Below are 56,666 nucleotides of genomic sequence, written 5' to 3'. Positions count from 1 at the left end.
GCGGACGCGTCGTCACACTGACTGACAGCTCGAACCCCTGATCGCTTTCGATGAGGTTGCGCGCAATGGTCGATTTGCCGGCACCCGAGGGTGACGACAGCACGAGCATCAAGCCCCGGCGGCGGATGCGGGATGCGGTGTCCGTGGGCACCATCTGTCACTCCAGATTCTGGACCTGTTCGCGAAACTGATCGACCACCGCCTTGAGCTCCAGTCCGATAGCGGTGACCGAGGCGGCATTCGACTTGGAGCACAGAGTATTCGATTCGCGATTGAATTCCTGCGCCAGAAAATCGAGCTTGCGGCCGATAGCGCCGCCTGCCGCCAAAAGCGCCCTGCCCGACGCCACATGCGTCTTGAGCCGGTCGATCTCCTCGCGGATATCCGCCTTGGTGGCGAGAAAAGCGGCCTCCTGATGGAGGCGGTTCTCATCGAGATTTGCCGAATTGTCCATCAAAAGACGCACCTGTTCGGCGATCTTTTCGCGGATGGTTGCCGGTTCGCGCGACGGATCCGCTTCGGCCCTGGCGGTCAGCACTTCGATTGAATCGAGGTGGCCGGAAAGCACTGAACCGAGCGCCTGCCCTTCGGCGCGGCGCGCCTCCTCCAGCCCGGTCAGCGCCTGGGCAAGGGTGGCCTCGATCGCCTGGTCGATCGCTGCCCGGGCTTCGTCGGTCTCGATGGCTTCCGGCAGTTCGAGCACGCCACGCAGCGACAGAAGGCCATCGGCTGTCGCCGGGGTGGCGCCGAACTGTTCCTGGAGCCGGCGCGCCAATCCGGCCAAGTCCTTGAGGAAGGCCTCGTTGACCACCGGTTGCGCCTGAATGGCGCCCGGATGCGCGATGGCAAGAGTCGCCTGGAAATTGCCGCGGGCAAAGCGCTTCTGCACGGCCTGACGCGTCGCCGGCTCGAGCCGTTCGAAGCCTGAAGGCAGCCGCAGGCGGACCTCGACGCTCTTGCCGTTGACGGATTTCACCTCCCAGGCGATGGCCGTCCCGTCATGCTCGGCGACAGCACGGGCAAAACCCGTCATGCTCTGCAGGCTCAATTCCTCATATCCCCCAATGCGGCCCCGATCGGCCTCTCAACGCGGCTTATTGCGCCGCTCCGCCGGTCGCCGGAGCCGCCGCCGGCGCGGCGCCGGCCTTGGCGGCCTCGTCGGCCTGCTTCTTCTGGAATGCGCGGTAGCGTGCCACGTTTTCGTTGTGCTCCTCCAGCGTGGCCGCGAAAACATGGCCGCCGCTGCCATCGGCGACGAAATAAAGGTCTTTCGTCTTGGATGGGTTGGCGACAGCTTCGAGGGCCGCGCGGCCGGGATTGGCGATCGGCGTCGGCGGCAGGCCGCTGATGACATAGGTGTTGTACGGCGTCTGCTTGGTCAGATCCGACTGATAAATCGGGCGGTCGGCCGGCTTACCCTTGCCGCCGAACAGGCCATAGATAATGGTTGGATCGGATTGCAGCCGCATGCCCTTTTCAAGGCGGTTCAGGAAAACAGCGGCGACACGTGAACGCTCGTCGCTCTTGCCGGTTTCTTTCTCGACGATGGAAGCCAGCGTCACGAATTCGTCGATGTTGGCGATAGGCAGATCCGGCGCACGGCGCGCCCAGACCTCGTCCACCAGCTGCTTCTGGTCGGCCATCAGCTTGTCGATCATCTGCTGGCGCGTGGCGCCGCGGGTGAAGCGCAGCGTGTCCGTGGCAACAGTGCCTTCGGGCGGCAGCGACGCAGGCATTTCGCCGGTCAGGGCTTCCTGCTGGGCAACGCGCTGGAACGCCTGCTCGACCGTCAAGCCCTCGGGAATGGTCAGCGAATACATCACCGACTTACCGCTTTTCAGGAGTTCCATGATCTCGTGCATGGAGGCGTTCGGCTTGATCTGGTATTCGCCGGCCTTAATGGCGGAATCATTGCCATAGGCGCGCACGCCGAGCCGGAAGACCCGCGCGTCGCTGATCAGACCGCGCCGCTCGAGTTGGTCGGCTATTTCCTGAACGCCGGTATTGGGCCTCACCAGGAAGGTGTCGCCACTGGCCGAGGGTCCGGGTCCGTTGAATTCCTGCTTGCCGAAATAGAGCGCCACACCCGCTGCCAGCACCGCCAGGAGGATGCAGGAGACGACGAAATTCAGGAAAACCACGATCTGGCTGCGGGAAGCGCGCGACCGCTTGCTCGGCGGCGGCGTGCCGGCCTCGGGGCGCAGTGCTTCGTTGGCCGTTTTCGGCACGATCGGTCCGGCCGGTTTTTGACCGAACTCTCCATTGGCCGGACTGGTGTTCATGGCACCTACCTTCGATCTTTCAAAGAATCCCCTCCGGCAGCGTAGGAGCGAATATGGCAAAATTGGCAGCGTTCCGCAGCTACGGACGCTGTCTCGATCTCAACCGTTATAGCGCTGGAAAACCAGCGACGCATTGGTGCCGCCGAATCCAAACGAATTGGAAAGCGCGATATCGATCTGGCGCTTGCGTGGCTTGTGCGGCACGAGGTCGATGGCGGTTTCGCGCTCTGGATTGTCCAGGTTGATTGTCGCCGGCGCGATGTTGTCGCGGATGGCGAGGATGGAGAAGATTGCTTCGGCTGCGCCCGCCGCACCGAGCAGATGCCCGATCGACGATTTTGTCGAAGACATCGATATCTTGGAGGCGGCGTTGCCGACGAGCCGTTCGACCGCACCGAGTTCGATCGTGTCTGCCATGGTCGAAGTGCCATGCGCGTTGATGTAATCGACGTCAGCCGGCGTAAGCTTCGCGCGCTTCAGCGCCGCCGTCATGCAACGGAATGCACCGTCGCCATCTTCGGCGGGGGCAGTGATGTGATAGGCATCGCCCGTCAGGCCGTAGCCAACCACCTCGCCGTAAATCCTGGCGCCACGCGCCTTGGCATGTTCCAGTTCTTCCAGAACCACGACGCCGGCGCCCTCGCCCATGACGAAGCCGTCACGATCCCGGTCGTAAGGACGCGATGCCTTTTCAGGGGTGTCGTTGCGGTCAGTGGAAAGAGCCCGGCACGCCGCGAAGCCGGCAAGGGAAAGCCGCGTGACGGGCGCTTCGGCGCCGCCGGCCAGCATCACGTCGGCATCGCCATACTGGATCAATCGGGCGGCATCGCCGATGGCGTGCGCGCCGGTCGAGCACGCAGTGACGACTGCGTGGTTCGGGCCCTTGAGCCCGTGCCGGATCGAGACCTGGCCGGAGACGAGGTTGATGATCTGGCCGGGGATAAAGAATGGCGTGATGCGGCGCGGACCGCGTTCCTTGAGGATGATGGCGTTCTCGGCGATGCCTTCAATGCCGCCAATGCCCGAACCGATCATCACGCCGGTGGCGCATTGCTCCGCATGCGTCTTCGGTTCCCAGCCGGAATCCTTAAGCGCTTCGTCAGCCGCCGCGATGCCGTAGAGGATGAAGTCGCCGATCTTGCGCAGTTCCTTCGGCTCCAGAAGGGCTTCCGGATTGAAGGTGCCGTTGGCGCCATCGCCACGCGGGATGACATGGGCGATCTTGCAGGGCAGGTCATCGACCTCGAAGGTCGTGACGCGACTGGCCGCGCTGCGGCCAGTCAGCAGGTTCTTCCAGCTATGCTCGGTTCCGTAGCCGAACGGCGAAAGCAAGCCGAGGCCTGTGACCACGACACGCCTCATCGCGCGCCCTCCCAGCCAATGCGTAGAGAAATCGTCAGGCCGAAGCCTTATCGATGTACTTCACCGCATCACCAACCGTGAGGATGGTCTCGGCGGCGTCATCAGGAATCTCGACGCCGAATTCTTCTTCGAACGCCATGACGAGTTCGACCGTGTCCAGACTGTCCGCGCCCAGATCGTCGATGAAGCTCGCCTGTTCGGTCACTTTGTCGGCTTCCACACCAAGATGTTCGATAACGATCTTCTTGACGCGCTCTGCGGTGTCACTCATGTGGGCATCCTCGTCTTCATGTTTGTCTGTCTTCGTTAGCGGGCCGATTGCCGCTAATCAAGCTCAAAGATAGTCCTGCCGAAATGCAACAACGGACAGGTCGGTTTTTGCCCGAACCGCCGGGTTGCGGGCCGCATTACACCAAAAAGGCCATGGCTCCAAGGCGCAACGGCCTTTTTCTCGATGCGAATTCAATCGATCAGATCATCGCCATGCCGCCATTGACGTGCAGCGTCTGGCCGGTGACGTAGGACGCCTCGTCCGAGGCAAGGTAAACGACGGCGGAAGCGACCTCGGCGGACGTACCCATCCGCTTGGCCGGGATAGCGCCCATGATCGCTTCCTTCTGCTTGTCATTCAACTTTTCGGTCATCGCCGATTCGATGAAGCCCGGGGCCACACAATTCACGGTAATGTTGCGGGTGGCGATTTCCTGCGCAAGCGACTTGGACAGACCGATCATGCCGGCCTTCGAGGCGCAGTAATTCGCCTGTCCCGGATTGCCGGTGACGCCGACCACCGAGGTGATGTTGATGATGCGGCCATGACGGCGACGCATCATTGGGTGCGTGAGTTCGCGGGTGAGGCGAAACACGGCGGTCAGATTGACCTCCATCACCGAATCCCAGTCGGCGTCCGACATGCGCACGAACAGGCCGTCCTTGGTGATGCCGGCATTGTTGACCAGGATATCGACGCCTTCGAGGTCGGCTTCCACCTTCTGGCCAAGCGCTTTCACCTCGTCGCGGTCGGACAGGTTCGCCGGGAAGAGCTTGACCCGGTCGCCGAGTTCGGCGGCCAGCGCCTCCAGCTTCTCGACACGCGTCCCATGCAAGCCGACGACAACGCCTTGCGCGTGCAGGAGCCGCGCGATCGCTTCGCCAATTCCACCCGATGCGCCCGTAACAAGCGCCTTGCGGCCGGTCAGATCGAACATGTTCCCCTCCGTAGAGCACTCCCTTGGCAAGGGCGTGGTCGAGTTGCAATCATCCAAGCGCCGCGAGCGCGGCCTCGATGTCGGCCGGATTGCCGATATTGGCAGTTGCGATGTCCCGGTTGATGCGGCGGGCAAGACCGGAAAGAACCTTGCCGGAACCAATCTCATAAAGCGTGGTGACGCCGTTGGCGCCGAACCACTCAACTGTCTCACGCCAGCGGACGCGGCCGGTGACCTGCTCGACGAGGCGTTTGGCAATGGCGTCCGGATCGGTTGTCGGCGTGACGGTGACATTGGAGATGACAGGAACCGAGGGAGCGGCCTTTGTCACATTGGCCAGCGCCTCGCGCATGGCTTCCGCCGCTGGCGCCATCAGCGCCGAATGGAACGGCGCCGAGACCTGCAGCATCCGCACCAGCTTGGCGCCCTTTTCGGTACAGATGGCGGCGGCTTTTTCCACCGCCGGCTTTGCGCCCGAGATCACCAGCTGGCCGCCGCCATTGTCGTTGGCCACCTGGCAGACCGAGCCTTTACCCGCTTCAGCGCAGGCCGCCTCGATGTCTGCCTGTTCGAGGCCGATGATGGCTGCCATCGCGCCCTCGCCAACCGGCACCGCCGACTGCATGGCGTCGCCGCGGATGCGCAGGAGTTTCGCCGCATCTGCGACCGAGACAAATCCCGCAGCGGCCAGCGCCGAATATTCACCGAGAGAATGACCGGCCACGTAACCGACCTTGTCCCGCATCGAAAACCCACGTGATTCCAATGCCCGAATCGCCGCAAGCGAAACGGCCATCAGCGCCGGCTGTGCATTTGCTGTCAGCGTCAGCGTTTCCTCAGGGCCTTCCCAGATCAGCGTCGAAAGCTTCTGGCCGAGAGCATCATCGACCTCCTGAAAGACACGGCGCGCCTCCGGGAAATGCTCCGCAAGATCCTTGCCCATGCCGACAGCCTGGCTGCCCTGGCCCGGAAAGGTGAACGCAATCGCCATTTGCAGCCTCATCGTTGCTCTCGCCAGCCTGTTGCGCCAAGCCGGGCCTGGAAGTCAAGCCTCGCCTCGCGTCGGTGCGGCGGTCGTGTCTCAGTTTGAATTTCGGCTATCGACCCCGAACGGATGCCCGATCTACCCCGCTTGGCGCCGCATTCGGACATGACACGCTGCCTCCATCCGGGTTCAGAACCTTGTTTGAGTCATGACCGACTCGCCCGAATGCTCAGCCACCGATCATCGGGCTTTCCAACGTACCGGCGCACCTCGCTGACGAGCCAGCCAGCGTCTGCGAGCGCGGACCGCAGGGCAGGCTCGCGCCAGTATGTCTCGACGTAACGTCGAGGCGCTGCAGCGCTGCCGTGTGTGGACACGTCCTCGCCATCGCCCTCTCTAACAGAAGCATGTAGCCGCCCGCCAATCCGGGTCGCCTCGGCAAGCCGCCCAACTACCGTTCCAAAATCCTTGCGCGCGGCGTGAATCAGGCAGGCGCAGGCCCAGATTCCGTCGTACGGCGCATCGGGACGCTGTGGATCGGCCAACTCGTCGGTCAGCGGGTCCAACAGGTCGGCCTCGAAGCCACTCTGGCGAAGCAGGTCGACGAAACCCTTCGAAATGTCAGTGCGCCGGACGCTGATGCCCCGGTTCTCAAGCTCAAGCGCATCTCGCCCACCACCGCTGCCGATCTCGAGCACTCTGCCCGAGCCACCCAGATCGGCCACGAACGCATCGATTTCTGTCGCGACCCATCCGGGCATCGCCGCGGCCTCGGCAGCGTATTCGGCCGCGACCGAATCATAGGACCGCACGGTGTCTCGGTCGGTGGTCATCCCAGCGCTTCTCCCTCAAGACGAGAGCCCTCGAAAAGCAAGAGCCATCAGCCCGTTGCACGTCCCGCACGCCGGGAGTCGGTGACATCGCGGGCGATTGCTTCCCAGCATTAGCAGAAATTCAATGTGAGACACGCCCTCTCGGTTCGGCCGTTCGTCAAAAACGAGACAACGGGAATCGAAGCTTTCGTTTTTCGTTCCGGGCCTGAATTCCATGCGATTTGGACTTGAGCCGGCGCACGATCCTGTCTAATCGAATTGCCGCCAACTGTCTGGCCTCGCGGGGTTTTTCCGGATCACACTCGGTTAAAACCGAACACGATTTGTTTGCCAGCTCTTCTCAATTCCGCCGCAACCTTTAGGTCTGGGTGACGGTTTAGTGACAATTGCATGACGTTCGCGGTCGGGGTTCAAAGTGACAGCTAGTGTGACAGGCCAGGCGGTCGCGGCGGCGGCATCTGGTGATTTCAAATCGCAAATTGTGGCTCAGAACCGTGCTTTTTGGCCGGCCCTGCGTTGCGTCTTGGTGTCCTTGCTGGCGTCGGCTGCGCTAGTTTTTTCCGTCGAACTGATTTTCCGGGGCGATTTCCTGGCCACCGTCGAGTTTTTCCTGCAACCGTTCAAGCCGGGCTGGACCACGGTTATCCTGTTTGCGCTGATCCTGGTTGCGCTCGACGCCGTGCTCGGCCGACGGCATCTCAGCCTGCTCGTGGTAGCGCCGCTTATCTTGGCGCTTGCTTTCATTGGTCACCAGAAATCGCTTTATCTGGGCGATCCGCTCTACCCGACCGATTTTCTCTACGCACGGCAGATCGTCGAACTGATGCCGCTGCTGTTGCGCGACAGGCCGTTTGCCGGTGTCGCGATGGCGGTTGGAATTATCGCCGGGCTGGCGTTGCTGATCTATGCCTGGCGTACATGGCGCCGCCGCGCCCCGGCGATTCCCTACACGGGCCGTCTGGCGCGGCTGATCATCAGCGTGCCGCTGCTGGCTTTCTTCGTGTCGATCATGGACTACGCGACCTTCTCCTGGAGCCGCGATCGGCTGCAGATCATCCCGATGATGTGGGACCAGAAGGAAAACTACAATTCGAACGGCTTTGCCCTCGCGTTCGCGCTGAACGTGCCGATGGCGCATGTCTCGGCGCCTGCCGGCTATTCGGAGAAGGCAATTGCCGCGATCGCCAAGCCTGATGCCGCGATTTCGATGCCGCCGCAAAAGCCGGACATCATCGTGGTGATGAGCGAATCTTTCTGGGATCCGAGCCGGCTGCCTAACGTGAAGATCACGCCTGACCCGATCCCGACGGTGCGCGGGCTGCAGTCAGGTCATATGTTTTCGCCTGAATTCGGGGGCATGACCGCTAATATCGAATTCGAGGCGTTGACCGGCTTTTCCAATGCTTTCCTGCCGGCCGGCAGCATCCCCTACCAGCAATATGTGCGGGCGCCGATTCCGTCCGTCGCCACCTTCCTGAAAAGCGAAGGCTATGCGACGCGCGCCATCCACCCCGGTACGAACTGGTTCTGGAATCGCAGCCCGGTCTACAAGGATTTCGGCTTCGACGACTTCAAGTCGGAAGAGAACCTTCCGAACATGCAAAAGCGCGGTCCGCTGGCTTCGGATGCCTCGATGACCGAGGAGATCATCAAGGAGGCCGACGCCACCGACGACCCGTTCTTCTTCTTCGCCGTCAGTCTGCAGAACCACGGGCCTTACGAGCCGCATCGCTATCCGGATCCGACTCACAAGGTGCAGGCTTCGACCAGCCAATGGGCGCAGGATTCGCTGCTGAGCTTCACCGAAGGCGCCTCGGATGCCGACAAGGGTCTTCAGAAGCTGATCGAATGGGCGAACAAGCGCGAGCGGCCGACCGTCATCGCCTTCTTCGGCGACCACCTGCCGCCGCTAGGACCCGTCTATGTTGAAACCGGCTTCCTCAAGGAGCCCGTCGCGCCGCGCAAGGAATCGCCGGACCAGATGCTGCTGCATCACCAGACGCCGCTGGTCGTGTGGTCGAACAAGACCGGTCCAGTGAAAGACATGGGCGCCGTCAGCCCGGCGTTCCTGCCATACCACATCCTCAAGACAGCTGGCATTACGCATCCCTATTACACGGGCTTCCTTGGTGAAATGCGCAAGCAGTACAGCGTCGTCGATCGCAACCTGCTGCTGTCGGCGAATGGCGACGCGACGCCGGACTGGGCGCGCGCGAAGGATATCGACCCGGAAATCCGCGACTTCCGCTTCATCCAGTACGACATGATGTTCGGCAAGCGCAAAGCGGCGTCCGATTTCTTCCCTGAAACCGTCGAAAAGCCGAACGGGCATACGACATGAGCGGCGTCCAGCTTCACGCAGACGGGTGGTAAGTTACCGCTTCGATCTGTCGTTGCCCGCAACTTGGGCCGAGGCTTGACTTTCCGGGCGCTTTCTTTATGTGTCCCGCCAAGTTTTCCGCGTCCGGAACATTCCGAGGCACTTGCGGCTCTAACTCCAAGACATCAACGGACGATCACCATGGCCAAAGCCGCAAACATCAAGATCAAGCTTCTTTCGACCGCCGATACCGGCTTCTTCTACGTGACGAGCAAGAACAGCCGCACCAAGACCGACAAGCTGTCGTTCCGCAAGTACGACCCGGTCGCCAAGAAGCACGTCGAATTCAAGGAAACCAAGATCAAGTAATCCGGGTTTCCTACGGACGAAAAAAAGCCGCCCTTTCGGGCGGCTTTTTTGTTTCTCAGGTTGAAAAAACTCTAGGCCAGCTGGGGTTATCCGCTGATCTTCTTGTGCGGCATTAAACAAAGGGGGCCGGTCGGCAATCTGGCAGCGGTACGAGGAGGCCACTATACGCCAGCGCCGGCCGGCCGACCCCACGGACCCAGGAGATGCGGCGGACCTGAGCATCATGGGGTATTCCTGGATGCTGTGGCCATCCCCCCGCGCCAACGCCATCCCGTTGCCCGCACATTTGCGCAAGAGGTGATCGAAATCAATAGTTTCTTAACCAACGCTCGCGAATCGCTTGGATTAAGGTAAATTCGTAACCATGCCATCTTGACGGCACGACAGGCCCGGATCCGGGCGGTCGGCTGATTCCTAGGCCGCCTTGGCAACGACGCGGTTGCGACCGCCGCTCTTGGCCTCATAGAGCGCGAGGTCGGCGCGCTTCATCATCGCCTCGACCGAATCCAGCCCTTTGAGCAGCGACGAGACGCCGACGCTGACGGTCACCGCGATGGTCTTGCCGTCGTGGCCGATGGCGAATTGCTCCTTGGCGATCTCGGCCCGGATGCGCTCAGCCACCTTTTCCGCCACATGACCTTCGGTATCCGGCATCACGACGACGAACTCCTCGCCGCCGAACCGGCAGGCCAGATCGATGCCGCGCACATTCTTGCGCAGGCGACGGGCGAATTCGCGCAGCACATCATCGCCGCCGTCATGTCCGTGCGTGTCGTTGACCGACTTGAAGCGGTCGATGTCGGTGATCATGACCGACAGCGGACGCCGGCGCGCCACGGCCCGCTCGAACAACGTCTGGAGATGGCTGTCGAGGTAACGGCGGTTGTGCAGGCCGGTCAGCCCGTCGGTCACCGCCATCTCGATCGTCTGCGTGACGCTGGCGCGCAGCTGGTCGTTGTAGCGCTTGCGGCGGACCTGGGTGCGCAGCCGCGCCGTCAACTCGTGCGGATCGATGGGGCGCGTCAGATAATCATTGATGCCCAATTCCAGCCCGCGGATGATCCGTTCCTCCTCCCCCTCGTCCGCCAGCAGAATGATCGGCAGGAAACGCGTGCGGTCGAGGGAGCGCAGCTGGGAACACAGACGCAACGGATCGAAATCGGCAAAGCCGGTCGAGATCAGTACGCATTCATAGGCATTTTCCGCTGCCTGGAAGAAGCCGGCATGCGGATCGGTCGCGACGTCGATCTCGGCGGTTGGCCCAAGAATCTTGCGGATGCGCTCGAAGGACGATTTCCGTTCGTCGATGAGCAGCACCTTCGGCGTGGTCTCCTCGGCGTTGAAGGTGCGGCTGAGCAACTCCTCGATGCCGATGTTACGGGTGGTCGAGGCGCGCAGCCGCAATTCGTCCGTCAATGTCTTCAAGCGCACGAGGCTCTTCACCCGCGTCATCAACTGCAAGTCGTTGACCGGCTTGGTGAGAAAATCATCGGCGCCGGCCTCAAGACCGCGCACCCTGTCCGAAACCTGATCCAGCGCGGTGACCATGACTACGGGAATATGCGCGGTCGCCGGATCGCGCTTCAGGCGCCGGCAGACCTCGAACCCGTCCATGTCCGGCATCATGACGTCGAGCAGCACGACATCGACCTTGCCGTTCTCGCAGGTCTCTATGGCGTCGGGGCCATTCGAGGCGGTCAGGACCTCGAAATATTCGGCCAGCAGGCGAACCTCCAGGAGCCGCACATTGGCCGGCACGTCGTCTACGACAAGTATCCGCGCGGTCATCGATTACTGCTCCAGGTGGTCTGAACGGGCCACGTCATGCATCGCCCAGATAGGATTTTATGGTTTCGATGAAGCGCGGCACGGAGATGGGCTTCGAAATGTAGGCCTCGCAGCCGCCCTGGCGGATACGTTCCTCATCGCCCTTCATGGCGAAGGCGGTGACGGCGATGACGGGAATGACGTGGAGATCGTCATCCTCCTTCAGCCATTTCGTTACCTCCAGCCCCGAGACTTCGGGAAGCTGGATATCCATGAGGATGAGATCGGGCCTGTGCTTGCGCGCCAGGTCCAGCGCCTCCAGCCCGTTGCGGGTGCGCACGGTCTCGTAGCCGCTCGCCTCGATGAGGTCGCGAAAGAGCTTCATGTTGAGCTCGTTGTCTTCGACGATCATCACTTTCTTAGGCATCAAATCCCCAATCCGGCATCCTTCCTGAAAAGGAGCCGCTATGCGTTCACGACCGCAAACGCACCTTACCCGTATTCAGGCTACAACAAGAACATTGATGAAAGGCAAATCCGCCGCAGCAAAAGCCATTCAGTTTTTACGTGCGGCAATCAGGCAAAGCCTGCGACTTGTCCCCGGCGACTTCACCAGCTACTTCGGAGCGCGAGACTCTCACAGCGCACGAAGCAAAGGTAACGATGAAAGATCAAGCGTCAATGCGCGAGGAGGCCGAAGCGATAGCCGTTCGCGCGCTGGGCTTCATCGCCGCCGATCCCGAACTGCTGCCGCGCTTCCTGGCGATTACCGGCATCAACGCGAATTCCATCCGCCGCGCCGCGCGCGAACCGGGTTTCATGGCCGGCGTGCTGCAATTCATCCTGGCGCACGAACCGACCCTGATGCGATTCGCGGAAGAAACCGGCACGCCGCCCGAGGCCGTCGGCAAGGCATTCAAGGCCTTGCCACTCGGCGACGACAATCATGAGCGATCCATATGAGCGAAGATCCCGAAACGCTGCGCCAGATCGAGGAACTGGCCGACGACGACCGCCCCTTGCTGGTGCTCGACGTCGATGACGTGGTGCTCGAGTTCAGCCGGCCGTTCCCGAAGTTTCTCGATCAACGCGGCTTCGATGTCAGCATGCGGTCGCTGCGCCTGACCGGCAATATCGCGGAAAGGGCAAGCGGCAGGGTTATCGAACAGCCTGAAGTGACCGCCCTGCTCGCCGAATTCTTCGACGGACAGGCGGAGTGGCAGAGCGTCACCGACGGCGCGGCGGAGGCGCTTGCAGAGTTCCATGGCCGCGCCGAAATCGTGCTGTTGACGATGATGCCGCACAAGCATCGCGCCATCCGCCGCGACCATCTGGCTGCGCTCGGCCTTCATTATCCGGTGCTGACCACGGATATGGCCAAGGGCCCGGCGATCGCCCGTTTGCGTGGCCAGACACAAAGGCCGGTCGCTTTCGTCGATGATCAGCCCAGCAACCTTTTGTCGGCACGGGAAACGCTTCCCGACATCCATCTCTTTCACCTGATGAGCGACAATGCGCTGCGGCACCTGTTGCCGCAGCTGCCGGACGACATCGTCATGGTCGAGGACTGGCGCGAGGCCGGCCCGAAGATCGCGGCAGCCCTCGGCCTCTAGACTCCGTCGCCTTGGCCGGTTCAGGGTGCTATGAGATTCCCGTTGCTCCGCTCGAGTTCCAGCGATGGCGTATACCGTCAACGATCCCGAACATGGATTCTGCCGTGACTGCCTGACGCTGCAAAGCGGCGCCGCCCAGCGCTGCGAGCGCTGCGGCAGTCCGCGATTGTCGCGCCACGCCGAGCTTTACCGCCTGCATCTCGCTCATATCGATTGCGACGCCTTCTATGCCGCGGTGGAAAAGCGCGACAACCCTGCCCTGAAGGACAAGCCGGTCATTATCGGTGGTGGCAAGCGCGGCGTCGTCTCGACGGCCTGCTACATCGCCCGTATCCAGGGCGTCCGTTCGGCCATGCCGATGTTCAAGGCGCTTGCCGCCTGCCCTGAAGCCATCGTCATCAAGCCGGACATGGAAAAATACGTGCGGGTCGGCCGCGAGGTGCGGGCAATGATGCAGGCGCTGACGCCGCTGGTCGAGCCGATTTCCATCGATGAAGCCTTCCTCGATCTTTCCGGCACCGAGAGGCTGCATGGCCTGCCACCGGCGCTTGTGCTGGCGCGCTTTGCGCAGAGCGTCGAAAAGGACATCGGCATCACCGTCTCCGCCGGCCTTTCCTACTGCAAGTTCCTCGCCAAGGTCGCCTCCGATTTCCGCAAGCCGCGCGGGTTCTCGATCATCGGCGAGGCGGAAGCCGTCTCCTTCCTCGCCGAGCAGCCGGTGACGCTCATCTGGGGGGTCGGCAAGGCTTTCGAATCGACGCTTCAGCGCGACGGCATCCGCACCATTGGCCAATTGCAAAAGATGGAACATGGCGACCTGCTGCGGCGCTATGGCGTGATGGGCGACAGGCTCTACCGGCTGGCGCGGGGCGAGGACGACCGCCGCGTTCACCCAGATCATGACGCAAAAAGCGTTTCGGCGGAAACCACTTTCGACACCGACCTGGCGACGCTGCCGGACCTGGTGCCTGTGTTGCGGGCGTTATCCGAAAAGGTGTCCGCAAGGCTGAAGAAGGCGGGAATCGCCGGGCGCACCGTAGTGCTGAAACTGAAAACCCAGGACTTCAAGACCCGGACCCGAAACCGCCAGCTCGGCGATCCGACTCGGCTGGCCGACCGCATCTTCTCCACAGGATTGGAACTCCTGCGGCGGGAGACCGATGGGACCCGGTTTCGCCTGCTTGGCATCGGTGTCAGCGACCTTTCCGATGATGGAAAAGCCGACCCGCCCGATCTTGTCGATGTGCAGTCTCGCAAGCGCGCCATGGCCGAAGGCGCGATCGATACGCTACGCGACAAGTTCGGCCGCAAGGCGGTCGAGACCGGCTACACGTTCGGCAAGGGACGCAACGCGCACCCACCCGAACCGTTGGACGATTGAGCCGTCGGTGTTTCCCCAGGAGCTGTCCACAACAAGTTGGCCGCCCTGCACGTCTGCGGTGGAACCACCAACGGGATCAGCGCGTTATGCGCCTTGTTTGTTACTTTTCATTTGTGAGGGAAAATGGCTTCTTCTGCACTTATCAGCATCCTGATCACCTTCCTGGTGATCATCCTCGTGCTCTGGCTCGTCCAGCGCCTGCCGCTCGACGGTCGGATGAAACAGATCGCCCAGATCGTCGTCATCATCATCGGCATCATCTCGCTGCTGAAATACCTGGCCGTATTTTAGGATCATCTAAATAACAGGTCAGAGCTGGCCCATGCGAAAGCGTTAGCCTAGCGGTTGCGGGCGATGCCGTGGCTTGCGACATAGCGGCCATGGCATCCGAACCTTCTGTCCCAAAAGCCGCTTTCTGGATGGTGCTTTCGATAGCATCCTTCCTGGCGATGTCGATCGCCGGGAGGGAAACCACGAGCGTGCTCGGCGTTTTCCAGGTGCTTGAGATGCGTTCGGTGATCGGCTGGTTCATCCTGCTGCCGCTGGTGATGACCAATGGCGGTTTTTCCGCCATGCGATCCGAGCGTCTGGGCGTGCATGTCGCCCGCAACGTCGTACACTATGTCGGCCAGGGTGCGTGGCTCTACGCACTGACCTTGATCCCGCTGGCAGTACTGATTTCCATCGAATTCACCACGCCGATCTGGACAGCCCTGCTCGCCGTCGCCTTCTTGGGCGAGAAGCTGAGCCGCAACCGTATCATCTCGATCGTGCTTGGCCTTGTCGGCGTGATCGTCATCGTGCGTCCTGCGACCGATTCGGTCGATCCGGGGCATCTGATCGTTCTTGGCGCCGCCGTGTGCTTCGGCATTTCGGTGGCTATGGTCAAATCCTTGACCCGCACCGAAAGCGTCGTGCGCATCATCTTCTGGATGCTGGTCGTTCAGTCCGTGCTCGGACTGGGTCCTGCGCTGATGGAATGGCGCAATCCGCCGCTCGAACTGTGGCCATGGATCATCGTCATCGCCTTCACCGGCATGTCATCGCATTTCTGCATGGCGCGGGCGCTTTCGCATGCCGACGCCATGGTGATTTCGCCGATGGATTTCCTGCGGGTGCCGCTTTCGGCGCTGATCGGCTGGTTGCTCTACCAGGAACAGATCGACATTTTCACCGCCGGCGGCGCGGCGCTGATCCTGGCCGGCAATCTCCTCAACATCCAGCGGCGCGCGCCGAAGCCGGCAGAGGTCGCCGCGAGCTGACATCGCGGCCTTGTTCCCGTCAGTTTCCCTCGTCGGGTATATTCAGGATATGTCCGCAGGCCTTGCAATGCACCGCATCCGGTTCGTGGCGGGACAGGCCGCATTGCGGGCAAGGGAAGTAGACCTTGGCCGGCCGGAAGATCGCCTGCGCCAGCCGCACGAACAGTGAGATGCCGATTATCATGGTGACGATGGCTGTGAGCTTTCCCGCCATGCCCGGTAGCACGATGTCGCCGAAACCGGTCGTCGTGACGGTCGCAACGGTGAAGTAGAGCGCATCGACATACCCGGCGAGCCCTGCCCCGTCGCGGAAGAAGAAGGTGTAGACGAAACCGGTAACGACCAGCAGGAAGGTCAGCAGGTTGATGACCGCATGGCTGGCGTCGCGCCATTCGCGCAGATGCGGATCGCGGAAATGACGCCACAATCCGCCGCTGCGCGACAGCGACCACAGCCGCAGGATGCGCAGGAAGCCGAGATTGGCGAGAGCGGTAGGAAACAGCAGCGTCAGCAGGATGAAAATGTCGACCCAGGTTGTCGGCTGCCTGAACTGGCGCAGGACGTCGTTGGACGCGAGAAGGCGGGCGCCGATATCGGCTGCGACCAGCGCCGCCACGGCATAATCCAGCCACAGGAAGGCACGGGTCTCCTGCAGCACCGGCGTCGCGACGAAAAAGCCGATGATGGCGAGGTCCACAAGCACGGCGGCGATCTGGAAGCGGAAGGCCGCGGGTGTTGTGCCGTGATAAAGCCGCCGCAGCGTATCGCGCAGCCGCCCGAACGCGGAGGCGTCCTGTTCGATGTCCTTGTCTTCAGAGGTCATGCCAATGCCGATAGCGCCGGAAGTGCGAAAGGTCCAGCACGCAGAGAACGGCGACAGGGCGGCCTTTCAGTGCATGTCGGGCCGATTTGTCCAGCCCCAGCACCTAGACCAGTTCCACTTCCACGACGCCCGGGATGGCGCGCATGGCCGAGGCGACCTGCGGGGAAATCCTGTAGCGCTCCGGCAGTGCGATCTCGACCTCGCCCTGCGCCTCGCCCTTGAGCAGCACGAAGCTCACCTGGCCCTCGCCCCTGACGCCGAGCTGGCTGGCCAGAGTGTTTAGCGGAGCGGCGTCGCGCACGAAAATGCGGAGCGATTTCTGCACCCGGCTCGCCTCGTCTTCCAGAGACTGCACCTTGTTGATGCGCAGATTGACGCCTTCAGGCCGGTCTTCGGCACCGACCTCGATCACCACCGATTTGCCGGGTTCCAGCAGGTCGCGGTATTGCGCCAGCGTCTCTGAAAACAGCACTGCCTCATACTGGCCGCTGGTGTCCGAAAAGGTGATGACGCCCATCTTGTTGCCGGTGCGCGTCTTGCGCTCCTGCTTGGAGGTGACCGTGCCGGCTAGCCGTCCGGCAGTGGCGCCGCGCTTCACCGCCGCCGAAAAATCCCCCCAGTTCTGGACGCGCATCTTCTCAAGCGCCGCCTTGTATTCATCCAGCGGGTGCGCCGAGAGGTAGAAGCCGACGACCTGAAACTCGCGGTGCAGCCGGTCGGCGGCCAGCCATGGATCGACGGGAGGCAGGCGAATGGCTTCCGGTTTCGCCGCGGCGCCACCGGCGCCGAAAATGTCGATCTGGTCGCTGGTAGCGCTGGCCTGGGCGAAAGCCGCGGCATTCATGATGGCCTCGACACCGGCCATCATGGAGGCGCGGTCCCGGCCGAAACAATCCAGCGCGCCGGCCATGATCAAGCTTTCGAACACGCGCTTGCCGACGATGCGCGGATCGACCCGCTGGACGAAATCATCCAGGCTGGTGAACTGGCGTTCCTTGCGCCGCTCGACGATATGTTCGACGGCGGCATCGCCGATGCCCTTGATGGCGGCAAGGGCGTAGAAGATCTTGTTCTCGCCGACTTCGAAATCGCGGAAGCTGCTCCTCACCGACGGGGCGACGACCTCGATGCCAAGCCGCATGGCGTCCTGGCGGAAATCGGCGAGCTTGTCGGTGTTCGACATGTCCAGCGTCATCGAGGCAGCCAGGAATTCGACCGGATAATGCGCCTTGAGATAGGCTGTCTGGTAGGACACGACCGCATAGGCGGCGGCATGCGACTTGTTGAAGCCGTAATCGGCGAACTTGGCCAGCAGATCGAAAATGAAATCCGCCTGCGGTTTGCCAACGCCACGTTCGACCGCGCCGGTGACGAAGCGCTCACGCTGCTTGTCCATTTCGGCGCGGATTTTCTTGCCCATGGCGCGGCGCAGCAGATCGGCTTCGCCGAGCGAATAGCCCGACAGCTCCTGCGCGATCTGCATGACCTGTTCCTGATAGACGATGACGCCTTGCGTCTCCTTCACCAGATGGTCGATCTTGGGATGGATCGAGGTCATCTCCTCTTCGCCGTGCTTGCGGGCGTTGTAGGTCGGGATGTTCTCCATCGGACCGGGGCGATAGAGCGCCACCAGCGCGATGATGTCCTCGATGCGGTCCGGCTTCATGCCGATCAGCGCCTTGCGCATGCCCGCACTTTCTACCTGGAACACGCCGACCACCTCGCCGCGCGACAGCATGGCGTAGGTCTCAGGGTCGTCGAGGGGAATATCGGCTAGGTCGATGTCGATGCTACGCCGGCGGATGAGCTTCACCGCCGTTTCAAGCACCGTCAGCGTCTTGAGGCCGAGGAAATCGAACTTTACCAGGCCGGCGTCCTCGACCTTTTTCATGTTGAACTGCGTCACCGGCATGTCCGAACGCGGATCGCGGTACATCGGCACCAGTTCGGACAGCGGCCGGTCGCCAATGACGATGCCGGCGGCGTGGGTCGAGGCGTGCCGGTAGAGCCCTTCCAGCTTCTGCGCAATGTCGAGCAACGTCTGGACGATGGGCTCCTTCTCGGCCTCCTCGGCGAAGCGTGGCTCGGCGGCGATGGCATCCGCCAGCTTGACCGGGTTGGCCGGGTTCTGCGGCACCATCTTGCACAGGCGATCGACCTGGCCGTACGGCATCTGCAGCACGCGCCCGACATCGCGCAGTACCGCCCGCGCCTGCAGCGTTCCAAACGTGATGATCTGGCCGACTTGGTCGCGGCCATATTTGGCCTGGACATAGCGGATGACCTCTTCGCGCCGGTCCTGGCAGAAATCGATGTCGAAGTCGGGCATCGAGACGCGGTCAGGATTGAGGAAGCGCTCGAACAGCAGCGAGAAGCGCAGCGGGTCGATGTCGGTGATGGTGGTGGCGTAGGCGACAAGCGATCCAGCGCCCGAACCGCGGCCGGGACCGACGGGAATGCCTTGCGCCTTCGCCCATTTGATGAAGTCGGCAACGATGAGGAAGTAGCCCGGATACTTCATCCGCTCGATGATGCCGAGTTCGTAGTCCAGCCTCTTTTGATAGTCTTCGACCGTATGTCCCGGCGTCGGGCCATGCGCCGCAAGCCGCGCCTCCAGGCCTTCGCGCGCCTGCCGCGCCAGTTCCTCCGCTTCCGCCTTCACGCCCGTTTCGGCATCGGCGATATCGCCGCCCGTGAAGCGCGGCAGGATCGGATTCCGATTCTTCGGATAGTAGGAACAGCGCAAGGCGATCTCGACGGTGTTGTCGATCGCTTCCGGCAAATCCGCGAACAGCCTGGCCATTTCGGCCTGGCTTTTCAGGTGATTGTCTGGCGAAAGCCGCCGCCTGTTGTCCGAAGCGACGACCGCGCCTTCGGCGATGGCGATCAGGGCGTCATGGGCCTCATAGTCGTCGCGCGCCGGAAAGAACGCCTCGTTGGTCGCAACCAGCGGCAGTTCGTGGCGGTAGGCAAGGTCGATGGCCGCCTGCTCGACGCGGCGGTCGTAGCCCGAGACGCGCTCCAGTTCCACATAGAGGCGGTCGCCGAACATCGCCTTGAGGATCAACAGCCGCGTTTCGGCGAGATCGCGATGGTCCTGCTTGAGCGCCGTGCCGATCGGCCCCCGCGGGCCGCCGGTCAGACAGATGAGGCCATCGGTATTTTTTTCCAGCATCCCGGTGCTGAGATGGATGGCCTCGCCCGGCGGCGTGTCGAGATAGACGCGGCTCACCAACCTGACGAGATTGGCATAACCCGCCTCGGTCGCAGCGAGAATGACCACCGGATGCATGTCCGCGCCCTGCCGGCGGCGGTCGCGCTGGCCCTCGTTCGATTCGCCCGAGAACACCAGGTCGACCTGGCAGCCGATGATCGGCTGAATGCCGTCCTTGACCGCCTTTTGCGCGAATTCCAACGCGCCGAAAAGGTTGTTGGTGTCGGTGACGGCGATTGCGGGGGTTTCATCCTTGATGGCGTGGCCGACGATCTTTCCCAGTGGCAACGCGCCTTCCAGCAGCGAATAGGCGGAGTGGACGCGCAGATGCACGAAGGCGCGGTCGGGCCGTTCGGGACGCGCCGCGCGCATCGCCGCCTCACGCATCAGCGGGTCGCGTGGAAGTCTGTCATCCGCCATGGGGTATCGTGCTGTTCAAGGGACTCAATTCGATGATGACGCATTGTCCCGGACCACGCCTGGCAAGTCCAGCGCGGTTGCGATCACATCGCCCCATTCAGGCGAATTCCATGATGACGGCATCGACGGCAAGGCTGTCACCGGGCTTGGCGTTCAATTTGGACACCGTCAGGTCGCGTTCGGCGCGCAGCACGTTCTCCATCTTCATCGCCTCGACGACGGCAAGCGTTTCGCCGGCCTTGACCTCCTGCCCTTCCGTGACGGCGATCGACATGACGAGGCCGGGCATCGGGCAAAGCAGCATCCTGGAGGTGTCCGGCGGCAGCTTGACGGGCATCAGCCGGTCGAGTTCAGCGATGCGCGGCGACATGGTGCGCGCCATCGCCGACAGGCCTTTCCAAGCGAGCCGGACCCCGTTGGGGGCCGGTCTGACCTGCACCGAAACCGGCGTTCCGCCGACCACGCCGACCCAGACCGGATCGCCCGGCCGCCAATCGGACACGACGGTGACGGGCTTCGCGCTGCCGATCGCCAGATCTGCTTCGAACGGCACGCCGATCATGCCTTCGGTCATCGTCACATCGATATAGTCGTCGCCCAGCCGCACCACCCATTCGGCCTTGATTGCGCCTGAATGCGGCGCCAGCCGACCGGACAGGCGGTCGAGCCGGTCGCGGCGCAGAAGCTCGATCGCTACCGCCACGGCAGCCAGAACTGTCTTCTCCTCTTCCGCCGGCTCCCGCGGCGCGAATCCATCCGGATATTCCTCGGCGATGAAGCCGGTGGAAAGCCGCCCTTCCCGCCATCGCGGATGTTGCATGAGCGCGGCGAGGAACGGGATGTTGTGCTCGATGCCCTCGACGACGAAATTGTCCAGCGCCTCCGACATGGCATCTATCGCCTCCGGGCGCGTCGGCGCCCAGGTGCAGAGCTTGGCAATCATCGGATCGTAGTAGGTCGAGATTTCCGATCCCTCGGTCACACCGGTATCGTTACGGACCGTCACGTTTCCGAATGTGCTCTCCTCCGGCGGCCGATAACGGGTCAGCCGTCCGATGGACGGCAGGAAATTCCGGTACGGGTCCTCGGCGTAGAGGCGGCTCTCCACCGCCCAGCCTTTCAGTTTTACGTCGGATTGCTTGATCTCAAGCTTCTCGCCGGCGGCGATGCGGATCATCTGTTCGACCAGATCGACCCCGGTGATCAGTTCGGTCACCGGGTGCTCGACCTGCAATCGGGTATTCATTTCAAGAAAGTAGAAGTTTTTCGCCTTGTCGACGATGAACTCCACGGTGCCGGCGCTCTGGTAATCGACGGCTTTCGCCAGCGCCACCGCCTGCTCGCCCATCGCCGCCCGCGTCTTCTCATCCAGGAAAGGCGAAGGAGCCTCCTCGACGACCTTCTGGTTGCGCCGCTGGATCGAACATTCGCGCTCGCCGAGATAGATGGCGTTGCCGTGGGCATCGCCCAGCACCTGGATCTCGATGTGGCGCGGCTCGACGACGAATTTCTCAATGAAGACGCGGTCGTCGCCGAAGGAGCTTTTCGCTTCCGATCGGGCGCGGTCGAAGCCGTCCCGCACCTCGGCCTCAGACCACGCAATGCGCATACCCTTTCCGCCGCCGCCGGCGGAGGCCTTGATCATCACCGGATAGCCGATCTCGCCGGCAATCTTTTCGGCATGGTCGGCGTCCTCTATGACCCCGAGATAGCCCGGCACGGTGCTCACTTGTGCGGCGTTGGCGAACTTCTTCGATTCGATCTTGTCGCCCATCGCCTCGATGGCCTTCGGCTTGGGGCCGATGAAGACGATGCCCTGCTCTTCCAGCGCGGCGCAGAAAGAGGCGCGCTCGGACAGGAAGCCGTAACCGGGATGGACGGCTTCGGCGCCGGTCTGCCTGCAGGCCTCGATGATCTTTTCCGCCATGAGATAGCTTTGCGCCGCCGGCGACGGGCCGATATGCACTGCCTCGTCCGCCATTTCGACATGAACCGCGTCACGGTCCGCGTCGGAATACACGGCCACCGTCGCGATGCCCATGCGTTTTGCGGTCTTGATGACGCGGCAAGCAATTTCACCGCGATTGGCGATCAGGATTTTCTTGAACATCGAGACGTCGTTCCTCCGGCGTGCATACCTTTCTATGGAGTTAGGCGGCCCTGCTCAAGCGTCATGCTGGCGTCGAACACCTCACACATTCGGCCGATCTCTGGAATCTGGAAAAGACACTGTGGCTTCAGCTTGTCGATGAAGCTAATGTTTGATCGCTATGCTTTAAACGCCGTTCAGAACGGAACGACACATGGTTTGGGCCAAAAGGCTCTCGCTGAACATTATAGCTCTTGCTCTAGCGGCCGGCATAGGTGCCGTCGCAACCACTCAGGTTATCCATGTGTACGAAATTCAGACGGGCGCAATTCCAATCGCGCCGTTTATCCGAGGGTTCTTCGTCTCGATCCTTGTAGCAGCGGCGGCGCCTCGCACGGGATTTTGGCCAAGATTCCTGGTCTTCACTGCAATCTATCTGGTCGATTTGTTGCTATCGATCCTCGCTACCGTCGCCACCGTCTGGTTGGTTAATTCCTATTTCAACGGTGATGCGGAGGCAGCAAAGCCGTGGGTTTACAGTGGTGCCGTCATTCCGTTCGTTACCGGCATTGCAGGTTTCTGTCTTCTTCGCCGGTATCGCAGAGGCGATCTACGGAACGATTGGAATGATCGTGAAATTCTCGACGTTTGAGTTTGATTTATGAGCAGGAGAAGCATCTGCAATGAAAACCCGCGCCGCCGTCGCCGTTGGAGCCGGAAAACCACTCGAAATCGTGGAGGTCGATCTCGAAGGACCGCGTGAAGGAGAGGTGCTGGTCGAGATCAAGGCGACCGGCATCTGCCACACCGACGAATTCACCCTGTCCGGCGCCGATCCGGAGGGCATCTTCCCGGCTATTCTCGGCCATGAGGGCGCAGGCATCGTGGTCGATGTCGGCAAGGGCGTGACTTCACTCAGGAAGGGCGATCACGTCATCCCGCTCTATACGCCGGAATGCCGCCAGTGCCCGTCCTGCCTGTCGCGCAAGACCAATCTGTGCACTGCGATCCGCGCCACGCAGGGGCAAGGCGTCATGCCGGACGGCTCGTCGCGCTTCTCGATCGGCAAGGACAAGATCTTCCACTACATGGGCTGCTCGACCTTTTCCAATTTCACCGTGCTGCCGGAGATCGCGCTGGCCAAGGTCAATCCGGACGCGCCGTTCGACAAGATCTGCTACATCGGCTGCGGCGTGACGACCGGCATCGGCGCGGTCATCAACACAGCCAAGGTCGAGGTTGGCGCCACGGCGGTGGTTTTCGGGCTGGGCGGCATCGGCCTCAACGTCATACAGGGCCTGCGGCTGGCCGGCGCCGACATGATCATCGGCGTCGATCTGAACAACGACAGACGAGAATGGGGCGAGCGCTTCGGCATGACGCATTTCGTCAATCCGAAGGAGGTCGAGGGCGACATCGTGCCCTATCTCATCAATTTGACCAAGCGCGGCGCCGACCAGATCGGCGGCGCCGATTATACGTTCGACTGTACCGGAAACGTGAAGGTGATGCGACAAGCCCTTGAATCGTCTCATCGCGGCTGGGGCAAATCCGTTGTCATCGGTGTTGCCGGAGCCGGGCAGGAAATCACCACAAGGCCGTTCCAGCTGGTCACCGGCCGCACATGGATGGGAACGGCTTTCGGCGGCGCGCGCGGCCGCACCGACGTGCCCAAGATCGTCGACTGGTACATGGAAGGAAAGATCGAGATCGATCCGATGATCACCCATACGCTGAAGCTGGAAGAGATCAATCGCGGGTTCGACCTCATGCACGAAGGCAAGTCGATCCGAAGCGTTGTGGTCTACTAAAATTGCCAAGTGGGGCACTCAAGCCGCTGCTTGACTTGACGAAAGCGCCATCGACTGAAATGGAAAGAGAACTTCCTGGCAAAAAAGCGATTTGATGCACGTCATTACCACTCAGGACGAGCTTGAAACAGCCGTCACCGCACTCGAAAAGTCGAAATTCGTCACCGTCGACACAGAGTTTATCCGCGAAACGACATTCTGGCCGGTGCTGTGTCTCATCCAGTTGGCCGCGCCCGGTGTCACCGCGCTGATAGACCCGCTGGCGCCCGGGATCGACCTCAAGCCGTTCTTCAAGCTGATGGCCAACGAGGCCGTCACCAAGGTTTTCCACGCCGCTCGCCAGGACATCGAAATCGTCGTCCATCTCGGCGACCTCGTCCCGCATCCGGTGTTCGACACGCAGGTGGCAGCGATGGTGTGCGGCTTCGGCGACAGCGTTTCCTACGATCAATTGGTGCAGAAGGTCACCGGCGAGCGACTCGACAAGTCGTCGCGTTTCACCGACTGGCGGCATCGGCCCCTGTCCGACAAGCAGCTCGACTATGCGCTTGCCGACGTCACCCACCTGATCGACGTCTACCAGTATCTCAGCGCCGAGCTGGAGCGCGAAGATCGCGCGCATTGGCTCAACGAGGAAATGGAGGTCCTGACCTCCCGGGCGACCTACGATCCACATCCCGAAGACGCCTGGAAACGCCTGAAGATGCGGCTGCGCAAACCGCAGGAACTGGCGGTGGTGCAGGCTGTCGCCGCATGGCGGGAGCGCGAGGCGCGCGAACGCGATGTGCCGCGCGGCCGGGTGCTCAAGGACGACGCCATCTATGAGATCGCCCAGCAGGCGCCGCGCGACGTGACGGCGCTCGGCCGGCTGCGGACGACACCAAAGGGCTGGGAGCGGTCTGCGACGGCCAGCGCCCTGCTCGGCATCATCAATTCCGCTCTCGATCTGCCGAAAGAGGAGATGCCGAAGCTTCCGAAAAACTTCCAGCCACCGGAAGGCACCAGCGCCGCGGCGGAATTGCTGAAGGTGCTGCTGCGCATCGTGGCCGAACAGGAAGGCGTCGCCACGAAAGTCCTCGCCTCCAGCGACGATATCGACCGAATCGCGGGTGAAGGCGACGCTGCCGAAGTCCCTGCCCTGCAAGGCTGGCGCCGTACCGTGTTTGGTGAGAAGGCGCTTCGTCTGGTGCGCGGCGAAATCGGCATCAAGTTCGAAAAGCGCAAGATCGCAGTGTTCGACATCGAGGCCTGACGGCGGCGCGGTCGGTCTTCAGACGATGCCCAGGATATGCAGCGCAAGCCATATCCAACCCAGGCCGAGGACAAGGAAGCCAAGGGCAAAAGACCCGCTGCGCAGCCGCAGATCGTTGCTGGTCAGATGAACCCAGGCGTGGAAATAGCGGATCGCCACGAAAATCCACGTCAGCGCCAGCGTGATGTATGACACGCCATCGGTGACATAGAGCGCCAGGCACAGCGCATAAAGCAGCACCGGCAGTTCGAACTGGTTCATGACGTTGGCGGCGGCGGTCGCGCTGATTTCCGGTTCCTGCGAACGAACCTTGAACTGCCCGACCTTGGTCGCGCCGGTCATTACCGTTCTGCGCCTTCGCACACCCAGCACCAGATAGGCCATGTAGACGAGCAGCACATGCGCCAGCATGGGCCATAATATCGCGGTCGGGCTCATCCAAGCTCCTAGGATGCGGCGAATTTACTGCTTCTTCCGGCCTGCAAGCAGGAAAGCGGCGATCACGATCACGGGAATGACACCGAAAACGAACTTGCAGACGATCAGCGTGGAGGCAAAAGCCAGAGAATCCGGGTTCGCAGAGAGGAAATCCGACAGGAGACGCACGACGGCAATGTTCTGCGCATAGTCAAACAGCGTGTAGGGCAGAACCAGGACAAGTGCAAAAACCGCCTGCATTCGCTCGGGGACTGCAGCGAAGCGCGGCAATGCGTTTCCGCTCACCAGCAGCAGGCTCATCAGCGCCAGCGAGAAGAGCGCGGGGAACACGAGATCGAAGGTGAGATAGTGCCATACGATGATGATTTCGCTGCCGCGCCGGCCAAGGGCGGTCAGCCAAACCATCGCTTCATCCGGCGTAAAGCCGAAAAACCGCAGGTCGAGCGACGGCAAGCCACCGCTAAGCTGCTGGAAATACAGGAATTCAAGGCCCGTCATGGCCAGGAACAGGCAAGCCGTCGCAATGCAGAGGGCGGCTGCGTGCCGCTGCAAACCAAGGACAAACTCGACCATGGCGCCGGTTTCGGCGGCCAGCCGGTCAGATTGCTCCCGGGTAGTTGGGGCTTTCGCGGGTGATCGTGACGTCATGGGCGTGGCTTTCACGAAGTCCGGCATTGGATATGCGTACAAAAGTGGCACGTTCGCGGAAATCGGCAAGGTCGCGGCCACCAACATAACCCATAGCGGCTTTCAGGCCGCCCGCAAGCTGGTGCAGTACGCCGGCCACAGGTCCCTTGTAAGGCACCTGCCCCTCGATGCCTTCCGGAACAAGTTTCAGCGTGTCGCGAACCTCGGCCTGGAAATAGCGATCGGCGGACCCACGCGCCATGGCGCCCACCGAGCCCATGCCGCGATAGGCTTTGAACGACCGGCCCTGATGCAGATACACCTCGCCCGGGCTCTCATCCGTGCCGGCAAGCAGCGAACCGATCATCGCGGCGGTCGATCCGGCCGCAAGCGCTTTCGCCAGATCGCCGGAATATTTGATGCCGCCATCGGCGATGACGGAAACGCCGGATTTTTCGGCGGTCTCCACAGCCGCCATGATGGCCGACAATTGCGGGACGCCGACGCCAGCGACAATACGTGTGGTACAAATGGAGCCCGGTCCGATGCCGACCTTGACCGCGTCGGCGCCGGCATCGATCAACGCCCTGGTCGCCTCGGCTGTGGCGATATTGCCAGCCATGATGCGCACGGAGTTGGACATCTTCTTCACACGGGTGACAGCGTCGAGGACGCGTTGGGAATGACCGTGCGCGGTATCGATGACGAGAAGATCGACGCCGGCATCAATCAGCCGTTCCGCCCGCTCGAAGCCGTCATCGCCGACCGTGGTGGCGGCAGCCGCGCGCAGCCTGCCCTGGCTGTCTTTTGACGCGTGGGGATTGAGCTGCGACTTTTCGATGTCCTTGACCGTAATAAGGCCGACACAGTTACCCTGGCTGTCGACGACCAGCAGTTTCTCGATGCGATGCCGATGCAAGAGGCGCTTGGCCTCGTCCTGGTCGACCGTTTCGTTGACGGTGATGAGGTTTTCGTGAGTCATCAACTCACGAACCTTCTGGTTTGGATTGGAGGCGAAGCGGACGTCACGGTTGGTCAGGATGCCGACGAGCTTGCCGGTCTTCTGGCCGCCATTGCCGCCGTTCTCCACCACCGGAATGCCGGAAATGCTGTACGATTTCATCAGGCCGAGGGCGTCGGCCAATGTCGCTTCGGGACCGATGGTCACTGGGTTGACCACCATGCCGGATTCGAACTTCTTGACCTGGCGCACCTGTTCGGCCTGCTCGACCGGGGTGAAATTCCGGTGGATGACGCCGATGCCGCCCGCCTGCGCCATGGCGATGGCAAGCCGGGCCTCGGTGACCGTATCCATGGCGGCCGAAAGGATCGGCACGTTGAGGTCGATGTCCCTGGCGATGCGGGTGCTTATGTTGGTTTCGCCAGGCATCACTTCGGAATGGCCGGGCTGAAGCAGAACGTCGTCGAAGGTGAGCGCCATGGCGCCGGTCGACATTTCAATGATCTTGGACATGGGCCACCCCCGGAAATGCAGGAAAGGCGCTGGAACCATACGGGCAGCGCCGACTCGTCTCTTCCTCTGCAGGATTGGCGGTGGCTGGTAACACGTCCCGCCCAGGATGAAAAGTGAAGACAGCGCAGCTTTTTTCAATGCCCGCATATTCCGACCAGCGTCTACGGGCTGAACGGATCAAAGTCGTTTCGATCCGCGTTGTTCCACCATCCGAAACCGGCATGAAATCGCGCGACATCAGGCGCAAGGCATGATACCCGGCGCCAATCCCACAGCCTCCAAAGCTGCTGAATCTGACTGGATCTATCGTGAATCGCATCGTTCCGCTTATCCTCGCGGTCGCCCTCTTCATGGAGAATATGGACTCGACGATCATCGCGACGTCGCTGCCGGCGATTGCGATCGACATCCAGACCAGTCCAATCGCCCTGAAACTGGCGCTGACGGCCTATCTCGTTTCACTAGCAATCTTCATCCCGATCAGCGGCTGGATGGCCGACCGGTTCGGCGCCAAGACGATCTTCCGGCTGGCGATTGGCGTGTTTATCGTCGGTTCTGTCGCTTGCGCATTCGCCAATTCACTCGGCGCGTTCGTGATTTCACGATTCATGCAAGGGGTCGGCGGCGCGATGATGACGCCTGTCGGACGGCTGGTTCTGGTGCGCTCGACGCCAAAGAGCGATCTGGTCACCGCGATGTCCTGGCTGACGATACCGGCGCTGGTTGGTCCTCTTGTCGGACCTCCCATCGGAGGTTTCATCACCACCTATTTCAGCTGGCACTGGATCTTCCTGATCAATGTGCCCATCGGCATTCTCGGCATATTGCTTGCCAGCCGGTATCTGCCCGAAATGCCGCCAACAGAAACGCCGCCGCTCGACTACCCTGGCTTCATCCTGAGCGGACTGGCCGCCTCGGGTGTCGTTTTCGGCCTTTCCATCGTCAGTCTTCCGGCGCTTCCGCCCATCGTCGGCGGCCTCACCGTGGCGATCGGAATTGCCGCCGGGCTGATCTATCTGCTCCACGCCCGCCGCGCCCGGAACCCGTTACTGGCGCTCGACCTGTTCAAAGACCAGATGTTCCGCGCATCCGTGCTCGGAGGCGGTCTCTTCCGCATCGGCATCGGCGCGGTGCCGTTCCTGCTGCCGTTGATGTTCCAATTGGCATTCGGCCTGACCCCGTTCCAGTCAGGCATGATAACCTTCGTCAGCGCTCTTGGTGCAATCGGCATGAAGGTCGTCGCCACCTGGCTTTTCCGGGCCGTCGGGTTCCGGCGCGTGCTGATCGGTGGATCGTTGATTTCGGCGGTCACAGTGGCGGTCAACGGCCTTTTCACCCCGGCAACGCCTTACATTCTGATGATCGCCGCCATTTTCCTGGGCGGATTCATCCGGTCGATGTTCTTCACCGGCATCAATGCGCTGGCCTATGCGGATATTTCTTCCGAAGACGTCAGCAAGGCGACGCCCATCGCAGCCGTGGCCCAGCAGCTTTGCATCGCTCTGGGAGTTGCCTTTGCGGGCGGCATCCTCGAATTGCAAACCGCCTGGCATGGCGGCCCGCTGGTGCTGGGCGATTTTCACATCGCCTTCTTTGTTGTCGCTCTGGTTTCGGCGGCGGCAATGTTCTGGTTCGTGCGCCTTCCACCGGATGCCGGCGCATCTGTTTCCGGACACAAGGGCATCGGCGCCAAGACGGTCGACAGCATTTCCTCGGCCGGCTAATCCGCCGGCGGCTCGCGTCCCTTGAAATCCTTGGCAAGCAGGTAAAGCTCGACCGATTCATCGCGCGATGCCGGCGGCTTGACGTGATGCACAGAACGGAAATTGCGTTTCAACGCGTCCAGAAGGCTGCCTTCCGTGCCACCCTGGAACGTCTTGGCGAGGAAATGCCCGCCCGGCCTCAGCACCGACATGGCGAAATCGGCGGCAACCTCGCACAGATGCATGGTCCGTATATGGTCGGTCCGTCGATGGCCGGTGGTGGGTGCGGCCATATCAGACAGGACGATGTCGGGATCGCCACCGAGCGCTTCGGCAAGCTTGGCCGGGGCATCATCGTCGAGAAAATCCATCAGCAGAACGACCGCGCCAGGCACAGGATCCATCTCAAGATAGTCGATGCCGACAACATGCGGATTTTCCGCCGAGGATTTGGTCCGCGCCGCGGCGACCTGGCACCAGCCGCCTGGCGCCGCGCCAAGATCGATCACCTTCAGGCCCGGCTTGAGCAAATGGTGCCTGTCATCGATCTCGATCAGCTTGTAGGCTGCGCGCGACCGGTAGCCGTCGGCCTTCGAGCGCTGGACATAGGGGTCGTTCAAATGGCGTTCCAGCCAGCGGCGCGACGATTCCTTCAGGCCTCGCTTTTTCTTGACCTTGGTCCGCAGCACGCGGATGCCGGCAGTCCCCGGCTTCGTCGGCTTCTGCGTCATTGCCGGTCTCCACGCCACATGCCTTCGTCGGCCATCAGTTCGCTCAATATGCCCTCGCGCAATCCCCGGTCGGCAACGCGCAGCCGCTCCGACGGCCACACACCGCGAATGGCCTGCAGAATGGCGCAGCCAGCGAGGACAAGATCGGCGCGATCAGCCCCGATGCAGGGGTTGGCGACGCGCTGCTCGAAGTCCCAGCCGATCAATTTCTCGATCATCAGATCGACGCTGCCATTGTCCATCCACAAACCATCGACCCGCCGCCGGTCATAGCGCTCGAGATCGAGATGAACGCCCGCCAGCGTCGTGACGGTGCCGGAGGTGCCGAGCAGGTGGAAATCGTGGCCGGCGACAAGATGATCCAGCCGGTCGCGGCCTTCGAAATCGGCCAGGCGCGCGGCGACATCGTCGACCATCGCCTGAAAAGTCTGGCGCGAGACGGTGCGGCCGCCATAGCGCTCAGCCAGCGAAACGACGCCGACCGGCAAGGACGTCCAGGAAACGATGTGATTGGCAAGCCGCGGCGAGCGGCGTCCGCTGACATCGATCAGGGCGATTTCGGACGAGCCGCCACCAATGTCGAACAAGACCACGCCCCTGGTGCTGCGGTCCACCAGCGAACCGCAACCGGAAACCGCCAGGCGCGCCTCGGTCTGGCGGTCGATGATCTCGAGCTTCAGGCCGGCTTCGCGCTCGACCCGTTCAAGGAACTCCTGGCCATTGACGGCCGAACGGCAGGCTTCTGTGGCAATGAGGCGGGCGCGGCGGATCTTGCGGTTGCGCAGCTTGTCGCCGCAAATCTTCAGCGCTTCGACTGCCCTGTCCATGGCCGCATCGCTGAGCCGGCCGCTGGCGGAAAGCCCCTCACCCAGCCGCACGATACGTGAAAACGCATCGATGACCCGGAACTGGCCGTGACGCTGTGGGATCGCAACCAGCAGTCGGCAATTGTTGGTGCCGAGATCAAGGGCGGCGAACACCGGCAGTTCCCGGTGGAGCGGACGCAACGATGGCTGCGTTGCGGACGGGTTAGCCGAACCGGTTTGCACAGTGGCCTCGGCGTCCACTTTGATTGAGACGGCAGGCTTTACGCTGGCGTTGCCGTTGCCCGAAATCTCTCGACCCTGAATTTCAGGTCTCTGCCCGACACCGTCCCGAGCGAAAACCTTGCGGCCGCGTTTGCGCTTACGCCGTTTCCGGCCCTTGCCCTGCGGGGCATTCGGATTTGGCTGCTGCGGACCGCCGTCCCCCGGCCCGGCGCTTGCCGGCCACGCCGCCTCGACGCCCGGTGATTGCCGGCTGGCTGCTGGGACCTCGACGCTGCCTGGCGCCGCGAGCCCCCGGGACAAGGCCGCTCCCGGCGCATCGGCGCCAGCTTCGCGGTCTTCCACTGTCGTTTCCTTCCAGCACCGCGCGAGCCGGCGGACCGGACGCAGCATGCGCATTGGTTTCAAGTTGCCGCCAGATTAGCAGCGCCGCGCCCGATCACCAAGCGTAAAGGCGGGATATTTGGAGTTGATGCCATCGCGGAAGCCGATCGCCGAAACTCAAGGTCGGACGGGTGCAAGGGGTGGCGCGCCGGCGAGGTTCGAGAGGACCACTACCGATAGCCGGTCCCTTTGCCGCGACGGGCGCTCGGGCACAAAGTTTCGCGGCTGACGACGGTGTTCGTTTCCGGTTTCACAGCCGGTCCCGCCTACGCAGGCTGAATTTGAGGACCCTGGATGCGGTCGGAATTGAAACGCGCCAAAGGCTTGACTATTTCCAGCGTGCGGCTACAAGGCAGCGCAGAAACGGGAGCGGCAAACCGAGCCGCCAAGGTCGCTTACGCGCAGCCCATTTCAGACCAAGCCACCGATCCGGTGCTTTTGGGGAATAGGTTAACGGTAGACCCACGGACTCTGACTCCGTTAGTCCTGGTTCGAATCCAGGTTCCCCAGCCATCTTGTTCTTCAGAAAAAGCAGTCGCTTGCCAGGTGTTCCTTATAAGCATGTGATTTCTCACCATTGCTGCCAAGGTCATGCAAGGGCCGTCCATATGATGGATGACAAGGAAATCGGTCGCGAATAGTGTATCTGGAAAACTCCTGGGATCCAGTACGTGCCGCACGACTTCCAAGCCGATATTGATGCCATCGGACGCATCGCTGCGATCCCGATCATTCTCGACGTTATCTGCCAAACCACAGGCATGCGGTTTGCAGCCGTCGCTCGCGTCACCGAAAGCAGATGGGTGACATGCGATAGTCTCGACAACATCGATTTCGGGTTGAAGCCGGGAGACGAGTTGAAGGTCGAGACAACCATCTGCGACCAAATCAGGCAAAGCCTGGAGCCAGTCATCATCGACCAGGTTACCGAGGACGAGGCATATCGCGCTCATCCGACGCCGGCAATGTATGGCTTTCAAAGCTATATTTCGATGCCGATCATACGAAGAAACGGAGAGTTCTTCGGCACTCTTTGTGCGATTGATCCGGCCCCGGCTCAACTGAGGAATTCCAAGATCACCGGCATGTTCAAGCTCTTCGCCGAGCTGATCGCCGCTCATCTGGACGCCGACGCGGATTTATCAAGAGCCCAATCGGATCTGAAGAAGGAACGTGAGATGTCGGAACTGCGCGAGCAGTTCATAGCCGTGCTGGGTCATGACCTTCGCAACCCGGTTGCTTCGGTCGAGAGCGGCACCAACATGCTTTTGCGCTCTTCCCTGGACGACAAGCATCTGAGCATCGTCAAGCTGATGCAGGGCAGCCTGATGCGAATGCGCGGGCTGATCGACAACGTGCTGGACTTCGCGCGCGCGCGTCTCGGCGACGGCCTGGATTTGGAGATCGATGCCGAGCAGCCGTTGGAGCCGGTACTCGAGCAGGTCATCGCGGAACTCCGGACCGTGAATGTCGAGCTCGAAATCATTGCAGATCTCAAGCTGACAAAGTTGGTTGCCGTCGACCACGAGCGCATCGGTCAGATGTTTTCCAATTTGCTCGGCAACGCCATTATCCATGGTGCGAAACAAAAGCCGGTGCGGGTTGGGGCGTCCACAGACGACGGCCAGTTCGAACTGTGGGTGGAGAACGAAGGCAAGCCTATTCCCGAGGAAATATTGAAAAACCTGTTCCAGCCGTTCTTTCGCGGCAAGGTGAGACCGAGCCAGCAGGGATTGGGTCTCGGTCTCTACATTGCGCATGAGATAGCGCGCGTCCACGGCGGCAGCCTGGAGGCAACCTCAAATGACAGTGCGACGCGGTTCACGTTTCGCATGCCGCTCGGCTAGATTGAAAAAAACCCGCCGGGTGAGCGGCGGGCTTTCTGACAGACGCTACCGGAAGCCGGCTCCCGGCCTATTCGCCTTTACCGCAAATCCTCCGGCAGCACCGCTACCGGCATGTCCTGGAACGCCACCGGGCGCAGGAAGCGGCGGATCGCCATGGTGCCGACGGAGGTGGCGCCGAAATTGGTCGAGGCCGGGTAAGGCCCGCCATGGACCATGGCGTCACTGACTTCGACGCCGGTCGGGAAACCGTTGGCGAGGATACGGCCGGCCTTGCGCTCGAGGATCGGCAGCAGCTTGCGGGCTTCGCCATAATCGGCCTCGTCGACCTGCAGGGTGCAGGTCAGCTGGCCGTGCAGCCCCTTGGCGATCTCTTCCATCTGCCCGACATTTTTCGCCTTCACCAGCACGCCGAGCGGGCCGAACACTTCCTCGGCCAGTTCCTCGTGGGCGAGGAAAGTGTCGCCGTCCGTCTCGAACAGGTAGGGCGACGCGGCGCGGGTGTTGGTGCCCGTGCCCACGAGTTCCGCCACCTTGCCGGTGTTCTGCATGCGGCTGACGCCGGCGCGGTAGGCGTCGGCGATGCCGTCGGTCAGCATGGTCTGCGCCAAGACCTGCCCAAGCGCCTCGATGGCGCTCGAGCGGAACGCCTCCACGTCCGGCCCGTCGACGACCACCGCGACGCCGGGATTGGTGCAGAACTGCCCTGCCCCCATGGTGAGCGAGCCGGCCCAGCCCTTGGCTATGGCCTCGCCGCGCGCCTTCACCGCAGCCGGCATGACGAACATCGGGTTGACCGAGCCAAGTTCGCCAAAGAAGGGGATCGGCTCCGGTCGCGCCGCGCACAAGTCGAACAGCGCGCGGCCGCCGCGCAGCGAGCCGGTGAACCCGACCGCCTTGATCAGCGGATGCTTGACCAGCGCCTCGCCGACATCGCGGTTGCCGCCCTGCACCAGCGAGAAGACGCCGGGATGGAGCTTGTGCTTGCGGATCGCCGCATCGATCGCCTTCGCCACCAGTTCCCCAGTGCCGGGATGGGCGGAATGGCCCTTGACCACGACGGGGCAGCCGGCGGCCAGCGCCGAAGCGGTGTCGCCGCCGGCGGTCGAGAAGGCGAGCGGGAAGTTCGAGGCGCCGAACACGGCGACCGGGCCGATGGGCCGTTGGATCAGGCGGATGTCGGGGCGCGGCAGCGGCTGCCGGTCGGGCAGCGCCACATCATGGCGGCGGTCGAGATAGGCGCCGTCCTCGATGTGGGAGGCGAACAGTTTCAGCTGGCCGGTGGTGCGGCCGCGCTCGCCGGTCAGGCGCGCCGCCGGCAGGCCGGTTTCCTGCGTACCGATCGCGGTGATCTCATCGCCGAGCTTGTCGATCTCCTCGGCAATGGAGCGCAGGAAGGCGGCACGCTCGGCGCGCGACAGGGCCGCGTAGCTCCAGTAGGCCTCCTCGGCGGCCCTGGCAGCGCGGTCGACATGCGCCGGGGTGCCGACGGCGAAATCATGCGCCTCGCCGCTGGAAGGCTCGGATTTGAACGTGTGTTCGTCGCCCACCCATTCGCCAGCGATGAGATGTTTGCCTGTCAGCATTCTGGTCGTCCTTTCAGTCGCTACTTGCCCCAGCGCAGCGCCAGCACGTCGAGATCGCGTGCAAGTTCGAGCAGCCGGGTCCTGGTTCGCTCGCTCATGGGTTTGAGCGGGTGCCTTACCGCATCGGAACGGATGACGCCACCGGCTGCGAAAACAACTTTACAGGCGCGCAGGCCGCACTGGCGGTTCTCATGGTTGATGAGAGGTAGGCACTTTTTCCACTGCGCCAAGGCCGCATCGGTGTTTCCCGCCAGGTAATCGACGACGATGGGCCGGATCTGCTCCGGGAACATTGCCGAGGTCATGGTTCCGGTCGCGCCGGCGTCGAGATCGGCCAGCAGGGTCGCGGCCTCCTCGCCGTCGAACGGCCCGTCTATGTGATCGCCGGCAGCCTCGATCAGCGCTGCCAGCTTGTCGGCGGCAAATGGGCATTCGATCTTGAAATAGGAAACGTTTTCAAGCTCGCGCGCCATTTTGGCGAGTAGATCGACGGAGAGCGCAACGCCGGAAAGCGGCGCATCCTGGACCATGATCGGGATGCGGACGGCGTCGTTGACAGTCTGGAAATGCTCGTAGATGCCGGCCGGCGCGGGAAACAGGCCCGAGCCGTGATAGGGCGGCATCATCATGACCATGGAAGCGCCGAGGTCCTGGGCGAATTTCGCGCGCTGCGTGGCGATGTCCGTGGAAAAATGACTGATGGTGACGATGACGGGCACCCGGCCCGCCGCGTGCTCCAGCGACAGCCGCGTCAGCGTGGCGCGCTCCTCGTCCGAAAGCAGGAACTGCTCCGAATAGTTGGCGAGGATGCAGATGGCGTCGACGCCCTGGTCGATCATACAGTCGATGACGCGGCGCATACCCTCCTCGTCGACGCGCCCGTCGGCGTGGAAAGGGGTAGGCGCGACAGGCAGAATGCCGGTGAGTTTTTTGGGCAATGGCATGGCTTAGTCCAATCGAGAATCAGAAAGGATCAGTGGGAATCCTTGGGCACGGCGTTGCCGCGCATACCTTTCAGAAAATCGAAATCGGCGCCAGTGTCCGCGCCGGTAACGTGGTCGTGATAGAGCATGGCATAGCCGCTCTGCGGACGGCTCATCGGGTTTTTCCAGGCTTGAAGCCGGCGTTCAATCTCTTCGTCCGAAACGTCGAGGTGAAGACGCCGGTTAGGCACGTCGACTTCAATGAAATCGCCGTCGCGCACGATTGCCAATGGTCCACCGGCGGCAGCTTCCGGGCTGACATGCAGGATCACGGTGCCATAGGCCGTGCCGGACATGCGCGCATCGGAAATTCGAATCATGTCCGTGATGCCCTTCTTCAGCACCTTCGGCGGCAAGCCCATATTGCCGACCTCGGCCATGCCCGGATAGCCGCGCGGCCCGCAGTTCTGCAGGACCATGATGCAGGTCTCGTCGATGTCGAGATCAGGGTCGGCGATCTTGCGCTTGTAGTCGTCGATGTCGGTGAAGACGACAGCGCGACCACGATGAACCATGAGCGATGGCGATGCGGCGGACGGTTTCAGCACGGCTCCCCTAGGCGCCAGATTGCCGCGCAGGACGGCCATGCCACCCTGCGGCCGCAGCGGCTTGTCCATGGGCAGGATGACGTCCTCGTTCCAGTTGACGACATCCTTGACCTGATCCCACTGGGTTTCGCCGGAAACGGTGAGCGCATCCTTGTGCAGGAGACCGGCCTCACCCAGCCGCTTGAGCACGACGGGCAGGCCGCCGGCGTAGAAGAATTCCTCCATCAGATATTTGCCGGACGGCATCAGGTTGACGATCGTTGGCACCTCGCGACCGAGCCGGTCCCAATCGTCCAGCGTCAGGTCGATTCCCACACGGCCGGCCAGCGCCAGCAGATGCACGACAGCATTGGTGGAGCCGCCGATGGCGCCATTGGTGCGGATGGCGTTTTCGAAGGCTTTCTTGGTCAGAACGTCGGACGGCTTGAGATCGTCCTTGACCATCTGCACGATGCGGCGGCCTGTCATCTGCGCCATGACGCGGCGGCGGCTGTCGACAGCCGGGATGGCGGCGTTGCCGGACAGCGCCATACCGAGCGCTTCCGCCATGGACGCCATGGTGGAGGCTGTGCCCATCGTGTTGCAGGTGCCGGAAGACCGGCTCATCGCCTGCTCGGCGTCCAGAAAGTCTTCCCTGCTCATCGTGCCGGCCTTGATGGCCTCCGACATCTGCCACAGCGCGGTGCCGGACCCGACACGCTCGCCGCGGAACCAGCCGTTCAGCATCGGCCCGCCGGTGACGACAATCGAAGGCAGGTCCGTAGATGCCGCGCCCATCATCAGCGAGGGCGTGGTCTTGTCGCATCCGACCAGCAGCACCGCGCCGTCGATCGGCTGCGCGCGCATCGTCTCCTCTACCGCCAGCGCGGCGAGGTTGCGGTACATCATCGCCGTCGGGCGGTAGGTGTTTTCGGAAGCCGAGAAGACCGGGACCTCCAGCGGGAACCCGCCAGCTTCCCAGACGCCGGCTTTGACCTTTTCGGCAAGCTCGCGCAGATGACCGTTGCAGGGTGTCAGGTCCGACCAGGTGTTGAGAATGCCGATTACCGGGCGTCCATCGAAGAGATCGTGCGGATAGCCCTGATTCTTGAGCCAGCCCCGGTGGTAGATATTGTCGCGCGACGTGCCGCCATACCATTCCTGCGAGCGCAGCTTGCGCGGCCACTCGGCCGGCGTGAATCTGGCGCCCTTGCGCCCGGCACTGTCTGTCATGATCTGTCCTCAGGCTTCCTGCCTGTTTCCACGGAAACGCGGTCGATGCCTTCCTGGATTACCCGGCGCATCGCCGTCCTTGCCGCTTGTGGGTCCCGATCCTCGATCGCCCGGGCGATGTCACGGTGGCGCTGCACGGACAGCTTGTGGCGTTCGGTGTTGGGGATCGGCGAACTGACGGTGAAGGTCGCAACCAGCGCCACTTCGATCAGGGCGCTGATCGCCCTCATGAACGGGTTGCCCGAAGCCTCGGCGACGCAGATGTGGAGGTGGAGGTCGTGCTGGACAAAGTCATTGCCGGTGATGCCGGCGGCGCCCATCAGGTCGACCCAGTGATAGAGTTCCCCCACCTGTGCATCGGTACGCCGAAGCGCCGCCAGCGCCGCGGCTTCCGGCTCCAGCGCCAGCCGCATTTCCTGAAGATTGAAGAGGAACTGCGCATCGACGACGCCGGTATCGGCATGCCACTGCAATATATCGGGGTCGAACAGGTTCCAGCCGTCGCGCGGAACCACGCGCGTGCCGATCTTGGCCTTCGGCTGGATCAGGCCCTTGGCGGCAAGCGTCTTGAGCGCTTCGCGCAGCACTGTGCGCGAAACACCGTAGCGCTGCTGCAATTCAGCATCGCGCGGAAGGATGGAGTTTTCGGGGAGCGCGCCCGAAACGATACCGCGTCCGAGGTCGCCCATGACATGGCCATGGATACCCTTTGGCGCAAGCGTGCGGCTGAGACCCGACTGGACGGAATTCATGCAGGTGCCCCCCCGGACTTCCGCTTGCGCGCGGACAGGACAACCAATAGCCGCTGAAGGGCAATGAAGGCAAAGAGCAAAAGGCCGACGACGATTTTCGTCCACCAGCTCGAAAGCGTGCCGTCGAAGACGATGTAGGTCTGGATCAGGCCCTGGATGATGACGCCGACAAAAGTCCCGGCCACCAGCCCTGCGCCGCCGGTCAGCAGCGTGCCGCCGATCACCACGGCGGCGATGGTGTCGAGCTCCACGCCGACGGCCGACAACGAATAGCCGGCCGAGGTGTAGAGCGAGAAGACCACACCGGCGAGCCCGGACAGGAAGCCTGACAGGGCGTAGATGCCGACCGTCGTGCGCGCCACCGGGACGCCCATCAGTTCGGCCGAGGTGCGGTTGCCGCCCAGTGCATAGACGTAGGAGCCGAAGCGCGTGAAATGGGCCAGCACGATGCCACCGAGGAAGACGAGGACCATCAGGCCGCCGATCAGCGTCAGCCGTCCACCGCCCGGCATGCGGACATAAAGCTCCTGCAGCGTCGTGTAAAATTCATGCGTGACCGGAATGGAATCCGTGGTGATGACGAAAGCCATGCCGCGCGCCAGAAACATGCCGGCCAGCGTGACGATGAAGGCGGGAACGTCGAGATAATGGATGACCGCGCCCATGGCGGCGCCGAAAAGCGTGCTGATGACCAATGCCACGACAAAAGCGGCGAGCGGGTGAAAGCCGTACCAGCCGATCAGCACGGCGATCAGCACGGTGGTGAAGCCTATGACCGAACCAACCGAAAGATCGATGCCGCCGGAGATGATCACGAACGTCATGCCGACCGCGGCGACGCCGAGGAAGGCGTTGTCGGTCAAAAGGTTACCGAGCACGCGCGTCGACAGCATGTTGGGAAACTGGATGACGCAGACCGCGTAAGCCAGCACGAAAATGACCAGCGTGGCATAGAACGGCAGAAGGCGTGAGGACGTCATGGCGCTTCGACTTTCCTGACCGCAACCGTGCTGGTTTTCGGCAAACGGAAGCCGACAAGCGAGGCTGACTGGGCCAACAGGATCAGGATGATGACGGCGGCCTTGACGATGAGGTTGTATTCCGGCGGGAAGCCTGAGATCAGGATGCCGGTGTTCATTGCCTGGATGATGATGGCGCCGAGAACTGACATCAGGATCGAGAACCGCCCGCCGAGCAGCGACGTGCCGCCGATCACCACCGCGAGTATGGCGTCGAGTTCGAGCCACAGGCCGGCATTGTTGGCGTCGGCGCCGCGAATGTCGGCGGCGACGATGATGCCCGCCAGTGCGGCACAAAACCCACAGAACGTATAGGCAAGGACAATCAGCAGGCGGCTGTTGATGCCCGCATAGGTCGAGGCTTCACGATTGACGCCGATCGATTCGATCAGCAGCCCGAGCGCCGTGCGCCGCACGATGAACACCGTGACCAGCGCCAGCACCGCCGCGATGATTACCGGCATGGGTATGCCCAGGAATGAGCCGGTGCCGAAAAAGATGAGACCGGGCTCGACGAAGGTTACGATGACGCCTTCGGTGATGAGCTGCGCGATGCCACGTCCGGCAACCATGAGGATCAAGGTTGCGACGATCGGCTGCAATTCGAGGACGGCGACGAGAAAGCCGTTGAGCAGGCCGCAGGCAAGGCCGACCGCCAGCGCCGACAAAATGACCACCGGCAAGGAATAGTCCGCCACCGTCATGGTCGCTGCCACGGCTCCTGCCATCGCCATGACGGCGCCGACGGAAAGATCCACGCCCTTCGAGGCAATGACCGCCGTCATGCCGACAGCGAGGATGGCGACAGGCGCGCCGCGGTTCAGCACGTCGATCAGGCTGCCGAAAAGCCGGCCGTCCTGGATGCGGAGATTGAAGAAGCCCGGGAAGGCCAGCCAGTTGAAGAACAGGATGACGGCAAGGCAGATGAGCTGCGGGGCCGCGCGGCGCAGGCCTGAAACAAGCATCGTCATTGCACAGCCCCGCCTTCGCCTGCGATGGCGCGCATGATGTTGCCGGTGCCGATCTCGTTGCCGGAAAGCTCGCCGATATGCACGCGGTCACGCAGCACCCGCACCCGTGTCGAATAGGCGACGATCTCCTCGATCTCGGAGGAAATCACCAGCAGCGCCAGGCCGTCGTCACAGAGTTTGTTGATGAGTTCGATAATCTCGGCATGGGCCCCGACATCGATGCCGCGCGTCGGCTCGTCGAGGATGAGGAAACGCGGTTGCGTCGCCAGCCAGCGGGCGAGGATCACCTTCTGCTGATTGCCGCCGGACAACAGCTTAACCGGCTTGTCGATGTCGGTGGTGCGGATATCGAGCGCCTTGACGAAGCGGTTCGCCAGCTCGGTCTGCTCACGCGTCGACATGCGGCGCAGCCAGCCGCGCCGCGCCTGCAGCGCCAGCGCGATGTTCTCGCGTACGGAAAGGTCGCCGATGATGCCATCGGCCTTGCGGTCTTCCGGGCAGAGGCCGAAGCCGAGCCGGACCGCATCGCGCGGCGAGGCGATCCTGGCCGGCTTGCCGTCGATGGTCATGGCGCCCTTGTCGGGCATGTCGATGCCGAACATCAGCCGCGCCGTCTCGGTGCGGCCGGAGCCGAGCAGACCGGCGACGCCGACGACTTCGCCGGCGGAAATCGTCAGGTCGAAGGGTTCGATCGATCGGTCGCGGCCAAATTGCGAAAAGGTGATTTTGCGGTCGGAAGGCGGCGGCGCCTGCCTCCGCCCCTGCTCCGTCGCCGCGACGAGCGAGCGGCCCAGCATCATCGACACCAGATCGACCTTGGGAAATTCTTTCGTGTTGCGTGTCCCCATCAGCTTGCCGTTGCGCAGCACCGTTATGCGGTCGCTGACGGCATAGACCTGATCGAGGAAATGGGTGATGAAAACGATGCCGAGGCCGCGGTCGCGCAGCTTGCGCATGACGCCGAACAGCAGTTCGACCTCATGCCGGTCGAGACTTGCGGTCGGCTCGTCGAGGATCAGCACCGAGCCGGACATATCGACGGCGCGGGCAATCGCGATCAGCTGCTGAACAGCGACGGAAAACGAGGAAAGCTGCGCGCCGACATCAATATGAATGTCGTATTGCGCCAGCAGCGCCTTTGCCTCTTTTTGCATGGTGCGGGTATCGACCAGGCCGAACCGCTTCGGCTGGCGGCCGATGTAAAGGTTTTCGGCCACCGTCAGGTTCGGCAGCAGATTGACTTCCTGATAGACCGTGCCGATGCCAAGCTGCTGGGCGTGCAGCGTATCACGCACCACGACCGGCTCGCCCTTGAGCGTGACGATGCCGCTATCAGCGCGATGAACCCCGGTCAGGACCTTTATCAGTGTCGACTTGCCGGCACCGTTCTCGCCCAGCAAAGCATGGATTTCGCCGGCGCGCATATTGAAGTCGACGCCATCCAGGGCTTTGAAGCCAAGGAACGACTTGCACATATCAGTCGCGCTGAGCAGGAGGCTGGGCTCGCTCACTGGTCGTCTCCCAAAGATGACCGTCAGGATAAAGGAGCGGGCCGGTTACAGGAACCGGCCCGCAGGAAGATCAGTAGCCGAGGCCCTTCTTTTCCTCATAAACCTTCATCGGATCGTCAGCCTGCGTGTAGAGCTTCGATTCGGTGATGATGGTCTTGGGCGGCAAAGTGCCGTCGGCCTTGAACTTGGCCAGCGCGTCGAAAGCCGGGCCAGCCATGTTCGGCGTCAGCTCGACCGTGGCATTGGCCTCGCCATCGGCCATTGCCTTGAAGATGTCCGGCACGGCGTCGATGGAAACGACCTTGATGTCGGTGCCGGGCTTGAGGCCGGCTTCCTTGATCGCCTGGATGGCGCCGACGGCCATGTCGTCATTGTGGGCGTATAGCGCGCAGATGTTCTTGCCGCCATTCTCCGCCTTCAGGAAGCCTTCCATGACTTCCTTGCCCTTGGCGCGGGTGAAGTCGCCGGTCTGGCTGCGGATGATCTTGATCGTCGGCGTGCCGGCGATCGCATCCTCAAAACCCTTCTTGCGGTTGATGGCGGGCGACGAACCGGTGGTACCCTGCAACTCGACGACGTTGCATTCCTTGCCGGCTGCATCCTTGACCAGCCAATCGCCGGCAACCTTGCCTTCCAGAACCTGATCGGAGGCGACCATGGTCATATAGAGGTCGGGCGAACCTTCGATGCCACGGTCAAGCAGGATGACCGGGATTTCGGCGTCCTTGGCTTCCTTGAGCACCGCATCCCAACCGGTGGCGACGACGGGAGCGACGAAGATCGCATCGACGCCCTGGGCGACGAAGCCGCGGATCGCCTTGATCTGGTTTTCCTGCTTCTGCTGCGCATCGGCGAACTTCAGGTCGACGCCGCGCTTTTCAGCTTCCTGCTTGGTGACGCTGGTTTCGGCGGCACGCCAGCCGGACTCCGAACCGATCTGAGAAAAACCGACCGTCAGGTCGGCGGCGATGGCTGCACCGCCGAACGCCAAGGCGGTCGCCGAACCGAGCAGCATGGATTTCAGGAATCTGGACATCAAAAATTACCTCCCAAAATAGAACCGACCGAGGCTCCTCCGCAGTCGTCGAGGTTCCGTATAGTCGTATAGTATTACTTATTCAAGCGATCTTCTGCAGGCCGGCGATCACAAATCGTCAGTCATGAACGCGGTCAATCTTGCCCCGAAACGTGCACTGTGAAATCTGATGTATCAGATGTTGACATATCAAATCAGGGATGCGACGAAGCGACCGGGAAGAGCAGGAGGAGCAATTCATGGATGGTTCGCCGGCAGACGCCGTCGAAACGCGGCCGACGCACACGCTTGAGCCGATCAAGCTCAAGAGCTTGCGCGAGCACGTCCATGACAGCCTGCGCCAGGCGATCATCGCCGGCCGTCTCAAGGCCGGTATGCGCCTCAACGAACGACAGCTCGCCTCCGAACTCGGCATCTCCACCAGCCCGTTGAAGGAAGCCCTGCGGCAGCTGGAAAGCGAAGGCCTGGTGCGCACCGAAGCGCGGCGCGGCACCTTCGTCACCTTTTCAGCGCGGCAGGCCGAGGAGATGACCCTGGCCCGCGCGGCGCTCGAAAGCATCATCGCCCGGCAAGCCGCCAAGCATGGCGCCGAAGACGCTTTCGACGGGCTGCGCAGCATCATCGAGGAAATGCGCACCGCCCTGGCTTCGGGCGACGTGCAGGATCTCATCGTCCTCAACGAGAAATTCCACGACGCCATCCACGAGGCGTCCGGCTGCGAGTATCTGCGCCGGCTGCAGAACGCCCAGCGCATGTACGACCACGCCGCAAGGGTGACCGTGCTTTCGCGCGAGGAAGTGCGCCGCGCCTCATTCCTCGAGCACGAGGCGATCATGCAGGCGATCGTGACGCGGGATACCGACAGGGCTGAACGGCTGATGCGCGAGCACATCGTTCTGGCCGGAAACACGCATATCGAGCTGGTTTTCTAGAACCGCTCGCAGGGAGAAACGACAGATGGAATTCGACGCCTACCGCCAGGTGCTGCAGGGCATTTCAGGCGTTCATGTGACCGCTTACGATGGAGACGGCGAGATCGAACCGGGTCTGACCGGCCGCATCGTGTCCGACATCGCGGCGGCCGGCGTCCATAACATCGTGTCCGGTGGCAATACCGGCGAATTCTACAGCATGACCGCCGATGAAGTCATCCGCCTGCAGGCCGTGGCTGTCGCAGCCGTTGATGGGCGCGCCGCCGTTACAGCCGCCGCCGGACGGTCCGTACGCGAGGCGATCGCGGTGTCACGCGCCGCCCAGCGTGAAGGCGCGGACGGCGTCATGGTGCATCATCCGCTCGACCCGTTCGCCGCTCCGCATTCGCAGGTGGACTATTTCGTCGCCATCGCCGAGGCGACCGATCTGCCGCTGGTCGCCTATATCCGTTCCGACCTGATCCCGCTGGACGAGATGGTCCGGCTCGGCACCCATCCGCGCGTTGCCGGCGTGAAATTCGCCTCCACCAATACCGCACTCTTCGCCGATTGCGTGCGCGCCACGAAAGGCACCAAGGCGACCTGGATATGCGGACTGGCCGAAAGCTGGGCTCTGCCCTTCTATGCGCTGGGCGCCAAGGGCTTCACCTCGGGCCTGGTCAATGTCGCGCCGGAACGCTCGCTTGCCGTCTGGCACGCGCTGGAAGCCGGCGATTATGCGCGCGCCCGCGCCATCATCGACAGCATCGCGCCTTTCGAGACCATGCGCACCAAACATCGCAACGGCGCCAACGTCACCGTCGTCAAGGAGGCGCTGCGCCTGCGCGGCCACGACGTCGGCCCGGTGCGCCTGCCCGGCCTGCCCGAACTCGAAGATGGGGACCGCAAGGCCCTCGGAACCGTCCTCGCCCAATGGAGCCAGGACGGACTTGTCTAGCAATGGAAAGACCATTCGCTTCTGGGAGGAAGCGCTTGGAAAATCAGTGAAAAACGGAGGAGAAATGGAATGACCAAAGACCTTTCACGTCGTCACTTCCTGGCCGCAGCGAGCCTCGCTGCCGGCGGGGCCATCATCGCGCCGCGCGGGGCTTTCGCCCAGTCGGCCAAACTGCCGTCGTCGCCAGTCGCGCTGAACGTCATCGACGCAGCCGGCAATCTGGCGCTGACGCAGCCGATCTTCGACAATTTCGCCGCGAAGAACCCGAATCTCGTGTCGCGCTTCACCTTCAACAAGGCGCCCTCGCCCGAACTGCCGGGCAAGATCAAGGCGCAGCAGCGCGCCAACCGCATCGATATCGACATGGTCATCATCGGCCCCGACGCTCTTTCGGCCGGTCTCGCCGACGACATCTGGACCGACATCATCGCGATGCCGGATTCCGGGCTGCCGGACCTGCAGAAGATCTATCTCGATCCAGCTTGGCGCATGCAGGGCCTGTCCAAGGGCAAGGGCGTGGTCGTCTCCTACTACCCGTCCGGCCCGCTGATCGAATACATGCCGGCCAAGGTGCAGAAGGTGCCGACGACGGCTGAGGAATTGCTTGCCTGGGCGAAAGAGAACAAGAACAAGTTCATCTATGCCCGTCCTGCCAATTCCGGTCCCGGCCGCACCTTCCTGATGGGCCTGCCCTATCTGCTCGGCGACACCGATCCGAAGGATCCGGCCAAGGGCTGGGACAAAACCTGGGCGTATCTCAAGGAACTGCACAAGAACATCGAATACTATCCCGCCGGCACCGGTGCCCTGATGAAGGAGTTCGGCGAAGGCACGCGCGACATGACCGTGACCACCACCGGCTGGGACATCAACCCACGCGCGCTCGGCGTGGTGCCCAAGGAAGCCGCCGTCGGCAAGCTGACGGGCTTCCACTGGGTTTGCGACGCACACTACTTCTCCATCCCCAAGGGCGTGTCGGAAGACAAGATCGCGGTGATGATGGAGTTCATCAAGTTCGCGCTGCAGCCGGAACAGCAGGCCTACTCCTATGACGCCGGCTATTTCTATCCGGGCCCGGCGGTCAAAGACGTTCCGCTGACGATGGCGCCGCAGAAGAGCCAGGACATCATCGCCGAGTTCGGGCGTCCCGACTATGCGGACTGGATCGGCAACAATCCGATCGAGCTGCCGCTCGAGCCGGAAGCCCTGGTGACCGCGTTCCGCCGCTGGGACGAAGAGGTCGCGGCCGGCTAAACGCCGATCCGACACAAATCGGTTGCTGCGGGCGATCTCGTCCGCGGCAGCCTCCCCTTTCTCACGTCCGCAGATGGAATTTCGGCTATGCCGCTCGCCTCAACGTCCTTCAATGAACTGCGGCTCGACCGCATGAGCCGTGCTTTCGGCAATTTCAATGCGCTGAACGAAATCAACCTGACCATCGGCAAGGGCGAGTTCGTCGCCCTGCTCGGCCCTTCCGGCTGCGGCAAGTCGACGGCGCTGAACTGCATTGCCGGCCTGCTCGGCACGACGGGCGGCGGCATCTATCTCGACGGCAAGCGCATCGACCAGCTCAAGCCCGAGGATCGCGGCTTCGGCATGGTGTTCCAGAACTACGCGCTGTTCCCCCATATGACCGTTCTGCAGAATGTCGGTTTCGGCCTGAAGATGCGGGGCCTCTCGCGCGCCGAGATCGACAAGCGCGCCGATGCGGCGCTGTCGCTGGTGCGATTGCAGGGCCAGGGCCACAAGCTGCCCGGCCAGCTTTCCGGCGGTCAGCAGCAACGCGTCGCCATCGCCCGCGCCATCGTCATCGAGCCGCCGCTGGTCCTGATGGACGAACCGCTGTCCAATCTCGACGCAAAGCTGCGGCTGGAGATGCGCGCTGAAATCCGCCGCATCCACAACCAGCTCGGCGCGACCACCATCTACGTCACCCACGACCAGGACGAGGCTCTGTCGCTGGCCGACCGTATCGTCGTTCTGCGCGACGGGTCGATAAGACAGGTCGGCGCGCCGCACGACCTCTATGAGAGCCCGCTCTATCTCGACGTCGCCGAATTCATGGGCTTCCGCAACAAGGTTGTCGGCAAGGTGGTGCGCATCGACGATGGCAAGGCGACCATTGCCGCGGCCGGCTCCGAATTGACCGGGCGCGCCATGGGCGATCTCAAGGTGGGAGACGAAGCTGTTCTGGCGGCGCGCGGTGACGACGTGATCGAAGGCAAGAAGGGAAAAAACACCCTGTCGGCCAAGGTCGAGACCATCGAATATCGCGGCCGCGAATATGTAGGCACCGCACTGACTGGCAATGGCATGGAACTGGTCTTCCACGGCTCGCGCAAGGCCGATCTCGGCAGCGCCATCACGCTGCAGATCGAGGCCGGCCGTGCGCTGGTCTTCGCTGCGGAGGTTTAGGCGATGTCAACTGCTGTCCTTGATCACAAACTGCCGACGCCGAGCCTGCGCCAGCGCCTGGCCAATCGCGGCATCGACGGCGTCACGCTGCTGATCCTGCCCGCATTCCTGTTCGTGATCCTTGTCTTCATCTATCCGTTTTTGTACGGCCTGGTGCTGTCGTTCAACCCGATCGAGGGCGGCGGCGCGCTGGCGAACTACAGCAAGTTCTTCTCCGATCCTTATCTCTACCGCACCATCGGCGCCACGCTTTGGCTCGCCGTGCCGGTGACGATCGTGAGTATCCTGCTGGCGGTGCCGATCGCGATGCGGGTGCGGCTGATGAAGTACCAGCGGCTGCTGACAACGCTGCTGGTCCTGCCGGTGACGCTCGGCACCGTGCTGGTGGCCGAAGGGCTGCTCAACTATCTCGGCCCGCAAGGCTGGTTCAACCGCACGCTGATCACCCTGGGGCTGATCGACGGTCCGGTCCGGCTGGTGAACAATTACTGGGGCGTGCTGGCGTCGCTGATCATCACGGTTTTCCCGTTCACTTTCCTGCTGACGCTTTCCTACATCACCGGCATCGATCCAGCGCTCGAGCGCGCCGCGGCTACACACGGCGCAAGCGGCTGGCAGCGCTTCCGCCATGTGATGCTGCCGCTGCTGGTCCCCGGACTGGTGGTCGCCTGCTGCCTGACCTTCGTGCAGGCCTTCGCGGTGTTCCCCTCGGCGGTGCTGCTCGGCGCGCCTTCAGGTCCGACGCGTGTCATTTCGATTGCCGCGGCCCAGGCCGCCTTCGAGCAGTATGACGACTCGATGGCCTCGGCCATCGCCATGATCATGGCCGCCGTACAGCTTCTGGTGGTTGCCGCGCTGCTCGGTTTCCGTTCCTTCTTCTACCGCGGCTCCACGGCGGGCGGGAAAGGCTGACAGATGATCCGCGATACCTCTCCGCTTGCAAAACTCTGGATCGCCGTCGTCTGGGTGGTGACGGGGTTCTTCATTCTCAACGTACTCGCCGTCATCGCGGCGGTGGTCGTTTCCTCGTTCGGAACGCGCTGGCTCGGCACATGGCTGCCGGAAGGCTTCACGACGAAATGGTATGCCGCCTCATGGGCTGAATTCCAGCTCGACCATGTCCTTGTCGTGACGTTCCAGATCGTGCTCACCGTCGTGCTGCTCTCCGGCATACTCGGCGTCACTGCCGCCTATGCGATGGCGCGGCGCGACTTTCCGGGCAAGAAGCTGGTGCTGCTGATCTTCCTGCTGCCACTGCTGGTGCCGCCGATCACCTTCGGCATTCCGCTTACGACCGTGCTCTACAAGTTCGGCGTCGGCGGCACCTTCTGGGGCGTGGTGCTGGCCAATCTGGTGCCAACCGTGCCGTTCGTGATCCTAGTCATGGTGCCTTTCATCGAGCAGATCGACCCGAAAGTGGAGGCGGCGGCGCGCGTGTTCGGCGCCGGCACGTTCAGGCTGTTCCGCTACGTACTTTTGCCAATGCTGCTGCCCGGCATCCTCGCGTCGATGCTGCTGGTGCTGGTGCGCACCGTCGGCATGTTCGAATTGACCTTCCTCACCGCCGGCCCGACAAGCCAGACGCTCGTCGTGGCGCTGTATTACTCGGTGTTCGCGGCCGGCGTACGCTCCGTTCAATCGATCGACGCCATGGCGGTGATCTACATGGTCACCTCGCTGGTCTGGCTGCTGATCGCGCTGCGCTTCGTCAACCCGACGCAGATCGTGGCGCGGGGCCGACCGGCATCCGCGCACTAATAGCTGGAGGCGGCGACAGCCGCCTCCTCCCGTCATACGCCTACGGAAAATTCCATGAAGATCACCGCCGTCGAAACCATCCAGCTTCCGCACCTCAACAACATATTGTGGGTGCGGGTGCATACCGACGAAGGCATCGTCGGGCTTGGCGAGACGTTCCGCGGCGCCAATGCGGTGGCAGCCTATATCCACAGCGATATCGCGCCGCAACTGGTCGGCAAGAACCCGCTCGAAATCGACCGCATTTCCAGCCTGCTCCTGTCGCCTTACGTGGGTTTCCGGTCTTCCGGCGTGGAAATCCGCGCGGCCTCGGCCGTCGATGTCGCCTTGTGGGACATATTCGGCAAGGCGGTGAACCAGCCGATCCATCAACTCCTCGGCGGACTGTCGCGGCCGTCGATCCGCACCTACAACACCTGCGCCGGCTATACCTACAACAAGAGCGGGGCGCGCCGTTACATCGGCGATTCCGAAGAGGCCAAGGAAGGCCCGTACGAAGACCAGCTTGCCTTCCATCGCGACGCCGGCGCGCTGGCGCAAAGCCTTCTGTCGGAAGGCATCACCGCGATGAAGATCTGGCCGTTCGACCCCTTCGCGGTGCAGAACGGCGGCAACTTCATCCATGCCAGCGACCTCGACAAGGCGCTGGTGCCGTTCCGCCAGATCCGCGACGCGGTCGGCAACCAGATGGAGGTCATGGTCGAGCTGCACTCGATGTGGGACCTGACATCGGCGCTGACGATTGCGCGGGGCCTGCGCGAGTTCGATCCGTTCTGGGCGGAAGACCCGGTCAAGATGGTCAACCCGCAATCGCTCGCCATTTATGCGCGCCAGGCGGGCATACCCGTCTGCGCGAGCGAGACGCTGGCGACGCGGTCGCAGTTCCTCGACGTGCTGCGCGCCGACGCCACCGACTACGTGATGCTGGATGTTTCCTGGTGCGGCGGCCTGTCGGAAGCCAAGAAGATCGCCACCATGGCCGAAACCTTCCAGCGCCCGGTCGCGCCGCACGACTGCACCGGGCCGGTTATCTTCGCGGCTTCGATCCACCTGTCGCTCAATCTGCCGAACGCCGTCTTCCAGGAATCGGTGCGCGCCTATTACACCTCGTGGTATCGTGATCTGGTGACCGTCATGCCGCGTATCGAAAACGGACAAATCCATCCCTTCGAAGGCGCGGGCCTCGGCCTCGAATTGTCCGATTTTGTGCTCGACCACCCGGAAGTCGTCCGTCGCAGCACCGGAGCCGAATGATGGGTCCGTTTCGCTGCATCGCCGACATCCGCGGCAAATTGCTGGAAAGCCCGGTTTGGGACGAGCGGCGCGGGACGCTGTTCGTTTGCGACATTCCCGGCCACGAACTGCTTGAGATCGGCCTCGAGGATGGCTTGCGCCGACGCTGGCCATTCGAAACCGCGGTGACCGCGCTCGGCCTTGGCGAACGCGGCGCGCTTGTCGTCTCTCTGCAGCGCAAGGTGATCGTGTTCGACCCGGAGACCGGAAACCGCCGGGATTTGTGGACCGGCTACGACGAGGCCGAGACCTCGCGCCTCAATGACGGCAAGGTCGGGCCGGACGGCGCGTTCTGGGTCGGCAGCATGGATATGCGCCCCGACCGCCAGCCCGTCGGCAAGCTTTACCGCGTGACGGCGGACGGCACTGCCACCGTGGCGGCAGAGGGTTTTTGCGTCTCGAACGGTCTTGCCTGGTCGGCCGACGGCACTGTCATGTACCACACCGATTCGCGCGGCCCGTGGGTCGATCGCTACTATTTCGACGCCGCGACCGGTGGTATTAGCGGCCGCAAGCGGCTCTATGATCTCGACGAGGCGACGGGCCGCCCCGATGGCGGCGCCTGCGATGCGGAAGGCGATTATTGGAGCGCCGGGGTTTCCGCCGGCGTCCTCAACCGCATCACGCCTGATGGAAAATTGCGCGAACGCTACCCTTTGCCAGTGCCGACGCCGACCATGCCGTGCTTCTGCGGTCCCGGCCTGCGGCAAATTGCAGTCACAACGCACCGCGCGATCGACGAAGCGGCGCTGGAAGCCGCGCCGCAGGCCGGCGGCGTGTTTCTGGCGGAGGCGCCCGTCGCCGGCGCACCGGTCGTGCGTATGCGGGGCGTTTGAGATGCAAAAACATATACTTCTGACCGGCGCTTCAGGCACTCTGGGGCGTGTTGTCGCGCCGCGCCTGAGCGCCGCTGGCTATCGGCTGCGGCTCTCCGATGTGAAGCCTTTTCCAGATCCAATCCCCGAAGGCGCTTCGTTCGTTCAAGCCGATCTGGCTGACGGGGCGGCGGTGAGCGGGATCGTGGCCGGAGCCGATGCAATCATCCATTTCGGCGGCATCAGCGCCGAGCAGCCATTCCGTCCAGTCATCGAAGCCAATATTCTCGGGCTGACGCATATTTTCGAGGCGGCGCGCCAGGGTGGGCAGCGCGTAGTCTTCGCCAGCTCAAACCACGCCATCGGCTACTACGAACGAGGCCGTACGCTCGACACCCGTGACCCGATGCGGCCGGACGGCTATTACGGCCTGTCGAAGGCCTATGGCGAACTGCTCGGCCGCATGATGTTCGACAAGCATGGGCTGGAAAGCGTGCATGTGCGGATAGGCTCGTGCCTGCCAGCGCCAACCGAGGCGCGGCATCTGTCGACCTGGCTGTCGCATGACGATCTCGAACGGCTGCTGATCGCGGCTATCGAGGCCCCGGAAACCGGCCATGCGATCGTCTGGGGCGTCTCGGCGAATGCGGCCTCCTGGTGGGGCGAAGACGATGCGGCGCGCATCGGCTACGTGCCGCAGGACGATGCATCCCGTTTCGGGCTGCTGCCGGAGCCGGGCGACGCCATCGCCCAACGCTTCCAGGGCGGCGCATTCGCGTCCGACGGCTATTCGCGGGACGATTGAGGCCGTCATGGTTGTGGATCTCTCAAGCAGTGGCTACCGGGTGCGGATTGACCCCGATGTCGGCGGCGCCGTCCTTACAGCGGAGTGGACCCGCCCGGACGGTTCGGCGTTGCCGGTGCTGGAGCCGAGGACCGAAGCGCTGGCGCCTTTCAGGGCGGGCTGTTTCCCCATGATCCCGTTCGCCAACCGTATCAACCACGGGCGTTTCAGCTTCGGCGGCCAGACATTCCAGTTTCCGGTGAATCATCCGGAGGAGGACATGGCCGTCCATGGTTTTTCGCGCGAGCGACCGTGGCAGGTGGGGGAGCAGACCGGCGACAGGGTCGTGCTGACCCAGATATTCGAAGCAGACGGCAATCCCTATCGTTACCGGGCAACGCAGGAAATCGGTCTTTCCAAGGCCGGAATTCGTGTAGCGATTTCAGTTCGAAACGAGGGTAATGCCGCGATGCCCTTCGGCATCGGGCTGCATCCCTGGTTTCCCAAGACCGCGCAGACCACCCTCGCCTTCCGCTCCGCCGGCGTATATGCCCGCGATGCGCGCGGCCTGCCAGTCGCGCCGTTGACGCAGCGGCCGGAATTCGACCCGGCTCACCCCGCCGCGCTTGGCCAGCATCCCTGGTTCGACGGCTGTTTCAAGAACTGGAGCCTGCGCAGCGCGATCATTTGCTGGCTTGAACACCAGGCTTCGCTGACTCTCACCGCCGATGGCGCCCTGCGGCATCTCCATGTCTTCGTTCCCGATAACCGGCCAATCGTCTGCGCCGAGCCGGTGAGCCATCTGCCAGACGCGATCAACCGCCCTGAACTGGGCGCCGATTGCGCGATGGATGTATTGCAGCCGGGCGAGATGCTGTCCGGCACGATGACGCTTTCGGTCACCGAAGCGCCTAATTCTCCAGAGGTACGCCCATGACCCGCAAAAGCTACCAAGACCTCCGATCCGCCCGCTGGATGGTGCCGGACGACCAGCGCTCCTTCGGCCACCGCTCGCGCACCATGCAGATGGGTTACGATCCGGTCGATTGGGAGGGCCGGCCGATCATCGCGGTCATCAACACCTGGTCGGATGCGCAGCCCTGCCACATGCATTTCAAGGACCGGGTCGAGTGGGTGAAGCGCGGCATATTGCAGGCCGGCGGCTTCCCGATGGAACTGCCGGCGCTGTCGCTGTCGGAAAACTTCGTCAAGCCGACCACCATGCTCTACCGCAACATGCTGGCGATGGAGACCGAGGAACTGCTGCGCAGCCACCCGGTCGATGGCGCGGTGCTGATGGGCGGCTGCGACAAGACCACGCCGGGCCTCGTGATGGGCGCGACGACGATGGGGCTGCCCTTCATCTTCCTGCCGGCGGGGCCGATGCTGCGCGGCAACTACGCCGGCAAGTATCTCGGCTCCGGCACCGACGGTTTCAAATATTGGGACGAGCGGCGCGCCGGCACTATCACAAAGGAGGAGTGGCAAGGTATCGAAGGCGGCATCGCCCGCTCCTACGGCCACTGCATGACGATGGGCACCGCCAGCACCATGACGGCCATCGCCGAGGCGATGGGCCTGACCCTGCCCGGCGCCTCCTCGATCCCGGCCGCGGATGCCGGCCACCAGCGCATGTCGACGCAATGCGGACGCCGCATTGTCGAGATGGTGTGGGAGGACCTGACGCCGAACAAGATCCTGACGCCGGCAGCGGTGGAAAACGCCGTCACCGTGGCGATGGCGACCGGCTGCTCGACCAATGCGATCATCCACCTGATCGCCATGGCGCGCCGCGCCGGCATTCCGCTGGAACTCGACGATCTCGACCGCATCGGCCGCACGACGCCGGTGATCGCCAACATCAGGCCTTCCGGCACGACCTATCTGATGGAGGATTTCTACTATGCCGGCGGCCTGCGCGCGCTCATGAAGCAGCTCGGCGACAAGCTCGACGATACCGCCATCACCGTGACCGGCAAGCCGCTGACCGACGGGCTGGACCAGGTCAAGCTGTGGAACGACGATGTCATCCGCCCGCTGTCGAACCCGGTCTACCATGAGGGATCGCTGGCGGTACTGAAAGGCAATCTCTGCCCGGATGGCGCGGTGATCAAGCCGGCGGCGTGCGATCCGAAATTCCACCGGCACACCGGGCCGGCGCTGATCGCCGACAGCTATCCGGAACTGAAAAAGATCATCGACGACCCTGATTATCCGATGACGCCCGACACCGTGCTGGTGCTGCGCAATGCCGGACCGCAGGGCGGACCGGGGATGCCTGAATGGGGCATGATCCCGATGCCCAAGACGCTGCTGAAGCTCGGCCTGCGCGACATGGTGCGGCTTTCCGATGCGCGCATGTCGGGCACTTCGTTCGGCGCCTGCGTGCTGCATGTCGCGCCCGAAGCCTATGTCGGCGGCCCGCTGGCGCTGCTGCAAAATGGCGACATGGTCGAACTCGATATTCCCAACAGAAGCCTGAACATGCTGGTGGACGAAGCGGAATTGACGGCGCGCAGGGCTGCATGGACGCCGCCCGCGCCGCGCTACGAGCGCGGCTACGGCTACATGTTCTCCAAACACATCGAACAGGCCGACAAGGGCTGCGACTTCGATTTCCTGAAAGCGGAATTCGGCGCGCCGGTGAGCGAGCCCGTCATATTCTGAACGATACCGGCCCGAGCCGGCTGCGATCGATACGAGGATGCTTCCATGACCGATTTTACCCTGAGCGACGAAACCCGCGACCTGCTGATGCAGGTTTCAACCGCTTCGGTCGCCACCGCGCTCTACAAGCGCGGCCTGCGCAACCAGTTCATCCAGGGGGTCTCGCCGGTGAACTGGAAGGGCCGCAACATGGTCGGCCAGGCATTCACGCTGCGCTACATTCCGGCGCGCGAGGACCGCAACCCGATTGAAGTATTCCGCAACGCGGGTCATCCACAGCGCGTCGCGGTGGAAACCTGCCCGCCCGGCCATGTGCTGGTCATGGACAGCCGCAAGGACCCGCGCGCCGCGTCCGCAGGCTCGATCCTGGTGACACGGCTTGCCATGCGCGGCTGCGCCGGCATCGTTTCGGACGGCGGCTTCCGCGATGCCGAGGGCATCGGCAAGCTCGACATGCCGGCCTATCACAAGCGTCCGTCCGCCCCAACCAATCTGACGCTGCATGAGGCGCTCGACATCAACGTGCCGATTTCCTGCGGCGACGCGGCGGTCTTCCCCGGCGACGTGCTGGTGGGCGACGGCGACGGCGTCATGGTGATCCCGGCGCATCTCGCCGACGAGATCGCCAAAGAATGCACCGGCATGGAAACGTTCGAAGACTTCGTGCTCGAACAGGTCAAGGACGGCGCGGCGATCATCGGCCTCTATCCGCCGACGTCGGACAAGGCGCAGTCCGATTATGCCGCGTGGCGCAAGAAGACCGGCCGCTAGGCTTTTGACACGCAACGGCAATTGACACTTGCAGCCTGCCTGTCCACCATGGCCGTGGCGGGACAGAAATGCTTATGCGAGGCCTTCGATGGTGATTCCAGCACTCCGCGCGACCGCTCTTCTTGTCGGCCTGGCTGCGATCAGCGGATGCGCTTCGGCGGTGGCCACAGGCGGCGTCGATACGGCTCAATATGAGGCGATGAGCTGCGAGGACCTCAATGTCGCGATGGGGGAAAAGGCATCCGACCTCTCCAAGACCGCGATCAGCCGCGGCAAGGTCGAGAAACTTTCCGTCCCAAACTGGCTGCTCGGCGGAACGCGCGCGGTCGGCGCCGTCACCAGTCGGCAAACGGCGCGGATCGAACGATTGCAGGCGGAAGAAGCAGCAATCCACGAGGCCCGGAAGCGCAGGTGCTGACTGCTTCAGTCCGCCCCGCGCTCAATAAGCAGCCCGGTAGATCGACAGAATGTCTTCCCGCGTGAGATCGCGCGGATTGTTGTCGAGAAGCCGTCGGATGGCGTAGGCATCGTCGGCCATGACGCCCAGATCGGATTCGGGCACGCCGAGCTTAGACAACCGCATCTCGATGCCGAGCGACCCGCAATAATCGTAGGTGGATTTCAGCACATCCCGGCCGTTCGCTGCTCCGCCCAGGCCCAGCGCCTCGATAATGCGCGCGGTCTTGTCGCCGGCAGCCGGCACGTTAAAGGCCAGCACATGCGGGAAGATCAGCGCGTTGGCGGCGCCGTGGGCGATGTGCCAGCGGGTGCCGAGCGGATAGGCGAGCGCATGGCCGCCGGCCGTGTTGACCGGACCGAGGCAGAAGCCGCCATAGAGGGAGGCCAGCGACAAGCCTGACCGCGCCTCGATATCGCTGCCGTCGCGGACGGCGCGCGCGAGATAGCGGCCAACCAGACGAATGCCTTCGAGAGCATAGAGATCGACCAGCGGATGCGCCTTCCTGCTGGTGTAGGCCTCGACGCAATGCGCCATCGCATCGACGCCGGTGGCGGCGGTGACGGCGGGCGGCACCGTCACCGTCAAGGCCGGGTCGATCACGGCGATATCGGCCAGCATTTCCATGCTTTCGACGGCAAGCTTTGCCTGCGTCGCCGGGTCTGTCACCAGCGCGCGCGTGCCGGCCTCGCTGCCGGTGCCGGAGGTGGTCGGCACCTGCGCCAGCGCGATCTTGCGCTTGCCGGCCTTGCCGACGCCGACCAGCTCGGCGAGCCGCTGTCCGGTTCCGGTCATGACCGATGCGAGCTTGGCCAAATCCATGGCGCTGCCGCCGCCGAAGCCGATGACGAGATCGGCGGCGCTTCGGTCGGCCATTTCGATCAGCGCTTCGAGGTTCGGCAGATCGGGCTCAGGCCGCACGTCCCCAAACACCACGGTTTCGATGCCGAGTTGGAGGGTGTCGATGCGGCGCGCATTGAA

General features: G+C 62.8%; 52 protein-coding genes and 1 tRNA gene (2 of these 53 cut by a window edge). 26 read left to right on the top strand and 27 right to left on the bottom strand.

What is annotated here, in order from left to right; all coding sequences use genetic code 11:
- The 8 genes from gmk to J2X35_RS05165 all read right to left on the bottom strand — a co-directional run.
- On the bottom strand, positions 1-154 hold the beginning of the coding sequence (gmk, locus tag J2X35_RS05200; protein ID WP_056109454.1) for a guanylate kinase. It extends 503 nt beyond the left edge of the window; only the first 154 of its 657 coding nucleotides appear in the window; the start codon lies at positions 152-154; its stop codon lies off the left edge, out of view.
- A 3-nt stretch (positions 155-157) separates the two neighbouring features.
- On the bottom strand, positions 158-1,048 hold the full coding sequence (locus J2X35_RS05195; protein WP_310182739.1) for a YicC/YloC family endoribonuclease: 891 nt from the start codon (positions 1,046-1,048) through the stop codon (positions 158-160).
- 46 nt (positions 1,049-1,094) lie between these two features.
- Positions 1,095-2,282 (bottom strand): endolytic transglycosylase MltG, encoded by a 1,188-nt coding sequence (mltG, locus tag J2X35_RS05190; RefSeq protein WP_310182737.1) that lies wholly within the window; start codon positions 2,280-2,282, stop codon positions 1,095-1,097.
- Positions 2,283-2,381: 99 nt separating this feature from the next.
- Positions 2,382-3,644 carry a beta-ketoacyl-ACP synthase II gene (fabF, locus tag J2X35_RS05185; RefSeq protein WP_310182735.1) on the bottom strand — a complete coding sequence of 421 codons (1,263 nt, stop codon included), beginning with the start codon at positions 3,642-3,644 and terminating at the stop codon, positions 2,382-2,384.
- A 34-nt stretch (positions 3,645-3,678) separates the two neighbouring features.
- Positions 3,679-3,915 carry an acyl carrier protein gene (locus J2X35_RS05180; RefSeq protein ID WP_056109445.1) on the bottom strand — a complete coding sequence of 79 codons (237 nt, stop codon included), beginning with the start codon at positions 3,913-3,915 and terminating at the stop codon, positions 3,679-3,681.
- A gap of 199 nt (positions 3,916-4,114) precedes the next feature.
- A complete protein-coding gene (gene fabG / locus J2X35_RS05175; RefSeq protein WP_310182732.1) occupies positions 4,115-4,852 on the bottom strand; it encodes a 3-oxoacyl-[acyl-carrier-protein] reductase in 738 nt (245 codons plus the stop codon).
- A 49-nt stretch (positions 4,853-4,901) separates the two neighbouring features.
- Positions 4,902-5,843: an ACP S-malonyltransferase gene (gene fabD, locus J2X35_RS05170; protein ID WP_310182730.1), complete on the bottom strand. Its 942-nt coding sequence runs from the start codon at positions 5,841-5,843 to the stop codon at positions 4,902-4,904.
- Positions 5,844-6,043: 200 nt separating this feature from the next.
- Complete coding sequence (locus J2X35_RS05165) at positions 6,044-6,670, bottom strand: class I SAM-dependent methyltransferase (RefSeq protein ID WP_310182727.1); 627 nt, start codon at positions 6,668-6,670, stop codon at positions 6,044-6,046.
- A 481-nt stretch (positions 6,671-7,151) separates the two neighbouring features.
- Here J2X35_RS05165 and J2X35_RS05160 point away from each other — a divergent pair, with 481 nt between their 5' ends.
- Together J2X35_RS05160 and rpmG are read left to right on the top strand one after the other, a co-directional pair.
- Complete coding sequence (locus J2X35_RS05160) at positions 7,152-9,011, top strand: LTA synthase family protein (protein WP_405023196.1); 1,860 nt, start codon at positions 7,152-7,154, stop codon at positions 9,009-9,011.
- Between the two features lie 180 nt (positions 9,012-9,191).
- Entirely contained in the window at positions 9,192-9,359 is a 168-nt protein-coding gene (rpmG, locus tag J2X35_RS05155) for a 50S ribosomal protein L33 (protein WP_006201775.1), read from the top strand.
- Between the two features lie 414 nt (positions 9,360-9,773).
- Here the strand turns inward: rpmG and J2X35_RS05150 are convergent, their stop codons facing one another.
- Positions 9,774-11,147, bottom strand: coding sequence for a PleD family two-component system response regulator (locus J2X35_RS05150; protein WP_056109439.1), 1,374 nt, complete (start codon positions 11,145-11,147; stop codon positions 9,774-9,776).
- 34 nt (positions 11,148-11,181) lie between these two features.
- A complete protein-coding gene (locus J2X35_RS05145) occupies positions 11,182-11,553 on the bottom strand; it encodes a response regulator (RefSeq protein WP_010909712.1) in 372 nt (123 codons plus the stop codon).
- 236 nt (positions 11,554-11,789) lie between these two features.
- Here J2X35_RS05145 and J2X35_RS05140 point away from each other — a divergent pair, with 236 nt between their 5' ends.
- The 5 genes from J2X35_RS05140 (at position 11,790) to J2X35_RS05120 (ending at position 15,382) form a co-directional block, all read left to right on the top strand.
- Positions 11,790-12,089, top strand: a complete 300-nt coding sequence (locus tag J2X35_RS05140) for a DUF3572 domain-containing protein (protein ID WP_310182016.1) — start codon at positions 11,790-11,792, stop codon at positions 12,087-12,089.
- Positions 12,086-12,739 carry a hypothetical protein gene (locus J2X35_RS05135; protein ID WP_310182013.1) on the top strand — a complete coding sequence of 218 codons (654 nt, stop codon included), beginning with the start codon at positions 12,086-12,088 and terminating at the stop codon, positions 12,737-12,739. The genes J2X35_RS05140 and J2X35_RS05135 overlap by 4 nt, the downstream gene beginning before the upstream one ends.
- A 64-nt stretch (positions 12,740-12,803) precedes the next feature.
- Positions 12,804-14,120, top strand: coding sequence for a DNA polymerase IV (locus J2X35_RS05130; RefSeq protein WP_310182011.1), 1,317 nt, complete (start codon positions 12,804-12,806; stop codon positions 14,118-14,120).
- 123 nt (positions 14,121-14,243) lie between these two features.
- Positions 14,244-14,411: a Thivi_2564 family membrane protein gene (locus J2X35_RS05125; protein WP_156459775.1), complete on the top strand. Its 168-nt coding sequence runs from the start codon at positions 14,244-14,246 to the stop codon at positions 14,409-14,411.
- 89 nt (positions 14,412-14,500) lie between these two features.
- A complete protein-coding gene (locus tag J2X35_RS05120; protein WP_056109430.1) occupies positions 14,501-15,382 on the top strand; it encodes a DMT family transporter in 882 nt (293 codons plus the stop codon).
- A gap of 19 nt (positions 15,383-15,401) precedes the next feature.
- Here J2X35_RS05120 and J2X35_RS05115 read toward each other — a convergent pair whose 3' ends face one another.
- From J2X35_RS05115 to J2X35_RS05105, 3 genes are all read right to left on the bottom strand, one after another.
- Entirely contained in the window at positions 15,402-16,205 is an 804-nt protein-coding gene (locus tag J2X35_RS05115) for an ion channel (protein WP_310182005.1), read from the bottom strand.
- Between the two features lie 103 nt (positions 16,206-16,308).
- Positions 16,309-19,806 (bottom strand): DNA polymerase III subunit alpha, encoded by a 3,498-nt coding sequence (gene dnaE / locus J2X35_RS05110; RefSeq protein WP_310183740.1) that lies wholly within the window; start codon positions 19,804-19,806, stop codon positions 16,309-16,311.
- Between the two features lie 130 nt (positions 19,807-19,936).
- A complete protein-coding gene (locus tag J2X35_RS05105; RefSeq protein WP_310182004.1) occupies positions 19,937-21,949 on the bottom strand; it encodes an acetyl/propionyl/methylcrotonyl-CoA carboxylase subunit alpha in 2,013 nt (670 codons plus the stop codon).
- A gap of 193 nt (positions 21,950-22,142) precedes the next feature.
- Between J2X35_RS05105 and J2X35_RS05100 the strand changes: the two genes are divergently transcribed.
- From J2X35_RS05100 to rnd, 3 genes are all read left to right on the top strand, one after another.
- The gene (locus tag J2X35_RS05100) at positions 22,143-22,580 is read left to right on the top strand and encodes a hypothetical protein (RefSeq protein ID WP_310182001.1); all 438 of its coding nucleotides are present in this window, start codon (positions 22,143-22,145) and stop codon (positions 22,578-22,580) included.
- Between the two features lie 31 nt (positions 22,581-22,611).
- Positions 22,612-23,739: an S-(hydroxymethyl)glutathione dehydrogenase/class III alcohol dehydrogenase gene (locus tag J2X35_RS05095; protein WP_310181998.1), complete on the top strand. Its 1,128-nt coding sequence runs from the start codon at positions 22,612-22,614 to the stop codon at positions 23,737-23,739.
- Positions 23,740-23,833: 94 nt separating this feature from the next.
- Complete coding sequence (gene rnd, locus J2X35_RS05090) at positions 23,834-24,991, top strand: ribonuclease D (RefSeq protein ID WP_056109419.1); 1,158 nt, start codon at positions 23,834-23,836, stop codon at positions 24,989-24,991.
- Positions 24,992-25,009: 18 nt separating this feature from the next.
- On the opposite strand, the gene J2X35_RS05085 is transcribed toward rnd, so the two are convergent.
- From J2X35_RS05085 to guaB, 3 genes are read right to left on the bottom strand one after another with little or no spacing between them, the layout of a single operon-like run.
- Positions 25,010-25,429, bottom strand: coding sequence for an MAPEG family protein (locus J2X35_RS05085; RefSeq protein ID WP_310181996.1), 420 nt, complete (start codon positions 25,427-25,429; stop codon positions 25,010-25,012).
- A gap of 24 nt (positions 25,430-25,453) precedes the next feature.
- Positions 25,454-26,104, bottom strand: coding sequence for a hypothetical protein (locus tag J2X35_RS05080; RefSeq protein WP_310181994.1), 651 nt, complete (start codon positions 26,102-26,104; stop codon positions 25,454-25,456).
- Entirely contained in the window at positions 26,028-27,530 is a 1,503-nt protein-coding gene (gene guaB, locus J2X35_RS05075; protein WP_056109413.1) for an IMP dehydrogenase, read from the bottom strand. Before guaB ends, J2X35_RS05080 begins: the two co-directional genes overlap by 77 nt.
- A 308-nt stretch (positions 27,531-27,838) precedes the next feature.
- On the opposite strand from guaB, the gene J2X35_RS05070 reads away from it, so the two are divergent.
- Positions 27,839-29,254 (top strand): MFS transporter, encoded by a 1,416-nt coding sequence (locus tag J2X35_RS05070; RefSeq protein ID WP_310181993.1) that lies wholly within the window; start codon positions 27,839-27,841, stop codon positions 29,252-29,254.
- Here J2X35_RS05070 and J2X35_RS05065 read toward each other — a convergent pair.
- Positions 29,251-29,964 carry an RlmE family RNA methyltransferase gene (locus J2X35_RS05065; RefSeq protein ID WP_056109408.1) on the bottom strand — a complete coding sequence of 238 codons (714 nt, stop codon included), beginning with the start codon at positions 29,962-29,964 and terminating at the stop codon, positions 29,251-29,253. The two genes, J2X35_RS05070 and J2X35_RS05065, sit on opposite strands and share 4 nt — an antisense overlap.
- Complete coding sequence (locus J2X35_RS05060) at positions 29,961-31,355, bottom strand: Ppx/GppA phosphatase family protein (protein WP_310181990.1); 1,395 nt, start codon at positions 31,353-31,355, stop codon at positions 29,961-29,963. Before J2X35_RS05060 ends, J2X35_RS05065 begins: the two co-directional genes overlap by 4 nt.
- 478 nt (positions 31,356-31,833) lie before the next feature.
- Between J2X35_RS05060 and J2X35_RS05055 the strand changes: the two genes are divergently transcribed.
- Together J2X35_RS05055 and J2X35_RS05050 are read left to right on the top strand one after the other, a co-directional pair.
- Positions 31,834-31,907, top strand: a tRNA-Gln gene (locus J2X35_RS05055).
- 158 nt (positions 31,908-32,065) lie between these two features.
- On the top strand, positions 32,066-33,241 hold the full coding sequence (locus tag J2X35_RS05050) for a GAF domain-containing sensor histidine kinase (RefSeq protein ID WP_156459772.1): 1,176 nt from the start codon (positions 32,066-32,068) through the stop codon (positions 33,239-33,241).
- Between the two features lie 77 nt (positions 33,242-33,318).
- On the opposite strand, the gene J2X35_RS05045 is transcribed toward J2X35_RS05050, so the two are convergent.
- From J2X35_RS05045 to ytfQ, 8 genes are all read right to left on the bottom strand, one after another.
- Complete coding sequence (locus J2X35_RS05045; RefSeq protein WP_310181987.1) at positions 33,319-34,824, bottom strand: aldehyde dehydrogenase (NADP(+)); 1,506 nt, start codon at positions 34,822-34,824, stop codon at positions 33,319-33,321.
- 20 nt (positions 34,825-34,844) lie between these two features.
- On the bottom strand, positions 34,845-35,768 hold the full coding sequence (locus tag J2X35_RS05040; RefSeq protein WP_310181984.1) for a dihydrodipicolinate synthase family protein: 924 nt from the start codon (positions 35,766-35,768) through the stop codon (positions 34,845-34,847).
- A gap of 29 nt (positions 35,769-35,797) precedes the next feature.
- Positions 35,798-37,567, bottom strand: coding sequence for an L-arabinonate dehydratase (araD, locus tag J2X35_RS05035; RefSeq protein WP_310181982.1), 1,770 nt, complete (start codon positions 37,565-37,567; stop codon positions 35,798-35,800).
- Positions 37,564-38,319, bottom strand: coding sequence for a FadR/GntR family transcriptional regulator (locus tag J2X35_RS05030; RefSeq protein WP_310181980.1), 756 nt, complete (start codon positions 38,317-38,319; stop codon positions 37,564-37,566). Before J2X35_RS05030 ends, araD (J2X35_RS05035) begins: the two co-directional genes overlap by 4 nt.
- Complete coding sequence (gene yjfF / locus J2X35_RS05025; protein ID WP_310181978.1) at positions 38,316-39,299, bottom strand: galactofuranose ABC transporter, permease protein YjfF; 984 nt, start codon at positions 39,297-39,299, stop codon at positions 38,316-38,318. Before yjfF ends, J2X35_RS05030 begins: the two co-directional genes overlap by 4 nt.
- Positions 39,296-40,309 (bottom strand): ABC transporter permease, encoded by a 1,014-nt coding sequence (locus tag J2X35_RS05020; protein ID WP_310181976.1) that lies wholly within the window; start codon positions 40,307-40,309, stop codon positions 39,296-39,298. The genes yjfF and J2X35_RS05020 overlap by 4 nt, the downstream gene beginning before the upstream one ends.
- Positions 40,306-41,784 carry a sugar ABC transporter ATP-binding protein gene (locus J2X35_RS05015; RefSeq protein ID WP_405023195.1) on the bottom strand — a complete coding sequence of 493 codons (1,479 nt, stop codon included), beginning with the start codon at positions 41,782-41,784 and terminating at the stop codon, positions 40,306-40,308. The genes J2X35_RS05020 and J2X35_RS05015 overlap by 4 nt, the downstream gene beginning before the upstream one ends.
- Before the next feature lie 106 nt (positions 41,785-41,890).
- Positions 41,891-42,835, bottom strand: coding sequence for a galactofuranose ABC transporter, galactofuranose-binding protein YtfQ (gene ytfQ / locus J2X35_RS05010; RefSeq protein WP_310183738.1), 945 nt, complete (start codon positions 42,833-42,835; stop codon positions 41,891-41,893).
- A gap of 260 nt (positions 42,836-43,095) precedes the next feature.
- On the opposite strand from ytfQ, the gene J2X35_RS05005 reads away from it, so the two are divergent.
- From J2X35_RS05005 to J2X35_RS04945, 13 genes are all read left to right on the top strand, one after another.
- Positions 43,096-43,788 carry a GntR family transcriptional regulator gene (locus J2X35_RS05005; RefSeq protein ID WP_056109389.1) on the top strand — a complete coding sequence of 231 codons (693 nt, stop codon included), beginning with the start codon at positions 43,096-43,098 and terminating at the stop codon, positions 43,786-43,788.
- A gap of 25 nt (positions 43,789-43,813) precedes the next feature.
- Positions 43,814-44,725 carry a dihydrodipicolinate synthase family protein gene (locus J2X35_RS05000; RefSeq protein WP_310181972.1) on the top strand — a complete coding sequence of 304 codons (912 nt, stop codon included), beginning with the start codon at positions 43,814-43,816 and terminating at the stop codon, positions 44,723-44,725.
- 69 nt (positions 44,726-44,794) lie between these two features.
- Positions 44,795-45,979, top strand: coding sequence for an ABC transporter substrate-binding protein (locus J2X35_RS04995; RefSeq protein ID WP_056109385.1), 1,185 nt, complete (start codon positions 44,795-44,797; stop codon positions 45,977-45,979).
- Positions 45,980-46,066: 87 nt separating this feature from the next.
- The gene (locus tag J2X35_RS04990) at positions 46,067-47,140 is read left to right on the top strand and encodes an ABC transporter ATP-binding protein (protein ID WP_310181970.1); all 1,074 of its coding nucleotides are present in this window, start codon (positions 46,067-46,069) and stop codon (positions 47,138-47,140) included.
- Between the two features lie 3 nt (positions 47,141-47,143).
- On the top strand, positions 47,144-48,052 hold the full coding sequence (locus J2X35_RS04985) for an ABC transporter permease subunit (RefSeq protein WP_310181968.1): 909 nt from the start codon (positions 47,144-47,146) through the stop codon (positions 48,050-48,052).
- A gap of 3 nt (positions 48,053-48,055) precedes the next feature.
- Positions 48,056-48,898, top strand: coding sequence for an ABC transporter permease subunit (locus J2X35_RS04980; protein ID WP_310181965.1), 843 nt, complete (start codon positions 48,056-48,058; stop codon positions 48,896-48,898).
- 54 nt (positions 48,899-48,952) lie between these two features.
- Positions 48,953-50,152 (top strand): mandelate racemase/muconate lactonizing enzyme family protein, encoded by a 1,200-nt coding sequence (locus J2X35_RS04975; RefSeq protein WP_310181963.1) that lies wholly within the window; start codon positions 48,953-48,955, stop codon positions 50,150-50,152.
- Positions 50,149-51,027: an SMP-30/gluconolactonase/LRE family protein gene (locus J2X35_RS04970; RefSeq protein WP_310181960.1), complete on the top strand. Its 879-nt coding sequence runs from the start codon at positions 50,149-50,151 to the stop codon at positions 51,025-51,027. Before J2X35_RS04975 ends, J2X35_RS04970 begins: the two co-directional genes overlap by 4 nt.
- Before the next feature lies 1 nt (position 51,028).
- Positions 51,029-51,811: an NAD(P)-dependent oxidoreductase gene (locus J2X35_RS04965; RefSeq protein ID WP_310181959.1), complete on the top strand. Its 783-nt coding sequence runs from the start codon at positions 51,029-51,031 to the stop codon at positions 51,809-51,811.
- Positions 51,812-51,818: 7 nt separating this feature from the next.
- Positions 51,819-52,727, top strand: a complete 909-nt coding sequence (locus tag J2X35_RS04960) for an aldose 1-epimerase (protein ID WP_310181958.1) — start codon at positions 51,819-51,821, stop codon at positions 52,725-52,727.
- The gene (gene araD, locus J2X35_RS04955) at positions 52,724-54,457 is read left to right on the top strand and encodes an L-arabinonate dehydratase (RefSeq protein ID WP_310181956.1); all 1,734 of its coding nucleotides are present in this window, start codon (positions 52,724-52,726) and stop codon (positions 54,455-54,457) included. Before J2X35_RS04960 ends, araD (J2X35_RS04955) begins: the two co-directional genes overlap by 4 nt.
- Before the next feature lie 45 nt (positions 54,458-54,502).
- Entirely contained in the window at positions 54,503-55,228 is a 726-nt protein-coding gene (locus J2X35_RS04950; protein WP_310181954.1) for a ribonuclease activity regulator RraA, read from the top strand.
- Positions 55,229-55,316: 88 nt separating this feature from the next.
- Positions 55,317-55,646, top strand: coding sequence for a hypothetical protein (locus J2X35_RS04945; protein ID WP_156459771.1), 330 nt, complete (start codon positions 55,317-55,319; stop codon positions 55,644-55,646).
- Between the two features lie 21 nt (positions 55,647-55,667).
- Here J2X35_RS04945 and J2X35_RS04940 read toward each other — a convergent pair whose 3' ends face one another.
- A protein-coding gene (locus tag J2X35_RS04940; protein WP_310181952.1) for an iron-containing alcohol dehydrogenase crosses the window boundary here: on the bottom strand, positions 55,668-56,666 show its 3' portion. Its footprint extends 132 nt past the window's final position; only the last 999 of its 1,131 coding nucleotides appear in the window; the start codon falls outside the window, past its right edge; its stop codon occupies positions 55,668-55,670.

Origin of the sequence: Mesorhizobium sp. BE184, assembly GCF_031457045.1 — a bacterium.
Classification (GTDB): Bacteria; Pseudomonadota; Alphaproteobacteria; order Rhizobiales; family Rhizobiaceae; genus Mesorhizobium.
Note: the sequence above shows the minus strand (reverse complement) of the source record. Positions and strands in the feature narration are given on the sequence as shown.

What these genes read in the sequence shown, in the direction of transcription:
- rpmG (WP_006201775.1), top strand. Translation starts at nt 9,192, where the DNA reads ATGGCCAAAGCCGCAAACATCAAGATCAAGCTTCTTTCGACCGCCGAT.
- J2X35_RS04995 (WP_056109385.1), top strand. Translation starts at nt 44,795, where the DNA reads ATGACCAAAGACCTTTCACGTCGTCACTTCCTGGCCGCAGCGAGCCTC.
- J2X35_RS05180 (WP_056109445.1), bottom strand. Translation starts at nt 3,915, where the DNA reads ATGAGTGACACCGCAGAGCGCGTCAAGAAGATCGTTATCGAACATCTT.
- J2X35_RS05000 (WP_310181972.1), top strand. Translation starts at nt 43,814, where the DNA reads ATGGAATTCGACGCCTACCGCCAGGTGCTGCAGGGCATTTCAGGCGTT.
- J2X35_RS05045 (WP_310181987.1), bottom strand. Translation starts at nt 34,824, where the DNA reads ATGCTGACAGGCAAACATCTCATCGCTGGCGAATGGGTGGGCGACGAA.
- J2X35_RS04970 (WP_310181960.1), top strand. Translation starts at nt 50,149, where the DNA reads ATGATGGGTCCGTTTCGCTGCATCGCCGACATCCGCGGCAAATTGCTG.
- J2X35_RS04950 (WP_310181954.1), top strand. Translation starts at nt 54,503, where the DNA reads ATGACCGATTTTACCCTGAGCGACGAAACCCGCGACCTGCTGATGCAG.
- J2X35_RS05145 (WP_010909712.1), bottom strand. Translation starts at nt 11,553, where the DNA reads ATGCCTAAGAAAGTGATGATCGTCGAAGACAACGAGCTCAACATGAAG.
- J2X35_RS05015 (WP_405023195.1), bottom strand. Translation starts at nt 41,784, where the DNA reads ATGTGCAAGTCGTTCCTTGGCTTCAAAGCCCTGGATGGCGTCGACTTC.
- J2X35_RS05125 (WP_156459775.1), top strand. Translation starts at nt 14,244, where the DNA reads ATGGCTTCTTCTGCACTTATCAGCATCCTGATCACCTTCCTGGTGATC.
- araD (WP_310181956.1), top strand. Translation starts at nt 52,724, where the DNA reads ATGACCCGCAAAAGCTACCAAGACCTCCGATCCGCCCGCTGGATGGTG.
- mltG (WP_310182737.1), bottom strand. Translation starts at nt 2,282, where the DNA reads ATGAACACCAGTCCGGCCAATGGAGAGTTCGGTCAAAAACCGGCCGGA.
- J2X35_RS05085 (WP_310181996.1), bottom strand. Translation starts at nt 25,429, where the DNA reads ATGAGCCCGACCGCGATATTATGGCCCATGCTGGCGCATGTGCTGCTC.
- J2X35_RS05150 (WP_056109439.1), bottom strand. Translation starts at nt 11,147, where the DNA reads ATGACCGCGCGGATACTTGTCGTAGACGACGTGCCGGCCAATGTGCGG.
- J2X35_RS05005 (WP_056109389.1), top strand. Translation starts at nt 43,096, where the DNA reads ATGGATGGTTCGCCGGCAGACGCCGTCGAAACGCGGCCGACGCACACG.
- J2X35_RS05165 (WP_310182727.1), bottom strand. Translation starts at nt 6,670, where the DNA reads ATGACCACCGACCGAGACACCGTGCGGTCCTATGATTCGGTCGCGGCC.
- araD (WP_310181982.1), bottom strand. Translation starts at nt 37,567, where the DNA reads ATGACAGACAGTGCCGGGCGCAAGGGCGCCAGATTCACGCCGGCCGAG.
- J2X35_RS05100 (WP_310182001.1), top strand. Translation starts at nt 22,143, where the DNA reads ATGGTTTGGGCCAAAAGGCTCTCGCTGAACATTATAGCTCTTGCTCTA.
- J2X35_RS05065 (WP_056109408.1), bottom strand. Translation starts at nt 29,964, where the DNA reads ATGACGCAGAAGCCGACGAAGCCGGGGACTGCCGGCATCCGCGTGCTG.
- dnaE (WP_310183740.1), bottom strand. Translation starts at nt 19,806, where the DNA reads ATGCGTGAGGCGGCGATGCGCGCGGCGCGTCCCGAACGGCCCGACCGC.
- J2X35_RS04945 (WP_156459771.1), top strand. Translation starts at nt 55,317, where the DNA reads ATGGTGATTCCAGCACTCCGCGCGACCGCTCTTCTTGTCGGCCTGGCT.
- J2X35_RS05105 (WP_310182004.1), bottom strand. Translation starts at nt 21,949, where the DNA reads ATGTTCAAGAAAATCCTGATCGCCAATCGCGGTGAAATTGCTTGCCGC.
- J2X35_RS04975 (WP_310181963.1), top strand. Translation starts at nt 48,953, where the DNA reads ATGAAGATCACCGCCGTCGAAACCATCCAGCTTCCGCACCTCAACAAC.
- guaB (WP_056109413.1), bottom strand. Translation starts at nt 27,530, where the DNA reads ATGTCCAAGATCATTGAAATGTCGACCGGCGCCATGGCGCTCACCTTC.
- J2X35_RS04965 (WP_310181959.1), top strand. Translation starts at nt 51,029, where the DNA reads ATGCAAAAACATATACTTCTGACCGGCGCTTCAGGCACTCTGGGGCGT.
- J2X35_RS04990 (WP_310181970.1), top strand. Translation starts at nt 46,067, where the DNA reads ATGCCGCTCGCCTCAACGTCCTTCAATGAACTGCGGCTCGACCGCATG.
- J2X35_RS05115 (WP_310182005.1), bottom strand. Translation starts at nt 16,205, where the DNA reads ATGACCTCTGAAGACAAGGACATCGAACAGGACGCCTCCGCGTTCGGG.
- J2X35_RS05095 (WP_310181998.1), top strand. Translation starts at nt 22,612, where the DNA reads ATGAAAACCCGCGCCGCCGTCGCCGTTGGAGCCGGAAAACCACTCGAA.
- J2X35_RS04985 (WP_310181968.1), top strand. Translation starts at nt 47,144, where the DNA reads ATGTCAACTGCTGTCCTTGATCACAAACTGCCGACGCCGAGCCTGCGC.
- J2X35_RS05080 (WP_310181994.1), bottom strand. Translation starts at nt 26,104, where the DNA reads ATGCCGGACTTCGTGAAAGCCACGCCCATGACGTCACGATCACCCGCG.
- J2X35_RS04960 (WP_310181958.1), top strand. Translation starts at nt 51,819, where the DNA reads ATGGTTGTGGATCTCTCAAGCAGTGGCTACCGGGTGCGGATTGACCCC.
- J2X35_RS04980 (WP_310181965.1), top strand. Translation starts at nt 48,056, where the DNA reads ATGATCCGCGATACCTCTCCGCTTGCAAAACTCTGGATCGCCGTCGTC.
- fabF (WP_310182735.1), bottom strand. Translation starts at nt 3,644, where the DNA reads ATGAGGCGTGTCGTGGTCACAGGCCTCGGCTTGCTTTCGCCGTTCGGC.
- fabG (WP_310182732.1), bottom strand. Translation starts at nt 4,852, where the DNA reads ATGTTCGATCTGACCGGCCGCAAGGCGCTTGTTACGGGCGCATCGGGT.
- J2X35_RS05040 (WP_310181984.1), bottom strand. Translation starts at nt 35,768, where the DNA reads ATGCCATTGCCCAAAAAACTCACCGGCATTCTGCCTGTCGCGCCTACC.
- ytfQ (WP_310183738.1), bottom strand. Translation starts at nt 42,835, where the DNA reads ATGCTGCTCGGTTCGGCGACCGCCTTGGCGTTCGGCGGTGCAGCCATC.
- J2X35_RS05030 (WP_310181980.1), bottom strand. Translation starts at nt 38,319, where the DNA reads ATGAATTCCGTCCAGTCGGGTCTCAGCCGCACGCTTGCGCCAAAGGGT.
- J2X35_RS05135 (WP_310182013.1), top strand. Translation starts at nt 12,086, where the DNA reads ATGAGCGAAGATCCCGAAACGCTGCGCCAGATCGAGGAACTGGCCGAC.
- fabD (WP_310182730.1), bottom strand. Translation starts at nt 5,843, where the DNA reads ATGGCGATTGCGTTCACCTTTCCGGGCCAGGGCAGCCAGGCTGTCGGC.
- rnd (WP_056109419.1), top strand. Translation starts at nt 23,834, where the DNA reads ATGCACGTCATTACCACTCAGGACGAGCTTGAAACAGCCGTCACCGCA.
- J2X35_RS05140 (WP_310182016.1), top strand. Translation starts at nt 11,790, where the DNA reads ATGAAAGATCAAGCGTCAATGCGCGAGGAGGCCGAAGCGATAGCCGTT.
- J2X35_RS05120 (WP_056109430.1), top strand. Translation starts at nt 14,501, where the DNA reads ATGGCATCCGAACCTTCTGTCCCAAAAGCCGCTTTCTGGATGGTGCTT.
- J2X35_RS05020 (WP_310181976.1), bottom strand. Translation starts at nt 40,309, where the DNA reads ATGACGATGCTTGTTTCAGGCCTGCGCCGCGCGGCCCCGCAGCTCATC.
- J2X35_RS05130 (WP_310182011.1), top strand. Translation starts at nt 12,804, where the DNA reads ATGGCGTATACCGTCAACGATCCCGAACATGGATTCTGCCGTGACTGC.
- yjfF (WP_310181978.1), bottom strand. Translation starts at nt 39,299, where the DNA reads ATGACGTCCTCACGCCTTCTGCCGTTCTATGCCACGCTGGTCATTTTC.